The following is a 54972-nucleotide window of genomic DNA, read 5'->3' as shown; positions in this document are numbered from 1 at the left end:
CTGCGGGTGTTCCAGAAGACCATCCTCGAAGCTCTCGGACGACAGGCTGTCTGCCGCGCCAAGCACCCCGGGGATCAGTCGTACGCACGCCTCGATCGCCACCATGGCCGCAGCCTCGCCGCCGGCGAGCACCGCGTCTCCGACGGAGACCTCCTCGAACCCGCGCGCGTCTAGCACCCGCTGGTCCACCCCCTCGAAACGACCGCAAAGCACGACGATTCCGTCGGCCTTGGCCCATTCCTTCACTCGCGCCTGCGTCAGGGGTCGACCGCGTGCGCTCATGTACAAAAGCGGCCGAGGCGGCCCTTCCAGACTATCTAAAGCCCGGGCCACCACGTCCGCTTTAAGCACCTGACCGGGACCGCCACCCGCGGGGGTGTCGTCCAGGAAGCCGCGCTTATCTTCGGAAAAGGCCCGAATGTCCAGCGTCTGCAAATCCCACAGCCCCTTCTCGCGCCAGGCGGTGCCGATCAGCGACACGCCGAGCGGACCGGGAAAGGCCTCGGGGAACATGGTCAGGACGGTGGCGGTAAAGGGCATGGCGGCGGCTCATACACCAGAAAGTCGGAAAAATCCGACTCTGACTGCAATGGCCGCCCTCCCTCTCCCGGCGGGAGAGGGCTTGAGCCTCCACGAGCGAAGCGATTGGAACAGGCGAAAGGGTGAGGGGCTCGGCCCTTCAGTCGGCGTGAGCCGTATCACTGCGGGCGGCTTAGCTCTCGAACGGCGACACGACGGCTTTCGCCGACGGCATCCGCGAACCCTCACCCTTTCGCCTTGGCGGATCGCCTTCGGCTCTCCGAGGCTCAATCCCTCTCCCATCGGGAGAGGGAACAGCGACTGAGCTTTTAGTTCGGCGCACCGCCGCCCGTCGCGATCCAGGCGTCGACCTGATCGACCAGGACGTCGAGCGGCACGGAACCGGAGCCGAGGACCACGGCGTGGAAGTCCTTGATGTCGAACTTGTCGCCCAGGGTCGTCTCGGCCTTGGCGCGCAGTTCCTTGATCTTCAGCTCGCCGATCTTGTAGCTGGTCGCCTGGCCGGGGTTGGTGATGTAGCGCTCGACCTCTTTCTGGATGTCACGCTCCGACAGCAGGGAGTTCTGGCGGAAATAGTCCATCGCCTGTTCGCGGCTCCAGCGCTTGGCGTGCAGGCCGGTGTCGGTGACCAGACGCACCGCGCGCCACAGCTCGGTCGAGAGGCGGCCGAAGTCGGAATAGGGGTCCTGATAGAAGCCCATCTCCTTGCCCAGCTGCTCGGCGTAGAGGCCCCAGCCCTCGGCGTAGGCGCCGTAGCCGCCGAAGCGGCGGAAGCGCGGCAGGCCCTCGATCTCCTGGGCGTAGGCGATCTGGAAGTGATGCCCCGGCGCGCCCTCGTGATAGCTGATGCCCTCGATCTGGGGCTTCAGCACCTGGGTCATGTCCGACAGGTTGACGTAGTAGATGCCCGGTCGCGAGCCGTCCGGCGCCGGCGAGTTGTAGAAGGCGATCGAGGCCGTGGCCTCGCGGAAGGGCTCGACCGCCCTCACCTCCAGCGCCGCCTTGGGCAGGTTGGAGAACCACTGCGGCGACACCGCCATGACCTGGGCGACGAAGGCGCGAGCGTCGGTCAGATACTGCTCCTTGCCCTCCGCCGTGTTCGGATACTGGAAGCGCCGATCGGTCTTCAGGAAGACGAAGAAGTCCTGCAGCGAACCCTCGAAGCCGACCTGCGTCTTGATGGCTTCCATGTCGCGCTGGATGCGGGCGACCTCGTCCAGACCGATCTGGTGGATCTGGTCGGCGGTCAGATCGGTCGTGGTCGAGAGCTGAAGGCGAGCGTTGTAATAGGCCTCGCCGTTCGGCAACCGCCAGACGCCCGCGTCGCTGTCGGCCAGCGGCTGGACCTCGGCCAGGGCCGTCAGCACCGTGTCGAAGCCGCGCTTGTAGGGGCCGGTCAGGGCCGCGCGGGCCGAGGCCAGAAGCCGGTCCTTGGTCGCCTGGTCGGCGTCGAGCGCGGCGACCTTCTTCTGGACGTCGGCCCAGACCGGGTTGTCGGCGTCGTTGTCGAAGGGCGCGCCCGTAATCACCGCGCGGGTGTTCTCGATGGACGGCTCGAAGACGAAGCGGGGCGAGACCACGCCCTCGGCGGCGCGGGCCTTCAGCGTCGTGGCTACCTGACCCATGTAGCGTTCCGCTTCGCCGATGCGCGAGACATAGGCCTCGGCGTCCGAGACGCTGCCGATGCGATGGTTGTTGATCAGGAAGACGGGCAGGCTGGTGGTCGGATTGCCGTTGGCCGCGAACTGGAAGCTCCAGTCGCGCCATTGATTCGACAGGCGCGCCTGCTGCACCCCGTATTCGAACAGCCGCCACGACAGCCTGCTCTGCGTGCTGAGCTTGGCCGGATCGAACTCGGCCTTCATGCGCGCCAGTTGCGCCTCTTGCAGAGCCAGCGAGCGGGCCGAAGCCGCGTCGGAGACGTCGTCCAGCTTGTCGTAGTCAGTCTTGAGGCCCAGCGAGGTCATCTGCTGCGGGCTCAGCGCGATCCGTTCCTGGAAGGCCTGTTCGAAGAAGGCGTTGAGGCGCGCATCCTCGCTCTGGGCCTCAGCGGGCGCCGCGGCCGGCGCGGCGGTCTGGGCCAGGACGGCGGGCGCGGCGGCGCAAAGCGCCAGAACGGCGGCGGACGAGATCAGAAAACGACGCATGAAACCCCCTCGGAACTGCGAGGCGGCACTGTTCCCCGCGGCGGCGTCAGGCGCAAGCCGCTGACGCAATCCTTCTCCCGATGGGAGAAGGTGGCCCGAAGGGTCGGATGAGGGTCGCAGGCTTCCTTCGGCGCAAGCCGCCGCGCCGCGGCTGACGCCGACTGTCAGCACAGCCCCTCACCCTTTTGCCTTGCCGATCGCTTCGCTCTCGGAGGCTCAAGCCCTCTCCCGTCGGGAGAGGGTCAAGGCCTACTGCCCGCGCAGGTCCGTGATGGTCCGGCCCGGCGCGATCTGCTCGGCGTCGGTGATCAGGTGAATCAGGGCCGGACGCCCGTCCGCCGCCGCTTCACGCGCCGCCGCAAGCGCCGCCGGGAAGTCCTCGGTCTTCTCGCAACGCACGGCGAAGGCGTCGAAGGCCTCGGCGTATTTGACGAAGTCGGGGTTCTTCAGCTCGGTGGCGCTGATGCGGGTCGGGTAGTCCCGCTCCTGGTGCATTCGGATGGTGCCGAAGGTCCCGTTGTCCACGACCACGACGATGACGCCGAGCCCGTACTGGGCGGCGGTGGCCATCTCATTGGCGCTCATCATGAAGTCGCCGTCGCCGGCGATGCAGACCACTTCGCGCGACGGATCGACGACCTTGGCCCCCAGCGCCGCCGGATAGCCGTAGCCCATGGCGCCCGAGGTCGGGGCCAGCTGGGTGCGACGGGCCTGATGGCGATGGAAGCGGTGCAGCCAGGCGGCGAAATTGCCTGCGCCGTTGGTGATAATGGCGTCTTCGGGCAGGGCCTGCGCCAAATGGGCGATGACCTCGCTCATGTTGACCGCGCTCTTGACCTCGATGGGCGAGGAGAAGGCGATGAAGTCGGCGTGGGCGGCGGCGCCCTGCTCGCTCCATGTGCGGCCCGGCTCGATGGCCGATAGAGCCAGGGCGGCCAGCGAATTGTCCGAAGCCGCCGACAGGCTCGGCGCCCAGACGCGGCCCAGTTCTTCGGCGCCCGGATGGATATGGATCAGGGTCTCGGCCGTCCTGGCGCGATCCAGCAGGGTGTAGCCCTGGGTCGGATTCTCGCCCATGCGGGCGCCGATCACCAGCAGCAGGTCCGCCGCCTTGACCCGCGCGACCAGCTTCGGGTTCGGGCCGAGGCCCAGGTCGCCCGCATAGCCGGGATGGTCGTTGCGGATCAGATCCTTGCGGCGGAAGGACAGGGCGACGGGCAGGCCCAGTCGCTCGGCCCAGCCGGAAATCGCGTCGGTGGCGGCGTCGGTCCAGCCCGACCCGCCGAGGATCAGCATGGGGCGCTCGGCCTTGGCCAGACGCGCCTTCACCTGCTCGACGAAGGCCGGGTCCAGCGCAGCCTTGGCGGCGACCACCGGGCGCACAGGAGCCGGGCCGCCGTGATCGTGCAGGATGTTCTCGGGCAGGGCCACGACCACCGGGCCCATGCGGCCTTGCAGGGCCGTGGCGAAGGCGCGCTCGACCACCTCGACGGTGCGTTCGGGGCTTTCGATCTCGGTCGCCCACTTGGCCAGGCCGCCGAAGACCTCGCGGTAGTCGACCTCCTGGAAGGCGCCCCGTCCCCGGTCGGTCAGGGCGATCTGGCCGACGAACAGGATCATCGGCGTGGAGTCCTGATGCGCCGTATGCACGCCGATGGAGGCATGGGTCGCGCCCGGTCCGCGCGTGACCATGCAGACGCCCGGCTTGCCCGTCAGCTTGCCATAGGCCTCGGCCATGTTGGCGGCGCCCGCCTCATGGCGGCAGACGATGACCTCGATCTTGTCGCGCACGTCGGCCAGGGCGTCGAGCACGGCCAGATAGCTCTCGCCCGGCACACAGAAGACCTTGTCCACCCCGTTCATCACCAGGGTGTCGACCAGACGGCGGGCGGCGGTATCGAGAGCTTGCGTCATAAGATCGCCGTTAGCAGATTGAAGGATGAATTGGCCATGCCGCCTTATGGTCAAGCTTCATGTTGAAGCGTCAATCGTCATTTCGGGGAAACCTCCATGCGCAAGCTCATCGTCCTCGGCGTCATCGCCGCCGCCCTGACCACCGCCGCCTGCAACACCGTCGCCGGCGTCGGCCGCGATCTGGAAGCCGCCGGTCAGGCCGTGACCTCCAGCTCCAACTCGGCCCGCAACTAGGGCCGTCGTGTCGGCGGGGTTTGCGATCGTTTGCGATCCCGCCACAAAAGCGTAGCCTCCGTCCCTCAGACTGCCGACCTCAATCGGAGAATGACCATGGGACTGCTGGATAACGTGTTGGGCGGCCTCGGCGGAGACGCCGCCGGCGGCCTGTCGGACCTGCTCAAGGGTCAGGGCGGCGTCGCCGGTCTGGCCGAGAAATTCGGTCAGAACGGCCTCGGCGACGTCGTCGGTTCGTGGATCAGCAAGGGCGGCAACGCCGGGATTTCGCCCGAACAGATCGTGGCGGTGCTCGGCTCCGGTCCCATCGCCGACTTCGCACAGAAGCTCGGCATTTCGCCGGAACAGGCCAGCGAGACCCTGGCGGGCCTGCTGCCGGAAGCCGTCGACCGCCTGACGCCGAACGGCTCGGCCGAGGGCGCCGACGACCTGCTCGGCGGCCTGATGAACAACCTGCCGGGCGGCATCGGCGACGCCCTGGGCGGTTTGTTCAAACGCTAGAACTAGGCCTCGGCCTCATAGGTGACGCCCGTCAGATAGAGCCCGTCTGACGGGGCCACCGGGCCGCAGCGCGCGCGATCCTGCGCAGCGAGCGCGTCCGCCAGATCAGCCACGGCCCAACGGCCCAGGCCGACCTCGGCCAGACTGCCGGCCATCGAGCGCACCTGACGGTGCAGGAAGCTGCGCGCCTCGAACACCAGATGCACCTCTTCGCCCACCCGGCTGACGCGGGCGACGTCCAGCGTCTTGATCGGGCTGGCCGACTGGCACTGGGCGTCGCGGAAGGTGGTGAAGTCGTGCAGCCCGATCAGGCTCTGCGTCGCCGCGTGCATGGCCTCGGCGTCCAGCGGCTTCTTGACGTGCCAGACCCGGCCCCGGTCCAGCGCCGGGCGGCCCGGGCGGTTGAGGATGCGGTACAGATATTTGCGCCCATTGGCGGTGAAACGGGCGTGCCAGTCGTCGCTGACCGGGGCGCAGTCCAGCACCGCCACAGCCTCCTTCATCAGGTGGGCGTTGAGGGCGTTCATCACCGTCCGCGCCGGCCAATCCTTGTCCAAATCGACGTGACAGGTCTGGCCCGTGGCGTGGACGCCGGTGTCGGTGCGCCCGGCGGCGGCGATGCGCACGGTCTGGCCGGTAAAGGCCGTCACCGCCGTCTCGATCGCGCCCTGCACCGTCGGCTGGCCGGCCTGAGCCTGAAAGCCGTTGTAGGCCGAGCCGTCGTACTCGACCGTGAAGCGATAGCGGGGCATCAGCCCAACACGGTTCCGGTTGCGACCGGAAAACCGCGCAGCATTTCCTCGGCGGATTGCGCCGCCTTGCCGGGCCGCTGCACGCGGGTCAGGCGCACCGCGCCGGTTCCGCAGGCCACCGTCAGGGCGTCGTCCAGCACCTGACCCGGCGAACCTTCGCCCTCGGCCAGAGCCGACATCAGGGCCTTGATGCGCACCGGCTCGCCGTCGGCCTCGACCTCGAACCACGCGCCGGGGAAGGGCGACAGGCCGCGAATGTGGGCGTCCACCTCGGCGGCGGGGCGGGTCCAGTCGATGCGGGCCTCAGCCGGAGTGATTTTCTTGGCGTAGGTCGCTTCGCCGACCTGTTCGGTCTCGGTGAAGCCGCCGCGCTCGATGGCGGCCAGCGCCCGCGGCCACAGAGCGGCGCCGAGGTGCGACATGCGCTCGGTAAGGCTGGCCGCCGTGTCGTCGGGATGGATGTCCATGACCTCGGACAGGATGATCGCGCCCTCGTCCAGGCCCTCGCTCATCCGCATGATCTGGGCGCCGGTCTGGCGGTCGCCAGCCATGATGGCGCGCTGGATCGGGGCCGCCCCGCGCCAGCGCGGCAGCAGCGAGCCGTGCAGGTTGAAGCAGCCGAGACGCGGCGCGTCCAGCACCTCCGGCTTGAGGATCTGGCCGTAGGCGACGACGCAGGCAGCGTCGAGGTCGAGACTCTGGAAGTCAGTGATGGCTTCCGGCGACTTCATGCTCTCGGGCGTGAAGACCGGCAGGCCCATGGCCTCAGCGAAGGCGTGAACGGGCGACGGCGTCAGCTTCTGCCCCCGGCCCTTAGGGCGCGGCGGCTGCGAATAGACGGCGACGATCTCGTGTCCCGAGGCGATCAGCTCGGCCAGCGACGGCACGGCGAAGTCGGGGGTTCCCATGAAGGCTAGGCGCATGGCCACGCCTTTAGACCCTGGGGCGGATTACATCCAGCGCGTATAGACGCCGCCGCCCTCGTCCCACTCGCCGCCCGCATCCAGGGCGTCGTCGAAATCGAGTAGACGGTCCAGCAGCAGGCCCGCCACCACGCCGACGGCGGCGACGGCGACGATGGTGGCCAGGCTGGCCGCGCCGACCTTCTGGTTGCGGGTCAGGCGGCGACGGCCGCGCGGGTCGATGATCGTGGTCTTGCGAGCCATCAGGCGGCGAGCCTTGCGTTCTTCTTGACCTTGGCGACGGCCCGCTCACGACGCAGGCGCGACAGGTGGTCGATGAACAGGACGCCGTTCAGGTGATCCAGTTCGTGCTGGAAGCAGACAGCGTAGAGACCCTCGATCTCTTCCTCGATCTGCTGGCCAGCGTAATCCATGTAGCGCACGCGGATGCGGGCCGGGCGTTCGACGGCGTCGTAATAGTCGGGCACCGACAGGCAGCCCTCTTCGTAGGCGTACATCTCGTCCGAGGCCCAGATGACCTCCGGGTTGACGAAGAAGCGCGGGTTGCGACGGGCCAGTTGCAGGTCCTCGCTCTCCTCGGCCTCGGGGTCCTCCGACGCGCCCTCGACCGGCTTGTCGCCCAGGTCCATGACCACGACGCGCTTCAGCTCGCCGATCTGGGCGGCGGCCAGGCCGATACCCGGCGCGGCGTACATGGTCTCCAGCATGTCGTCCATGAGGACGCGCAGCTCGTCGGTCACGCCGCCCTCCACGGGCGGGGAGACGGCCTTGAGGATCGCCAGGTCGGCGGCGTTATCGATGGTCAGGATGCGACGAATAGCCATGGCCCGCAGGTAGGGTGAGAAGCCTCGAACGTCAAGAATTACCGAGTGCGGCGCTTGGTCTTGGGCGAACCGTCAGGCGGCGGGCAGCGGACGCGGCTTGCGGTCCGCGTCGATGGCCACATAGGTGAAGACGCCTTCGGTCACGCGCACCGAGCGGGCCTCGGCCTCGCCGCGCGAGCGCTTCCAGACCTCGACGTGGACGCGGATCGAGGTGCGCCCCGTGTGGATCACCTTGGCGTAGGTCGAGACCTCGTCGCCGACCGAGACCGGCTGGTGGAAGACCATGCCGTCCAGGGCCACAGTGGCGCAGCGGCCGTTGGCGCGCTCGAAGGCCGGGGTGGCGCCGGCCAGGTCCATCTGGGCCAGCAGCCAGCCGCCGAAGATGTCGCCCTCGGGGTTGGTGTCGGCGGGCATGGCGATGACGCGGCCGACCGGCTGGCCTTCAGGCATGAGGACGGGCGCTTGTTCAATCTCGGACACGATGGGGCCTTGGAACGTCTTGGGGAGAAGGCCTCCTCCATGCGCCTCGACGCCGGGGTCAGGCAAGACCTCAGCCGCCCCCTATCCTCTGGGCCGCAGCCGATCCAGCAGACCCTGAAGCCCCTGCCGCTCAGCCACGGGCGAGCGCCACAGATCCCCCGCCCGCGCCCGCTCTCGCGCAGCGTCGAACAGCCGCTGCATCGTGACGGTGTCGAAGCTCAACATGCCGCCCTGATCCGGGACGTCGGGGATGGAGGCGACGCTGATGGACAGGCCCTGCGCCGCGCAGAAGGTCGTCGCCACGCCCAGGGCCTGGCGATAGGAGAACCGCAGCATGGCGTCGAAGCTGCGGGTCAACACCGCCGCCACATTGGGCGCCGTGGTGCGCGGCTCCGGCTCCAGCACGGTATTGACCAGGACATGCACCCGCCCCCGGTGCAGCCGCCGCCCCAGGCGGTTCCAGCGCAACAGGCCCTCGGGCATCAGGAACAGGGGCGCGGCGACGCCGCCGTCGACGTGCATCTCCTCGAAAGGCTCGCCGTCGACCTCGCACGGAAAACGGCGCGGCGGGAACAGGCCGGGCAGGCTGGCCGAGGCGGCCAGGACCTCGCGAAACAGGGCCACGGCCCGCTCGCCGCCGTGCGCGGCGATGGCCCCCATGTCCCAGATGCAGGCGCGCTGGCTGTCGAGGTCCGTCGTCGCCACCAGCAACCGCCGCCCCCGCGCGTGCTCGACCGCCACGGCGTCGATCATGGCCTCATCGACAAAGGGATGGATCAGGGCGTCCAGAGCCTCGCCCCGGAACAGCCCGCCGGTGAAGCTGGAGGCCAGCCGACGCAGGCTCAACAGGTCGGCGGCATGGCCCCCGACATAGGCGTCGGCCAGACGCTCGTCCCAGGCCGGGCCCAGAAAGGCGAAGGGCGCGATCAGGGCGCCGGTGCTGACCCCCGTGACCAGGGCGAACTCGGGCCGCGTCCCCGCCTCGCTCAGCCCGACCAGAGCCCCCGCCCCATAGGCGCCGCCCGCCGCGCCGCCGGAAATCGCCAGCATGTCGAACCGCCCCGACGACCAGCCCGAACGCGGCAGCGACAGCCGATCCGCCGCCGCCTCCAACGATGCCTCGGCCTGTTCGACGCTCAGCCGAATGTCGGCAAACCCCTCGATCCGCCCCCGACCCGGCGGCGGCGCGGGCAAGCGCCCCTTGGGCAGACGTCGGACGGGAAGAAGGGGATCGCTCACCCGGCCTTCATCGGACGCCGCGCCGTCTGGGTCAAATGACGATGATGTCGAACTTCGACCCCGTGGAACCCAGCCTGAAGCCGCCGGAGGGACAGAGCTGGATGCGCCGCCGTCAGACCTAGCGCCGCACCTCCAGCCCCAGAGCCTCGGCGATGGATGTCCACGGCACGTATTTGAAGTTCTGGTTCTCGCCCGGCAGGACGTTGCGGCCGTCCTGCGCCACCATGGCGCCGTGCTCGAAGCCGGGGCCCAGGTTGCGGCTGGTCACGTCCAGCCCGTCGGTCTCGGACACGCCGTCGACGCCGCGCGCGCCGTCGGCGACGACGATGAAGGAGCCCATATAGGCTTGGTCGCCTTCGCGGCGGAACACGGCGTAGCTGTCATTGCCCTGGCTGGAAGCCACCAGATAGCCGCGCCCGTCGCCCAGATCATAGAGGCCGACGCCCTCCATATCGTCCTTCAGCGCCGGGTTCTCGGTGATGCGGGCGACCATGGTCATGGCCGATCCGCCGTCCGGTTCGGCCGACAGACGCCACAGGCCGACGTCTTCCTCGGCCACGAACAGCAGGCCGCTGACGTCGTCGGCGACGCAGCCCTCGACCTGGCTGGAGAAGGCGAAGTCACGGACGCGGACCGCGCGGACCTTGCCGTTTCCGGCATCGACCAGTTCCCACTGGCGCTTCTCGCCGTTTGAATCATTGATGAAGACATAGGTCTTGCCGCTGCGGGCCGAGCGATACATGCATTGGCCGTAGGGATCGCCCTGCCCCGTCGGCTGGACGCCGTCGGCGATGTTGATCAGGCGCCGCGCCTCGGTATCCAGGCGATAGATGGCGACGGCCTTGTTGGTCCGGTCGCTGGCCGTGACCAGCACCACCGGCTGCCCGCCCAGCACGAAGCCTTCGCGCAGGTCGACATTGTTCATCTTGCCGTCGGGCAGATGCTGGATGACGCGACCCTGCATGTCGTAGAGATTCAGCCCGGCCTTCTTGTCCGTGCCGATGATCAGGCTGTTCGCCGGGTTGTTCTGATCGGCCCAGATGGCGGGGTCGTCGGCGGCGTCGCCGGGACTGCCGACCGGGGCCGTTTCCGCCACGGCGACGACGGCGGGAAAGCGCGGCGCGGCGACGGCGCGCGCGTCCTGAGGCGTGCCCGCCGACAGGTTCAACGCCCCGGTCAGGGCGGCGATCGACACCAGCTTGTAGTTGGCGCCCTCGGGCGCATCCTCATCCGTCACCAGCAAGGCGCCCGCGGGCAGCCCGGCCAGAGGCGCGCCGACGACCTGAAGCGCGCCCGGCTCCTTGACCGCCGCGCCGCCGCGTCCCGTCAGGCTGGCGGCGCCCAGATAGGCGTCGTCGGTGCCGTGGTCATAGACGAACAGCCGTCCGCTGGAGGCGTCGGTCGCGATCAGATACCGCGCGCCCTGGCCGCCGTCATAAAGGGCCAGCGCCCCGCTCTCTTCGGTGATGCGACCCAGACCGGCGGCGTCGACCAAGGCCGGGGCCGCATCGGCCTCCGGGTCGCCGTTGAAGCGCCAGACGCCCACCGCCTGCTGCGAGACGTAGAGCTGGCCCGTCGCATCGTCGGCGACGCAGTATTTGACCTTGGACGGCAGATTGATGCGGCGCGCCGAGCGCGCGTCCACCCTGCCCTCGGCATCGGCGTAGAGCAGCAGCTGTTCGATCTCGCCGCCGTCGCCCACGGCCACGGCATAGAGGCCGCCGTCGCTGGCGTTGCGCAGCAGGCAGACATCCTCGACGGCGAAACCCAGAGGCACGGCGCGCGCACCCACCTCGACCGGCGCGCCGTTGCGCATGGCGAAGAAGCGCAGGGCGTTGTCGGTCTTGTCGGTCGAGACCAGCAGGGCCTCAGGCCGGCCCTTGATCGGGAAGCCGTAGCGCACATCCAGGCCGCCGGCCTCGCCCGCCGGAACCGCAGCCAAGCGCGCGCCCGTCAGGTCAAAGACCTCCAGCCCCGACAGCCCGGCCGCCGAGACCAGACGATGATGACGAGCCTCGGCGCCCAGCACGATCACGCCGCTGCTCGCCTCGCCGGTCGAGGTCGTCTCCACCGCCGCCGCCACGACCGGAGCCGCCGCGTCCTGGGCCAGCACGCCCCCGCTGATCGCCATCGCCAGCACCATGGCGCTGGCCCCAAAAAGATTGCCCGTCAGCCTGTTGGTCATGGTCGCCTCCCACATTTTCGCCGCGCCTAAGCCATGGGCGCAGTAAGGGGGTTTTGCGAAAGATACGCGACGAAGGCGCTTTATCCCGGTCCGCTGATGTTCGCTCCGGGGCAGATGACTCGGCGTCGCTCAATCACCCCGCGCGCCCGCTGCGCGCCCGACCATCTGTTCGAAAGCTATTTTGGGAAGGTATCGCCGTCGCTCAAGATGGCGCGCGATAAACGTATGTGAAGAAGTGGCGCACCCGACAGGATTCGAACCTGTGACCTCTGCCTTCGGAGGGCAGCACTCTATCCAGCTGAGCTACGGGTGCGTCTGCGGCTCTAGAGCCGGACGGCGGTGCTTACAGCATGGGCTCGACGGCCTCAATCCCTGAATCTCGGCGGCGACGCCTTCTCTTGAGCCAGACTTGGCGACGCGTGCGCGAACGCCTAGCGTCGGTCCCGGAGAGAGGGAGTTTCCATGCGCCATATGACGATCGCCGCCCTGATGGGCGCCAGCCTGCTGACCGCCTGCGCCACCACGCCGCAACCGGCGGCGGACAGCCTGGACGCCGTGGCGCGCGACTATGTCGCCCTGACGCTGGAGATCGGCGAGCGCGAGCCGGGCTATGTCGACGCCTATTACGGCCCGGCCGAATGGGCCGAGGCGGCCAAGGCCAGCCCGCGCGCCCTGCCCCAGCTGGCCGAGGGCGCCGCCGCCCTGACGCGCCGGCTCGACGCCTTGCCGACGGCGGGCCTGGACGCCCAGAGTCTGCAACGCCGCGCCTATCTGTCGGCCCATGTCTCGGCGGCCTCGGCGCGCCTGCGGATGCTGGGCGGCGAGAAGATGAGCTTCGCCGACGAGGCCGAGGCCCAGTTCGGCGTACGGCCGGAACTGCGGCCCCTGTCGTCCTATGATCCGGTGCTGGCGCGCATCGACGCCCTGATCCCCGGCGAGGGGCCCCTGGCGGATCGCGTCGCGGCGTTCCGCGCCGGCTACGTCATTCCCAAGGACCGGCTGGAGCCAGTGATGCGGGCCGCCATCAACGAGTGCAAGGCGCGCACCGAACGGCGCATGACCCTCCCCGCCCATGAGACCTTCACCCTGGAGTTCGTCAACGACAAGCCGTGGTCGGGCTACAACTGGTACAAGGGGAACGCCTTCAGCCTGATCCAGGTGAACACGGATCTGCCCATCTATATCGACCGCGCCGTCGATCTGGGCTGCCACGAGGGCTATCCCGGCCACCACGTCTATAACGCCCTGCTGGAACAGACCTTTGTGAAACAGAAGGGCTGGGTCGAGATGAGCGTCTATCCCCTGTTCAGCCCCATGTCCTTCATCGCCGAGGGCAGCGCCAACTACGGCATCGACCTGGCCTTCCCCGGCCATGAGCGCACCGATTTCGAGAAGCGCGTCCTCTATCCTCTGGCCGGACTGGACCCGGCGACGGCCGAGGCCCAGACCCAGCTTCTGGCCCTGACGCGCGAGCTGGGCCGGGCCGAATACACCGTGGCCGACGCCTATCTGGCCGGGCGCATCGACCGCGAGACGGCGCTGGACCAACTGCAGAAATACAATCTGATCGCCCGCGACCGCGCGGCCCAGCGGCTCAGCTTCATCGAGACCTATCGCAGCTACATCATCAACTACGGCCTAGGCCGCGACATGGTGCAGACCTGGGTCGAGGGTCAGGGCCCGGACCACTGGGCCACGACCGAGCGGCTGCTGGCCAGCCAGACCCTGCCGGTGGATCTGGACTAGGAAACGCAACCCCCTGGGACTGACGGCGTTTACCGCCAAGGTTTATCGCAAGAAGGGGGACATCCCATGCGCACCCGCACGCTTTCCATTCGTACCTTGGGCATCGCCGCCGCTTCCATCCTGGCCCTGGGCACCAGCGCCTGCACCCAGGCCGAACAACAGAAGGCCGAGGTCAACGCCGAGGCCGCCGGCGACAAGGCCGCCGATGTCGCCGCCCAGACGGGCGAAGTCGTCGAGTCGGGCGCCATGAAGGCGGCTCAGGCGGTCGAAGAAGGCGCCGGCAAGGTCGCCGACAAGCTGGAAGGCAATCAGGCCGAAGCCGCAGCCGAAGGCCGCCCCGGCGCGGTAGACCCGTCCACTGACACGCGGGTTCCGGCGAAAAACTAGGACCCTCGTCATCCCGGAAGCGGCGCAGCCGCTATCCGGGACCGCAGGAAGCGCAACGGGATGACGCAGCGTCCTGGGCGGTCCCGGCTCTTCGCTACGCTGCGGCCGGGATGACGGGTGTTTTCAGCCTTCCGCCTGCCCGCTCAAGTAGGCCGCGACCGCCTCGCGACCGTTAGCGGCCCTCTTCTGCAAGCAGGGCGTCCACTAACGCCTTCGCGTCATCACTGGCCCAGTCCGCCTCGCCGGTCAGGACGGCGCGCACATTGCCCCGGCGGTCCAGCAGGATGGTCTGGGGCATGGCCCCCTTGCCGGGAAACTCGAACGGCAGCTGGAATTTCGGATCGGCGTAATAGGCCAGAGGCGCATGGTCGGCGATGAAGGCGCGCGCCTCAGGCACGGCCTTGTCCACGTCCATGCTGATCGTGACGACGGCGAAATCGTCGCGCCCTTTATAGTGCTCGGCCAAGGCCGCCAGGGTCGGCATCTCGATCTTGCAGGGCGCGCACCAGGTGGCCCACAGGTTGACCACCGCCACCTTGCCCTTGAAGTCGGCAAAGCGGACGTCGCGGCCCTCGGCATCCTTGAAGACATAGTCGGGCGCGGGCGTCGGGGCGGGCGTCAGCAGCTTCGACAGCGAGCCCCTGGCGTAAACCGCCAGCGAGGATGACGCGGACTCTTTGCCCCCGCCGTCGCGATTGGCGTATAGCATCGCCGCGCCGCCGATCGCGCCGATCAGCAGCACAGCCGTCGCCACGCCCGCCAAAGTCCGTTTAGAGCCGCTCATGTCCGACACGCCTTCCAACACCCCTCAAGGTCAGTCTCTATGGGGCGGACGCTTCAGCGCCAAGCCCGCCGACATCATGCAGGCCATCAACGTCTCCATCGGCGTCGACAAACGCCTGTGGGCGCAGGACCTGGCCGGGTCGCGGGCGCATTGCCGCATGCTGGCACAGCAGGGCATCATCGCCGCCGCCGACGCCGAGGCCATCCTGGGCGGGCTGGACGTGATCGAGGGCGAGATCCGGGACGGGTCCTTCCCCTTCCGCGACGCCTATGAAGACATCCACATGAACGTCGAGGCCCGCCTGTCGGAGCTGATCGGCGAGCCGTCGGGGCGTCTGCACACGGCGCGCAGCCGCAATGATCAGGTGGCGACGGACTTCCGCCTGTGGGTGCGCGACGCCTGCGACCGCACCGTCGAACAGTTGAAGGCGCTGCAAGGCGTCCTGCTGGACCGGGCCGAGCAGCACGCGGGCGACCTGATGCCCGGCTTCACCCATCTGCAGACGGCCCAGCCCGTCACCTTCGGCCACCACCTGATGGCCTATGTCGAGATGTTCGGCCGCGACGCCGGCCGTTTCGCCGACGCCCGCGCCCGCATGAACGAGAACCCCCTGGGCGCCGCGGCCCTGGCCGGATCACCCTTCCCCATCGACCGCCACATGACGGCGGCGGCGCTCGGCTTCGACCGCCCAATGGCGAACTCGCTGGACGCCGTCTCCGACCGCGACTTCGCGCTGGAAAGCCTGGCCGCCGCCTCGATCGCGGCGGGCCACCTGTCGCGTCTGGCCGAGGAGATCGTGGTCTGGATGACGCCGATGTTCGGCTTCGCTGCCCTGCCCGACGACCTGACCACCGGCTCGTCGATCATGCCGCAGAAGCGCAACCCGGACGCCGCCGAACTGGTGCGCGCCAAGACGGGCCGCATCAACGGCGCCCTGATCGCCCTGACCACGGTGATGAAGGGCCTGCCGCTGGCCTATTCCAAGGATATGCAGGAGGACAAGCCGCCGGTGTTCGAGGCCTTCGACGCCCTGGATCTGGCCCTGACGGCCATGACCGCCATGGTCGCCGCCATCATCCCCAACACCCCGCGCATGGCCGCCGCCGCCGGGGCCGGCTTCTCGACCGCCACTGACCTGGCCGACTGGCTGGTGCGCGAACTGAACCTGCCCTTCCGCAAGGCGCACCATGTCACCGGCGCCGCCGTGAAGCGGGCCGAGGCGCTGGGCGTCGGCCTGGGCGATCTGCCGCTGGAAGAATTGCAGGCTCTGGATTCCGGCATCACCAAAGCCGTGTATGAAGTCCTGACGCCCGAAGCCTCCTGCGCCAGCCGCCAGAGCTTCGGCGGCACGGCGCCGGAACAGGTCCGCGCCCGCATCGCCGACTGGAGAAGCCGCCTGTGAACAAGACCCTGATCCTTATCGGCGCCGCCGCCCTGCTGCTGTCCGGCTGCGGCCGCATGGCCGATCTGGAGGCGCCCGGCGCCGTCCAGAACGAGCGCGCCCCGCGCGACCGGAACGCCAAGACCCTGCCGGAACCGGCAACGGTCAATCGCGCTCCCAGCCAGATGCCCATCGACAGCGGCGCCTCGGACCCGTTCGGTCGCCCGCCGGCGCTCTGATCGGCCCTTCCTTCTCCAGACCGGACGCCCCGCCGTGCATTATTTCGACCTGAAGGACGGCGTTCTGCACGCCGAGGGCGTCTCGTTGGAGACGCTGGCGGCGGAGGTCGGGACCCCGACCTATGTCTATTCCTCGGCCACCTTGCGCCGTCACTACGGCCTGCTGCGCGACGCCTGCGACGCCCACAAGGCCGCGCTGGGCGACGCCCTGATCGCCTTTGCGGTCAAGGCCAACTCCAACCTGTCGGTGCTGGCGACCCTGGCCAAGCTCGACTGCGGCGCCGACACCGTGTCCGAGGGCGAGATCCGTCGCGCCCTGGCGGCGGGCGTTCCGGGCGAGCGCATCATCTTCTCCGGCGTGGGCAAGACCGACGCCGAACTGGCCTTCGCCATCGACGTCGGCGTGCGCCAGATCAACGTCGAGTCCTCGGCGGAACTGGAACGGCTGATCCTCATCGCCGCCGAGAAGTCCGCCTCTCCGGCCATCGCCATCCGCGTCAATCCCAAGATCGGCGCCGGCGGCCACGCCAAGATCACCACCGGCGGCGCCGGCGACAAGTTCGGCGTGCCGGTCGAGGAGGCGCTCAGCCTCTACGCCCGCGCCTCCGCCTCGCCCCACGTCACCCCCGTGGGCCTGGCCTGCCACATCGGCAGCCAGATCACCGACCTGACCCCGCTGGAAAATGCTTTCCGCGTGCTGCGGGACATGACCGAGACCCTGCGCGCGCAGGGCCACAGCGTCACCCGGCTCGACCTCGGCGGCGGCCTGGGCGTGCCCTACTATGGCGAGGCCGAAACCGCCTCGCCCGCCGACTATGTGGCCATGGCCGCGCGGGTGCTGGACGGCTTGGGCGTCGAGGCGGCGTTCGAGCCGGGTCGTCTGATGGCCGCCAATGCGGGCGTGCTGCTGAGCCGGGTGATTCAGGTCAACGAGCGCACTGATGGGCGGCGCTTCCTGGTGCTGGACGCGGCGATGAACGACCTGATGCGTCCCGCCCTCTACGACGCCTTCCACGACCTGAAGCCTGTGCGGCCGCGCACAGGTGAGGACCGCCCCTACGACGTGGTCGGTCCGGTCTGTGAGACCGGCGACACCTTCGCCCGCGACCGCGACCTGCCGCCGCTCGAAGCCGGTGATCTGGTCGTCTTCATGAGCGCGGGGGCTTACGGCGCCGTCATGAGCGGCGAATACAACACCCGCCCCCTGGCCGCCGAGGTCCTGGTCGATGGCGAGCGCTGCGCGGTCATCCGCCCGCGCCCGACCTATGAGCAGATGTTCGCGCGGGAGCCGATGGCGGATTGGCTTGCGCCAGTGGCGAGTGACAAGTGACGAGTGGCGAGACGCTGGGTTGAGAGCGGCTCACTTCGCCACTCGCCACTAAACACTCGCCACTTCAGTCCAGCGCGCAGATGTCCGGCAGGCCGCGCAGGCCGCCCTTGTGGTCGAGGCCGTAGCCGACCAGGAAGCGGTTCGGGGCCTCCCAGCCGACGAAATCCGGCTCGGGCGCGCGGGGCTTGGGCCAGGGCTTGCGGGCGAAGACGCAGGTCAGGACTTCGGACGCCCCGGCCTCTTTCGTGATCCGCACCGCCTCGGCCAGCGACAGGCCGGTGTCGAAGACGTCGTCGAGGATCAGGACGCGCTTGCCCGCGATCGGGCGCTGATAGGGGGCATAGACGTCGATCTTGCCCCGGCTGGTGGTCTCGTCGCCGTAGGAGGCCAGCCACAGGGCGTCGAAGCGGACGTTTCGGCCCTCGCGCGACAGGGCGCGGGTCAGGTCGGCGGCGAACCACAGCCCGCCGGTCAGCAGGACAGCGGCCACCGTCTCGTCGTCGACGACGGGGGCGATGCGCCGCGCGAGGTCGGCGACGATCGCCTCGATCTCGGATTGCGGCAGGAGAACCGTGGGGGCGGGCGCCGGGTCTTGATCAGCCATGCCCGGCGGATACCCCCTGGGCGGGGCTGCTGTCGAGAGGGGTCGCGTCGCGCGGCGTCTTATCCAGGGCCGTGTCGCGCCTCAGGCCCTCTTCGGCGGCGGGCGGCGGGCGGCGGGCCGCGGGCTTGGCTGCGGCAGCCTTGGCCGGCGCCGCGCGGGGTTCGTCTTTTGACGCCATCACAAAATCGACGCCGACGCCCGCCGCCTTATGGCCCGCGTCGGGGATGATGACCGCGAAACCCAGCACCTTGCCCGGCAGAACAGGCGCGGCCTCGAGACGCACGATGCGATGCGCAACCTCGCCGCCCTTGGCGTCCAGCAGGGCGACACGCACCGGCGGGGCCACGACCTCGTTGTCGCGAATGTTGCGCAGGGCGCCGGAGACCACGACCTTGCCCGGATCATGGGCGGCGATCTTGGCGCCGACCGCCTCGAACTCCAGCCCGGCCAGGTTCACCGGCGCGCCGACCAGCTTGTAGACGGCGGCGGCCTGGGGCCAGGCCTGAACGATGGGCAGGCGGAAGGCGTAGGCGGCGCCCAGCAAGCTCAGGAAGACCACGGCCAGACCGGCCCAGACCGCGCCCTGCGTGGCGGCGCGGCGCATTTTGCGCTGCTGCTCGGCCTTGGCGCGGAAGGCGCGCGGCAGTTCGGGCGCGGGGGTCTCGGCCAGACTTTCAGGCGCGTCCTCGCGCTTGCCGAAGCCGGGCTCGGCGACGGGTTCCTCGGTGGCGGCGGACAGCTCCAGCGGCTCGTCCTCAAGCGTCGCGCGCCAGTCGTGACCGCAGGATTTGCACCGCACGCGACGGCCGTTCGGGCCGATTGCGTCATCGGGGACAAAATAGCTGGTGGCGCAGGCGGGGCAGGTCAGTATCATGTCGGCTGACTGCGAGGCTCGACGCCCCCTCCTGTCGAGGCGCCCGCAACGCCCCGGTCCAATACGAAATCTGATGCCACACTCGACCCGACGCGCCGCCGACCCCGATTCCGCGCCCGACACCGTCCGCCTGCGGGGCGTGGGTTTCGGCTATGCGGACAGGCCCGGCGTCCTGCGCGACGTTAACCTTAGTCTGACGCAGGGCTCTTTCCACTTCCTTACCGGACCCTCCGGCGCGGGCAAGTCCTCGCTTTTGCGGCTGCTGACCCTGGCCGAGCGCCCCCAGACCGGGCGAATCAGTCTGTTCGGGCGCAACGTCACCGACCTGCCGCGCGGCGGCGTGCCGGCCTTCCGGCGGCGGATGGGGGTCGTGTTTCAGGATTTCCGCCTGCTGGACCACCTGACCGCCTTTGAAAACGCGGCCCTGCCCCTGACCCTGGCGGGCGGCAAGACCGCCGATCACGCCGCCGACGTGGCCGAGATGCTGCGCTGGGTCGGTCTGGGCCAGCGAATGGACGCCCTGCCCCCGGCTCTGTCGGGCGGCGAGAAGCAGAGGCTGGCCATCGCCCGCGCCGTCATCACCCGCCCGCGCCTGATCCTGGCTGACGAACCGACCGGCAGCGTCGACCGGGCCATGGGCGAGAAGCTGATGCGGCTGTTCCAGTCGCTGAACAAGCTGGGCGCCACCGTCCTGATCGCCAGCCACGACGAGGCCCTGGCCGAGCGCGTCGGCGCATCCGTGCTGAGGCTGGAGAACGGCCAGCTGACCCAGATGGCGGCCACGGGAGACGCCGCATGATCCGCGCCCTCTTCTCCAGGGGCCCCGCCCTGCTGTCGCGCGAAGCGGGCGGCGAGCGCTGGCTGATGGTGGTCATCGCCGTGCTGTGCTTCCTCGCCTCCATCACCGCCGTCGGGGCCGTGGCCGCCGACCGGGCCGCCCACGGCTGGGCGCGTCAGCTGCGGGCCGAGGCTACGGTCCAGGTCCGCCCGCGCGTGGACGAGACCGGCCCCACCGCCGCCGCCCGCGCCGCCGAGACCCTGGCCGGGGTCAAAGGCGTGGCCGAGGCCGAGGCCATGGACCGCAAGGCCGCCGAGGCCCTGCTGCGGCCCTGGGTCGGCGAAGCGGCCCTGCCTGACCTGCCCCTGCCCTATCTGGTCACGGTGCGGCTGGACCCGAAGAACCCGGCCAGCGCCCCGACCCTGAGCCGCGCCCTGGCCGAGGCCGGGCTGGACGCCACGGTCGACGACCACAGCCTGTGGCGCGGCGAGGTCGAGCGCTCGGCGGGGGTCATCACGGCGCTTGCCGGCGCCGCCTTCCTGCTGATCGCGGCGGCCACGGCGGCGGTCATCGCCTACGCCACCCGCGCCGGCATGGCGGCGCAGGCCTCGGTCATCGAGACCCTGAGCCTGAACGGCGCCTCGGACTTCTATGTCGCCGGCCTTTTCCAGCAGCGCTTCGGCGGGCTGGCGGCCCAGGCCGGGGCCATGGGGGCAGGACTCGCCGCCCTGCTGCTAGGCCTGCTGCGGCTGATCGGCGGCGAAGGCGGGCTGACCCCGGCGCTGCCGCTGGCCTTTTCCGACCTGTTGATCCTGATCGCCTGTCCCCTGCTGGCTTTTGGCGTCGCTCTGCTGGCCGCCCGCTTCACGGCGCTGGCGAAGCTGGGCGCGCGTGGCTAGTTAGGCATCATGAAGTTCATGACGCTGATCGCCGTGGTGGCGCTGATGTGGCTGGTGGGGCTGTTCGCCTTCGCCGAGCGCGTGCGCGGCCTGACGCCGGCGCCCGAGCCCGCGCGCGCCGACGCCATCGTGGCGCTGACCGGCCCCTCGGCCGAGCGCGTCAACGCGGCCATCCGCCTGCTGGAACTGGACAAGGGGCGCCGGGTGCTGATCTCGGGCGTCAACCGCGAGGTCCGCCGCAAGGAACTGCGCGCCCTGACGCCGGGATCGACCAAGCTGTTCAACTGCTGCGTCGATCTGGGTTTCGAGGCCGAGAACACGGTCGGCAACGCCCAGGAGATCGCCGCCTGGGCGCGGTCCAAGGGCTATGACAGCCTGATCGTCGTCACCTCCGACTATCATATGCCGCGCAGCCTGCTGGAGATTCGCGGCGCCGCCCCCGGCGTCAAGCTGACCCCCTATGCCGTCTCGACCCCGTCGCTGGACAACACCCGCTGGTGGCGGGCGGCTGTCACCGCCCGTCGGATGACCCTGGAATACATGAAGTACCTGGCCGTGCTGGGCCGCGAGGGGATGCACCGCCTGCGGGGCCATCACCCGGAACGATCGGCGCCGCAGACCCCGCTAGAGGCCGCCTGAATGACCACCCTTCGTTCCCTGATCTTTGTCGCCTGGCTCTATCTGTCGATGGTGATCTTCGCCGTCGGCCTGTCGCCGGCCCTGCTGATGCCCCACGGCGCCGCCGTCTGGGTCATCAAGTCCTGGTCGAAATTCGTCCTGTTCGGGCTGCGCTGGATCGCCGGGATCAAGGTCGAGGTGCGCGGGCTGGAGCATCGCCCCACCGGCTCGGCCCTCTTGGCCTGCAAGCATCAGGGGATGCTGGACGTCATCGCCCCCTTCTCATTTCTCGACGACACCTGCTTCATCATGAAGAAGGAGCTGATGATCCTGCCCTTCTTCGGCTGGTTCGCCTGGAAGACCAAGATGATAGCCGTCGACCGTTCGGCCCATTCCAAGGCGCTGAAGGACATGGTGCGCCAGGCCCGCGTCCGTCACGCCGAGGGTCGCCAGATCCTGATCTTCCCCGAGGGCACGCGCGGCGAGATCGGCGCGGTTCCCGACTACAAGCCCGGCATCGCCGCCCTGTACCGCGACCTGAACAGCCCCTGCTGGCCCATCGCCACCAACTCCGGCGTTCATTGGCCGGCGCACGGCTTCCGCCGCTATCCCGGCACCATCGTCTTTGAGTTCCTGCCGCCCATCCCGGCGGGCCTGAAGCGGGCCGAGTTCATGGCCGAGCTGGAGAGCCGCATCGAGACGGCGTCCACCGCCCTGCTGACGCCGAGCCGCTGAGGCCCGGCGTCAGGTCGCCGCAGATCAGCTGGCGGCGAACTCGCTGAGGGCGTCGATCACGGCGCGGTTCTGATCTTCCGTGCCGATGGTGATGCGCAGGCAGTCGGGCAGGCCGTAGCCGCCGACCGGGCGCACGATAATGCCCTTGGAATTCAGATAGTCGTTGGCGGCGGCGGCGTTGCGTTTCTCGTCCGCAAAGCGGATCAGGACGAAGTTGCCCGCCGAGGGGAAGACCTCGAAGCCGAAGCCGCGGATGGCCTGGGTCAGGCGCGGACGCCAGTCCAGCACCAAGTCGCGCGAGGCCTTCTGGTGCGCTTCGTCGGCCAGGGCGGCGGTGGCGGCGTCGAGGCCCGGCACCGAGACGTTGAAGGGCAGACGGATGCGGTCGATGGCCTCGGCCACCGCCAGCGGCGCGTAGCCGAAGCCAATGCGCAGGCCGCCCAGGCCGTGGATCTTGGAGAAGGTGCGTGTGACGACGATGTTGGACGCGTCGCGGGCCAGGCCGAAGCTGGTCTCCCACTCCGGCTCGACCACGAACTCGGCATAGGCTTCATCGACCACCAGGATGATGTGCGACGGCAGGGCGGCGTGCAGCCGACGGATTTCCTCGCCCGAGTTCCAGCTGCCGGTCGGGTTCGACGGATTGGAGACATAGACGATCCGGGTCCGCTCATCGACTTGTTCGAGGATGGCGTCGACCTCGGCCTTCATGTTCGGCTCCGGCGCCAGCTTGACCTCCGCGCTGCAGGCCATGGCCGAGATGCGGTAGGCGAGGAAGCCGTACTGGCCGGTGACGATGTTGTCGCCGGGCTGCAGATAGGTCTGGTTCAGCAGGGCGAAGACCTCGTCCGAGCCGTTGCCGAAGATCAGGCGCTCGCCCTCAAGGCCGTGATGAGCGGCCACGGCGTCACGCAGCTTGCCCGCGCGACCGTCGGGATAGACGTGGATGTTCTTCAGGGCGGCGGCATAGGCCTCACGCGCCTTCTCGCCGGCGCCCAGGGCGTTCTCGTTCGAGGACAGCTTCATCGGCTCGGCAAAGCCGGCGATGGAACCCTTACCGCCCACATAGGGGGCGATGTCGAGGATGCCGGGCTTGGGGGCGGGCGCGGCTTTGATCGCGTCGGTCATGGGCGTCATCCTCGAAAGCGTGGTCAGTAAACGGGGGCGGCGCCAATGACGCCGCTCATCTGGCCGGGGGCCTTGGTCAACCGCCCGTCCTCGGCCTGCACATAGCCTGTCAGGACGAACAGCTTCAAGCCGCCGCCCGCCGCCAGGAGCGCGGCGATCAGCCCCGCCTCGCCCAGCGCCGCGATGATACGGGCGTCGGAGGCGGGGCTGTCTGTGACCCAGAAGGTGCGGTCGTCGCCGGTCGGGCCGGTGGCCTCGGACGAGACCAGCAGGGCGCGGGGCGAACCGGCGGCGTCGTCCGGCAGGGCGGCGACGACCTTGAGCATGGGCAGGGCCAGCAGCTTGGCCCACCAGGGCCGGGCGCCGAGGTCGATCAGGGCGCGGCCGCCCTGGCGCGCGGTGGCCAGCGCCTGATCCGGCTCGGCGGTCGGACGGCCGATCAGGCCCCAGCGATCGGCGGCCAGGGCCTGGGACACCGGCCCGCACGTGGCCAGGGCCGGGCCTGTCGCCGCCTCGATCCGGCCCAGGACGGCGCGCAGGGCCGGTCGTTCGGACAGGGGGACATCACGCAGAATCTCGCGCAGGGCGATGGCGTCGGCGTCGGCGGAACCGCGCGGTCCGGCGTTGATGCGGGCGCGGACCGCCGCGATCAGGGCGCGGTCCAGGGCCAGACGCTCGGCGTCCTCGGGCGGTTCGACCAGCATCAGAACAGCTGGGGCGCCGGGGCCAGGGCGAAGGGGCCGAGGTAGGTGCGCCCGCCCTTGAAGTTCAGCACCAGATCGACGGCCTGAGCCTGATCGCCGGTCCCGCCCTGGGGCGTGGCGGCGGCGGCGCGCGCGGCGGCGGCGCGGTCCACCGCCCCGCCCTGAGTAGCCCCGGCCAGACCGACGATGGCGGCCAGAGGCTTCTCGGCGCGCAGGAAGACTTCGCCTTCCAGACGCCCCTTGTCGTCGGCAGACAGGGCCGGACTGGACAGGAAGGTGCGGCTTTCGCCCGCCTCCAGCTGGCCCTTCATGTCGACGAAGCGGCCGCCGGCGGCGGTCCAGGCCGACAGCAGGCCTTGCGCGTCGGCGCCCTTGAGCGCGCTGGCCTTCTCGATCACGGCCTCGACCTGGGCGTTCAGCTTGCCCGACTGGGTCAGGCCCTCGACCGGGCCCGCGGGGCGGCCTTCGCCGTCCACCAGACGGAACAGGACATCGACGTCATCGGTCGGCGTATCCGTGCCGGCCAGGTGGGGCCGCATGTAGAACTGGATCAGCCCGGCCTTGGCCAGGGGAAAGGGTTCAGCCTCCGGCAGGGCGGTGAAGACCGGCTTGGCCAGTTCGACCACGACATTGGGCCAGCGCTGGGTCAGGCCGTGCAGGCTCATGCGGATCATCTCGGCGCGCACCGCCACCTTGCCCTTGGCGCCGCGTGTCAGGACCAGACCGTCCGGCGCGGCGATGACCCATTTGGTCGGGTTATAGGCGTTGGCCTCGGCCACGATCTCGGGCGCGGCGACCGCGTGGCCCGAGGGGGCGACGACGTCCACGTGCTTCATCGCCACCCGCGCCCGCAGCGGCCACCCGGTCGTGGACAGGCCTGCGTGCTTCACGGTCCAGCCGGATTGCTCCAGCCGGGCGATGCGGCCCTCCAGCTTCTTCTCGACCTGCTGGGTCAGGACGAACCACCAGCCGGTCCACAGGGCCAGGCCGACGAAGACGATGGCGAAGGGGATGATCAGCCCCTTGCGGCTGTGGCGGACAGGCTTGGCGTGAGCGTCGGTCATAGGCGCGGTCTAGCAGGACGGGAGGCTGCTGACACGTCCTGGCAGCAGGAACAGGCCAATCTGTTATCCATTCGAATCGCAATTCGACAGGAGACGAAGACCATGGAAACGCAACAGCTGCATCGCGGTCGGCTGATCGACCATCTGCAACTGGTGACGCCCGACCTGGAGGCCAGCCGCCGCTTCTACGGCGCGGTGCTGGAGGCGCTGGGCGTGCCGATCGGCGGCGAGGCGGAACGCTTCTTCTGGGCCGATGAGCTGTTCGTCTCGGCGGTGGACAGCATAGCGGCGGCGGGGCGACCGACCGGACGCTGCCATCTGGCGTTTCAGGCCAAGGACCGGGCCATGGTCGAGGCCTTCCACACAGCGGGACTGGCGGCGGGCGGAACCGACAACGGGGCGCCGGGCGAGCGGCCCTATCACCCCGGCTACTACGCCGCCTTCCTGCTCGACCCGGACGGCAACAATATCGAAGCGGTCTTCCACGGCGAGGCCGAGCGCTCGGCCGACAGCGTGGTGGTCACGTTCGAAGAGTAGAACTCAGGCTAGGCTGTCAGATCGGCCATCTTGGCGTTCGCCGCCCGCGCCGCTTCGTCGGGAGCCAGGCCCAGCAGCAAGCCGCGCTGGCCGCCGTTGATCAGGATGCGGTCGAACAGAATGGCCGTCTCGTCCATCACGGTCGGGACAGCCTTCTTCTGGCCGAAGGGGCTGACGCCGCCGACCTTGTAGCCGGTCAGGCGTTCGGCGTCGGCGGGCTTCATCATCTGGGCTGACTTGGCCCCGAGGGCCGCGGCCAACTTCTTCATGCTGACCTCGCAGTCGGAAGGGACGATAACGCAGGCGGGCTTGGCGTCCACCAGGGTCATCAGGGTCTTGAACACCTGCTCCGGCGCCCAGCCGAGGGCCTCGGCCGCCTGCAAGCCGACGCGCGGCGCATCGGGGTCATAGGCGTAGGGGAAGAGGTCGAAGGCGACGCCGGCCTGGGTCAGGGCGAGGGTGGCGGGGGTGGTCTTGGACATGCTTCGATGCATAGCCCCGCACCACTCTTTCGTCATCGCAGCGGCGCTGGCCGGGGGACCCAGCGGCGCCCGGAGGGCGAAACACCGCCCTCGCAGTAAAGATCGCCTTCGGCGCCGCTGGGTCCCCCGGTCTCGCTCCGCTCGCCGGAGGATGACGGAAGGAAGAGCGGCTTCAGCTTATCTCTGGATTGAGAAAGCTCTTGGTCAGCTCCACCGCCTCGGCCAGGCCCATGCGCTGGACCTCGGTTCCAGGCGGCAACCCCGCGAACAGCCGCGTCGGACAGGCGGCGTCCAGCATCAGGAAGACCCCCTTGTCGTCGGCGCGGCGGATCAGACGGCCGAAGGCCTGAGCGATGCGGCCGCGCGCCAGGGCGTCGTCGTAACCCTTGCCGCCGAAACGCTCGCGCCGGGCCTTGTGCAACAGGTCAGGACGCGGCCAGGGCACCCGGTCGAAGGCCAGGACGCGCAAAGACCGCCCAGGCACGTCCACCCCGTCGCGCACGGCGTCAGTGCCAAGCAAGCAGCTGTCCTGTTCGGCGCGGAAGACGTCGACCAGCGCCCCGACCTCCAACGGATCGACGTGCTGGGCGTAGAGGGGGACGCCCGCCTTGGCGAGGTCCGGCCCCAGCCGCTCATAGACGGTCTTCAACCGGCGGATGGCGGTGAACAGCCCTAAGCCACCGCCGCACGCCGCCAGAAACAGCTCGCGCATGGCCGCCGCGATCTGGCGCGGGTCGTCCTTCATCAGGTCGTTGACGACGATGATGCGGCTGTTGGCGGCGTAGTCGAAGGGGCTGTCCACCTTCAGCGTCCGCGCCGGTTCGATCAGGCGGGCCGCGCCGCTGCGCATCCGGGCCAGAGAAAACGGGTCCTCGGCCGCCGGGTCCGACAGGGTGGCGGAGGTGATCAGCACGCCGTGGGCCGGCATGATGACGGCGGCTTCCAGCGGCACGGTCGGGTCGATCCAGTGGCGGCGCAGGGCCACGTCGTGGATGCGGCCGAAGGCGGCCTCGGCGCTCAGCCAGTCGACGAAATCGGGATCGGGTTCGTCGCCGCCCTCCTCCAGCGCCGCCAGCATGGAGCGCCAGCCCGGCAGGGTCATGCGCGCACGCCGGTCCATGCCGCGCAGGGCGCCCTCGATACGGGCGCGGGCGGCCCCGTCCAGCTCGGCGGCTTCCTCGTCCAGAATATCCTCGAGGTGACGCGACAGGGCCAGCAGGGGCGCCTCGACGGCGGCGATGGCGCGGGCGGCGGCGCGGGCGGCCTCCAGCACCGGCTCGGTGGCGGGACGCAGGGCGCACTCCAGCCCGAACTCGGTCCCGCCGGTTTCCTGACTGCGGGCGCGCAGCTGTTCCAGGGCGGCGACCAGGAAGGCCTCGATCGGGCCGATGGGATTGATCTCGCCGGACGCCGGCGCAATGCGGCCCGAGACGCCCTCGCCCGGCAGGGCGGCGGCGGCGATCATAGCGTCCTTCAGCGCCTGGGCGGCGGCCTCGTTGTCGGCGCACAGGTCGCCCAGACGCTGTTCCAGCCCGCGCCCGCGCCGACCGCGTCCCTCGGGGCCGCGTATCCAGCGGCGCAACTCGGCGGCTTCCTGACCCGAAAGGGCGGCGGAGAAGGCGCTGTCGGCGGCGTCGAACAGGTGGTGGCCCTCGTCGAAGACGATGCGTTTCAGCGCCGCCGTCTCGCCGTCCTGCTTCTGGCCGCGCGCCGAGCGGGCGCCGTCAAAGGCGGCCTGGGTCATGACCAGGGCGTGGTTGGCCACGACCAGATCGGCGCGGCGGCTGGCGCGGATGGTCTTTTCGACGAAGCAGAGGCGGTAATGCGGACAGGCGGCGTGGACGCATTCGCCGCGTCGGTCGACCAGATTGGCCGGGCTGGCCTGATGGCTGGGGGCGGCGGCGAACAGGCCGGGCAGCCAGCCGGGATAGTCGCCGCCGGTCATGTCGCCGTCGCGGCTGTGCGCGGCCCAGCGGCTGGCCAGCCCCATCCCGATCAGGTCGCCGTTGCCCAGTTGCGCCGCCTGCATCATGTCCTGCAGGTTCAGCAGGCAGAGGTAGTTTTCGCGGCCCTTGCGCACCACCGTCTTCTTGCGGCGCTCGGCCTCGTCGGGCCACAGGGCGCGGCTTTCGCGGTCGATCTGACGTTGCAGGGCGCGGGTATAGGTCGAGACCCAGGCCGCTCCCGCATTGCGCTCGGCCCACAGGCTGGCGGGGGCCAGATAGCCCAGGGTCTTGCCGGTGCCGGTGCCGGCCTCGGCCAGCAGGACGCGCGGACGGCCCTCCTCGTTGCGGGGCGAAAAGGCGTAGGCGGCCTCGGCGGCGTAGTCGGACTGGGCGGGCCGGGTCTCGTCCAGGCCCGAGGCCTGAAGCAGCTTGTCCAGACGGATGCGGGCGCTTTCCGAATCGACGGGAGCCGACCCGGCCTCACCGCGCGGGGCCTCGTCCTCCCACTCCTGAAGACGGGACCAGACGTCCAGACCCGTGCCGCGCTCGCGCCGGTCGCGCAAGGGACCCGCCTGAAGCGCGGCCAGCACGCGCGCGCCCCAGGACCAGCCCGCCCGGTCCAGGGTCGCGGCCAGGGTGAAGGCGTCCTCGCGTCCCGGATAGGCCGGGTCGGTCACTTCGTTCAGCAGGTCGGCGGCGGCGTCGCGCAGAGCCTGGGCCTGAGCCTCGGCCCCCTTGGGCTCGGAGCGGCCAAGGGCGAGCGCCAGCCCCGACGGTGAGGGTGCGCAGAACTTGGCGGGGCGCACGAAGGCGTAGAGCTCCAGCACGTCCAGCATGTCGGTGGAACGCGGCGGCGGGCTGAGACCCAGACGACGGGCGGTCAGGCTGGCGTGGGCGACCATGACGGGGCCACCGAGGAAGACGCCCTCGGCCGCGCCGCGCCCGATCTTCCTGGCGCCCGTCGCGTCGCACACCGCGCCCGCGCCCGGCGGGGTGGCCAGCGCAGGCGGCAGCTCGGCCCAGACCGGAGCCGCAGACTGGACGATGGAAGGGGCGGAGACGTCGGTCACGCCCGATCCATAGCGCCCCCCGCCGCGAAACGGAACGGGAACGTTCGCCCCTCTCGCCAGAGGCCGAAAAGCGGGCCAGGCTGCGCTCTACAGGAGGACCACCCATGCAGACCCGCCGCATCGCCACCGACGGCCTGACGCAACAGGTGTTGGAGGCCGGAACAGGCCCGCTGGTCCTGCTGCTGCATGGCTTTCCCGAACTGGGGATCAGTTGGCGGGCGCAGGTGCAAGCCTTGGCAGAAGCGGGTTTCCACGCCGTCGCCCCCGACATGCGCGGCTATGGCGGAAGCGACAAACCGGCCGATGCAGAGGACCATACCATCCTGCATCTGGTCGGGGACATGGTCGATCTGGTCCGGGCGCTGGGCGAGGAACAGGCCGTGGTCGTCGGCCATGACTGGGGTTCGGCGGTCGCCTGGCATTGCGCCCTGATGCGGCCGGATCTGTTCCGCGCCGTGGCCGGCCTGTCGGTGCCGTTCCTGCCGCGCCGGCCCAAGGGACCGCCGACCGCGGCCATGGCGGCGATCACCAAGCGCGCCGGGCTGGGCGACCTCTACATCAACCGCTTCCAGTCGCCGGAGGCTCACGTCGAACTGGACGCCGATCCGGCCACGGCCTTGCGCAAGATGTTCTGGGCCTATGACGGGGCCACCGCCGACACGGACCAGTCGACCGGCTTCATGCCCGAGGGCGTCAGCCTGCTCGACAGCATCTCCGACCAGGCGACCCTGCCGCCATGGATGAGCGCCGCGCATTTCGACGAGTACGTCGCCGCCTTCGCCGCCTCAGGCTTCAAGGGGCCGCTGGACTGGTACCGCTGCCTGGACCGCAACTGGAGCCTGACGGCCTTCCTGCAAGGTCAGAAGATCGCCCAGCCCGCTCTCTTCCTCGTCGGCGACCGCGACCCCGTCCGACACTACGCCGGCCCGCACGAGGCGGCGCAGAAGGACTGGCTGACCGACCTGCGCGGCCAGGTGGTCCTGCCCGGCGCGGGGCATTGGTTGCAGCAAGAACGAGCGGACGAGGTGAGCGCGGCGCTGGTGGATTTCTTGAAGCCGATTATCATCGCGTAATGGGAATTACGTTCGAACATCAGACGAATAACTCATGCTGCTTATGTGGATCGCCCGATGATCTAACGGGCGAGCACAAGGTGAAAGCTTCCGCACTACGTTTAGAATTTGGCACAGACCAGATGGTCATAGGGCGCTTCGAAACTGATTCAGCCCAAGCGAAACTCGCTCAGAGCGTAAAATCGAAAGCTTTTCATTTCGCGGCGCGGATATGTCGCCCTTGCAATAGCTCTCGCACACAAGCTGCAGATCGTGAATTCGACCATTTCCACCGCGCAGCCCGCACCCTCGTCCATCAAGGTAAAAACCCCTCATCGCTATTCGAGGACGCGCGGTATCGGCTAGGGTCAGAAGCGTATCTGAACGTCTTTCGCTACTTCGCGAAATTATTGTGCTGCCACTTGGCTGAAATTGGCGCGCCACGACCAGTACAGATCGCAAATTTCGCCATAGGGCGCGCAGGCAAAAACTGCATTTGGCTCTCCGTCGATAAAGACTGGACCTATGAGCAAGTATTTTCCGAATTGGGACCGCATCAATACGCAGCACATGGCGGCCTAGTGATATACGCGGATAGAAAATCAGGCGAACCCAATGCCTTTCATTCGACCCTCACAGTTGGCTCTCTTCGTTACGTTTTCTTTTCGAGAATGAACTGGATTGCACGGTTGGAATTAAAGTTCGCGCACCCCGTTTTTTACAAATGGTGCCGCGCGAGAGTGGGCGACGCGCTGGCCTCCCCTATGACTGAAACTGAAAGACTGATGCTCGGCCTTTCGGACAGCGAGCAAGATGAAAAAAGGGTCGAAACCGCCGCTCCCTAAACGGGTTCGTCCGGCAGGGGGATGAACTCCAGCGCGTCTTCAGACGGCAGGCTCATGCGGCCTGCCTTCCAGTCGGCCTTGGCCTGGTCCAGGCGGGTCTGGGACGAGGAGACGAAGTTCCACCAGATCAGGCGTTCGCCGACCGGCTCTCCGCCCAGGGCCATGACGCTGGAAGGGGCCAGCGCGGTGACGGTTGGTTCGGCCTGGGCCGAGAGGACGACCATCTGACCTTCATGGAAGGCGCGGCCGTCGACCTCGATTCGGCCCTTGGCCACGAACAGGGCGCGTTCGCTGTAGCCGCCCTTGGATTTCGGCGGCGGCGGGGCGGCGCGGACGCCCTCGGCCATGTCCCAATGGACGTAGAAGAGCGGCGACTGGACCGGCGTGCCGGCCTTCTCCCCGAAGGCCTCGCCCGCCACCAGACGCGCGAACAGGCCGTTGTTCTCATAGGTGGGCTGGGCGTCCTCGCCCAGGTGGGTGAAGGAGGGGGCGATCTCCTCCAGCTCGGTCGGCAGGGCGACCCAGGCCTGCATGCCGTGCATCGGCCCGCCCTGCGCCTTTTTCAGCGGATCGGTGCGTTCGGAATGGACGATGCCGGACCCGGCGGTCATCCAGTTCACCTCGCCGGGACGGATGGGCTGGGTGTAGCCCAGGTTGTCCCGGTGCATGATCTCGCCCTCGAACAGATAGGTCAGGGTCGACAGGCCGATATGCGGATGCGGCCGCACATTGATGGCGTCGGCGCCCGGCGCGAACTCGGCCGGACCCATCTGGTCCAGGAAGATGAAGGGGCCGACCATCCGGTGCGAATGGAAGGGCAGAACGCGCCCGACCTCGAACCCGCCGAGGTCTTTTCTGCGCGCGTCGATCACCAGTTCGATCATGTCGGTCCTCTCAGTCCAGCCTCAAGCGGGCGATGATAGCCGGATCAAGCGTCGGGGTCCGCAAGGAACCATCGGCGGCGAAGTCGCTCCACTGGGATCGGGCGACGAAGACAAGATCGCCGTCCAGGATCAGGCCCGTGGTCGGCTCGGCGATCTGGGGCAGGTTGGCGGCCAGGATCTGAACCTGGTCGATGCGCGTCCAGGCGGGGTTGAGGGTCAGCTTCAACACCCTCTGGGGCGACACCCCGTTCTGCAAGGCGTAGAGGCTGCGGCCGTCCGAGATCAGGCCGTCGATCCCGATCAGAACGGCGTCGTCGGGCGCCGGCATTCGCACAGGCTCTCCGCCCGCCCGCGCCACGCGCCACAGGCCCGAAGAATAGTCGGCGACGACCAGGGCCTGGCCGTCCGGCGTCAGCGCCAGACCCTGGGGCGAGCCCAGGGCTCCCGCCGCCACGAAGACTTCGAGCGCCTCGCCCGAGGTCGGCAGGCGATAGATCTCGCCCGACAGGCCGTCCGAGACATAGACGGCGCCCTCGGCGTCCAGCGCCAGGTCGCCCAGACCGTGTGCGCGTCCGTCCGCCGCCAGCGGATAGGCGGCGCGGACCTGACCTGTCGCGGCATGGATAGCCAGAAGCGCGGCCGGGCCGACATCCTCGCGCCCGTGAGCGGCGGGGGGCGCGGGGCTGACGGCAGCCCACAACAGGCCGCGCGACGGGTCCGGCGCCAGACCCAGCACGCCCTCGACCGGCCCCTCGGCCTGGAGCCAGGGCGTGACGGCGCCGTCGTCGGCCAGCCGGACGATGTCTCGCCCCGCCACACGCGAAACCAGCCAGCCCCCGCCCGCCGGATCGCGTGTCAGGCTCTCGACAAGGCCCGCCCGCTCCAGAACGGCGACGACGGAGAGCCGGTCCGCGCCGATCGGGGCGCGATTGGCCTCAAGCCGCGCGGCGGCTTCGGCGAAACCAGGGGCGGCGGCGACCGAAGACAGGGCCTCGTCGCGCGCCAGATTCATGGACAGTCCGGCGCGGCCATAGCGGTGCAACTGGGCCACAGCCTGTGCGGCGTCTCCGCGCGCGGCGGCCACCCGCGCCCGCAACAGGATCAGACCCGGATGATTGGGAATGCGCGCGTCGCCCTGGACAAGCAGCCCGGCGGCGGCGTCCAGGTCGTCGGCGTTGAGCGCCGTCACCGCTTCAGCCCGCAGCCGCCGAAAGGCCGCGACGTCGGATTCGGCGACGGCCGCCGCCGGGACCTGATCAGACAGCGGGACTGCCGCGACGACACCCCATGCCCCGAGCGCGGCAAAGGCCGCCGCGAGGGCGCACGACTTGAGCATGAAACCCTCCGCCACAGACGCCCTCTCTCCAGCCCTACCGCGTCTCTTTAGCTGACGTGGGGGGTGATGATGCCCAGCGGCAGGGTGGTGACGTTCTTGACGCCGCGCGTGACGATGTGGCTGGCGCAGTCGGAGACGATGCCCAGGGTCAGCAGCTTGTCGCGCAGGAACTGGTCGAAGGCGTGCATGTCCGAGGTGATGATGCGCAGGACATAGTCCTCGCGGCCCGTGATGGTGGCGCACTGCACCACTTCCGGCCAGGTGGCGACGGCGGATTCGAAGATGTCGAGGTTCTCGCGCGAGGGCAGGCTCAGCTTGACGATGGCGTAGACTTCGAAGTCCAGACCCAGAAGACCGGCGTCCAGAAGCGTGACCCGCTTGCGTATCAGGCCAGAGTCCTCCAGTCTCTTGATCCGGCGCCAGCAGGGCGAGGCCGAGAGGCCGACGCGATCGGCGACCTCGGCGACCGACAATCCAGCGTCCTGTTGCAGGATGTCGAGGATGCGGGCGTCGATAGGATCAAGTTCGTCAGCCAAAGGCGTTTCTCCAAAAGGGGATTTGACGCAATAAAATACCCCAAATCACCATTTGGCAAGGGTATTTTTAGGAAGGCCAACAGAGACGCGCCATGCTATGCCCTCTTCATAGAGGAAACGCGGTCGGATTAACCGGACGGGACGCATGATGAAGAATACGCCCACGCTGTCGCTGCGCGTGCCGGAGCCTTCGGGCCGGCCCGGCGATGCGCCTGATTTCAGCCACTTGCAGTTCGATCCCGCCGGCGCCGTCAGCCGGCCAGAGGTTTCGACCGCCCCCTATGACATGCGCGATCACGCCTTCCGGCTGGTCCGCGTCCTGGACGACGAAGGTCAGGCCGTCGGGCCGTGGGACCCGAAACTGGACCCCGAGACGATGCGTCGCGGCCTGAAGGCCATGATCCTGACGCGCGCCTTTGACGAGCGGATGCACCGCGCCCACCGCCAGGGCAAGACCAGCTTCTATATGAAGTGCACCGGCGAAGAGGCCATCGCGGTCGCCCAGGGCATGATCCTGAGCCGCGAGGACATGGGCTTCCCCACCTATCGCCAGCAGGGGCTTCTGATCGCGCGCGGCTATCCGCTGGCGACCATGATGAACCAGATCTATTCCAACGCCGAAGACCCGATCAAAGGCCGCCAGCTGCCGATCATGTATTCGGCCAAGGACTATGGCTTCTTCACCATCTCCGGCAACCTGGGCACCCAGGTGCCGCAGGCTGTGGGCTGGGCCATGGCCAGCGCCTACAAGGGCGACGACAAGATCGCCATCAGTTGGATCGGCGACGGCGCCACGGCGGAAGGCGACTTCCACAACGCCCTGACCTTTGCCTCTGTCTACCGCGCCCCGGTCATCCTGAACGTCGTCAACAACCAGTGGGCCATTTCGTCCTTCATGGGCATCGCCGGGGGTCTGGACACGACCTTCGCCGCCAAGGCCATCGGCTACGGCCTGCCGGCCCTGCGCGTCGACGGCAACGACTTCCTGGCCGTCTGGGCTGCGACCCAGTGGGCCGAGGAACGCGCGCGCACCAACCAGGGCGCGACGGTGATCGAGCTGTTCACCTATCGCGGCGCCCCGCACTCGACGTCTGACGACCCCAGCCGCTATCGCCCCGGCGATGAGGCCGAGAAGTGGCCGCTGGGCGACCCCATCGAGCGCCTGAAGCAGCACCTGATCGTCCTCGGCGAATGGTCGGACGAGCAGCAGGTCGAAGCCGAGAAGGACGCCGTCGAACAGGTCCGCGCCGCCGGCAAGGAATCCGAAGCCATCGGCACCCTGGGCCAGTCGCGCCCCAGCGTGAAGACCATGTTCGAGGAGGTCTATGCGACCGAGGACTGGCGCCTGATCGAACAGCGCCGCGAGGTCGGAGTCTGACCATGACCCAGCAAACCTTCACCGACGCCGACCGCAACGACGGTCTCGAGCCCGACATGGTCGATCAGAACAACGCCCCGAAGTCGGAGGCGCCCGCCAAGGGCGTCGTGCCGATGAACATGATTCAGGCCCTGAACTCGGCCATCGACGTCAAGATGACCGAGGACCCGAACGTCCTGTCGTTCGGCGAGGACGCGGGCTATTTCGGCGGCGTCTTCCGCGTCACCGACCAGCTGCAGCAGAAGCACGGCCTGACCCGCAGCTTCGACGCCCCGATTTCGGAGTGCGGCATCGTCGCCGCCGCCATCGGCATGGGCGCCTATGGCCTGCGCCCAGTCGTCGAGATCCAGTTCGCCGACTACATCTATCCGGCCTATGACCAGATCGTTTCCGAAGCGGCCAAAATGCGCTACCGCTCGGGCGGTCAGTTCACCTCGCCGATCACGATCCGTAGCCCCTACGGCGGCGGCATCTTCGGCGGCCAGACGCACAGTCAGTCGCCCGAAGCCCTGTTCACCCACATTGCGGGTCTGAAGGTTGTCATTCCGTCGAACCCCTATGACGCCAAGGGCCTGCTGATCGCCGCCATCGAGGACGATGATCCGGTCGTCTTCTTCGAGCCCAAGCGCCTCTACAACGGCCCCTTCGACGGCTGGCACGAGAAGCCGGTTTCGCCGTGGAAGACCCAGGAGCTGGCCCAGGTTCCAACCGAGAAATACGCCCTGCCGATCGGCAAGGCCCGCGTCATGCGCGAAGGTTCGGATGTGACCATCCTGGCCTATGGCACCATGGTCTGGGTCGCCCTGGCCGGCGCCGAACACGCAGGCGTGGACGCCGAGGTCATCGACCTGCGCACCCTGGTGCCGCTGGACATCGAGACCATCGAGGCCAGCGTCAAGAAGACCGGCCGCTGCGTCATCGTGCATGAGGCGCCCAAGACCTCGGGCTTCGGCGGCGAGCTGTCGGCCCTGGTTCAGGAGCGCTGCTTCTATCATCTGGAGGCGCCCATCGCGCGCGTGACCGGCTGGGACACCCCCTACCCGCACGCCTTCGAGTGGGAATACTTCCCCGGCCCGCAACGCGTGGCCGACGCCCTGAAAGCCGTCATGTCGGGAGGCCGTTGATATGGGTCGTTTCGTCTTCAAGCTGCCCGACGTGGGCGAAGGCACCGCCGAGGCCGAACTGGTCGCCTGGCACATCGCGGTCGGCGACTTGGTCGAGGAAGACCAGATCGTCGCCGACATCATGACCGACAAGGCCACGGTGGAAATCACCGCCCCGGTCAGCGGCAAGGTCACTGCCATCCACGGCGAGCCGGGCCAGATGGTGCCGGTGCGCGGCCCCCTGGTCGAGTTCGAGGTCGAGGGCGCGGGCAATGCCGCCGACGCCGAGCCGGCACCAGCCCCCGTCGCCAAATCCGAGCCGACCCCTGTCGCCGTCGAGGCGCCGAAAGTGGAAGCCGCCCCAGTCAGCGCCCCGGCCGCCGCCGGCGCCAACTACGTGTTCAAACTGCCGGACGTGGGCGAAGGCACGGCCGAGGCCGAGCTGGTCGGCTGGCACGTCAAGGTCGGCGACGCGGTCGAGGAGGATCAGATCCTCGCCGACATCATGACCGACAAGGCCACGGTCGAGATCACCAGCCCGATCAACGGCGTCGTCGTCGCCCTGCACGGCGAGGCGGGCCAACAGGTCCCCGTCGGCGGGCCTCTGGTCAGCTTCAAGGTCCAGGGCAAGGGCAATGTCGCCGCTGCTCCGGCTGCGGCCGCTGCGCCTGTCGCCAAGGCCGAGAAGGCCGCACCCGCTCCGGTCGCCAAGGCTGCTCCGGCTCCTGCGCCCAAGGCCGAGGCCAAGCCCCTCCCAGCCATGACCGGCCGTCAGCCGGGCGAACGCGCCCTGGCCTCGCCCGCCGTGCGCAACCGCGCCCGTGATCTGGGCATCGACCTGGCCTTCATGCCGGGCTCGGGTCCCGCCGGCCGCATCCAGCATGAAGACCTGGACGCCTTCGTCGCGCGCGGGGGTTCGCTGCCCGCCGCGACCAGTGGCGCGCCCTCCTCGACCTACGCCCGCGCCGAAGGCGCCACCGAGACCAAGATCATCGGACTGCGCCGCAAGATCGCGGAGAAGATGGCCGAGAGCGTGCGTCGCATCCCGCACATCACCTATGTCGAGGAAATCGACATGACGGCGGTGGAGGAACTGCGCGCCCACCTGAACGCCACCAAGGCCAAGGACCAGCCCAAGCTGAACGTCCTGCCCTTCATCGCCCGCGCCATCGTCGTGGCCCTGCGCGACCAGCCGACGATCAACAGCCACTATGACGACGAGGCTGGGGTGCTGACCACGCACGCCCCGGTCCACCTGGGCATCGCCGCCCAGACGCCGAACGGCCTGATGGTGCCGGTCGTCCGCCACGCCGAGGCGCTGGACCCCTACGCCACCGCCCTGGAAATTGCCCGCGTCTCGGGCGCGGCCAAGGATGGCTCGGCCAAGCGCGAGGAGCTGTCCGGTTCGACCATCACCATCACCTCGCTGGGAACGCTGGGCGGCGTGGTTCACACGCCGATCATCAACCACCCCGAGGTCGCCATCGTCGGCCCGAACAAGATCGCCGAACGCGTGGTGGTCAAGGACGGCCAGATGGTCGTGCGCAAGATGATGAACCTGTCGTCCAGCTTCGATCACCGTATCGTCGACGGGCATGATGCCGCGGTCTTCGTGCAGCGCATCAAGGGGTTGCTGGAGCACCCGGCCACGCTCTGGATGAACTAAGGGGAAGCAGCGCTTCCCCTTCCCGCTCATCCCGGCGGACGCCGGAGCCCAGTTCTTGTACCGGGCAAGCGGTCCATCAATCGGCCCGCGCTTTTGGGTCAAAGCACTGGATCCCGGCGTCCGCCGGGATGAGCGGAAGGAGGAGGCAGCAGATGAAGACTGGCGCTCTGATCATCGCCACCATGCTCGCGACACTCAGTGCCGCGCCTACTCTCGCCTGCACTCCAGCACCAGGGGATCAGGTAGCGGCGCGGACGCGGGACCTTCACGCGGTCACTAGCGTCTATGAGGCGCAAGTCGAGAACGTCGTGCTGCACGATCAGTACGGGGACAACCTCGACTTCACCATCAGACCTACCATGGCAATCTGGGGTCCTAAGCCTTCTGAGCCTTTCCGACTGTCGTTTGAGGCAGGGGCTTGCACCAACTGGTTCTTCCTCATGGACGATCAGTCCGATAGTCCGCCTCGCAACGGATTGAAGGTCATAGTTATGGCGAACCCCGACGGTCTGGCAGACAATCGTTGGCTCTATGTTTTGAGGGCTGACGCAGACTACATCGACAGCTTCATGAGCGATTGGCGAGCGGCAAGAGCCAACCAATCTCTATCGAGACACTAGAATGACCCAGACCCTGAAAACCAAAGTCCTCATCATCGGCGCCGGCACCGGCGGCTATGTCGCGGGCATCCGTTGTGGCCAGCTGGGGCTGGACACCGTTCTGGTGGACGGCGGCGACGGCCTGGGGGGGACCTGCCTTAACGTCGGCTGCATTCCGTCCAAGGCCATCATCCACGCGGCGAGCAAGTATGAGACGGTGCGCAAAGCCGCCGGCGACGGCACGCTCGGCATCACCGCGTCGGCCCCGGCCATCGACCTGTCCAAGACGGTCGAATGGAAGGACGGCATCGTCAAGAAGCTGAACGCCGGCGTCGCCGCCCTGCTGAAGAAGGCCAAGGTCAAGGTCGTCAAGGGCTGGGCCGAGTTCACCGACGCCAAGACCTGCCGCGTCGAGACCGCCGACGGCCCCATCCTCATCACAGCCGAACACGTCATCCTGGCCACGGGGTCGGAGCCGGTCGAGCTGCCCTTCCTGCCGTTTGGCGGCGACGTCATCTCCTCGACCGAAGCCCTGAGCCTGCCGGACGTGCCCAAGAAGCTGGTCGTCGTCGGCGGCGGCTATATCGGCCTGGAGCTGGGCATCGCGTTCCGCAAGCTGGGCGCCGAGGTCGCCATCGTCGAAATGGCCGACCGCCTGCTGCCGCTCTACGACAAGGCCCTGACCGACCCGGTGCAGAAGTGGCTGGAGAAGCACGGCGTCGAGCTGTTCCTCGGCGCCCGCGCCGGGGGCTTTGGGGACGGCAAGCTGAACGTCACCGACAAGGACGGCAATCCGATGCAGCTGGACGCCGACAAGGTGCTGGTGACGGTCGGCCGTCGTCCGCGCACCAAGGGCTGGGGTCTGGAGACCATGGGCGTGGCCATGGACGGCCCGTTCGTCAAGATCGACAAGCGCTGCGCCACCAGCATGAAGAACGTCTGGGCCGTCGGCGACCTGACCGGCGAACCCATGCTGGCGCACAAGGGCTCGGCCCAGGGCGAGGTCGTGGCGGAAATCATCGCGGGCCATGACCGCGTCTTCGATCCCGTAACCATCGCCGCCGTCTGCTTCACCGAGCCGGAAATCGTCTCGGCGGGCCTCGGTCCGCAGGATGTCGAGGGCCGCGACGATGTGATCCAGTCCATCTTCCCCTTCGCCGCCATCGGCCGCGCCCTGGCCATCGAGGCCGGCGAGGACGGCGGCTTCGTGCGGGTCATCGCCTCCAAGACCGACCACCGCATCCTGGGCCTCCAGGCCGTCGGCCAGCACGTGTCCGAGATGTCCAACAGCTTCGCCCAGATGCTGGAAATGGGCGCCGTGCTGGAAGACGTGGCCGGAACCATCCACGTCCACCCGACCCTGGGCGAAGCCTTCCACGAGGCCAGCCTGCGGGCACTGGGCCACGCGATTCATATCTAAAGTCGCTCGCTGCTTGAGCGCGTTCTTCCTTCTCCCCTTGTGGGAGAAGGTGTCGTGCGGAGCATGACGGATGAGGGGTGTGCCGCCGCTTGCTCGCTCAGGCGCCGCCATTCTTCTTCCTGACCCCTCAGCGCTGACACCCCTCATCCGAGCGCCTCCGGCGCCCACCTTCTCCCTCAAGGGGAGAAGGAACCGGTCCCGCTTGCCCTCGTCGAACGAAAGTCCGACCCTCCCGCAAACGGGAGGCTTCGATGAGCGCCGAGACCCATTACCTGGCCGTCTTCACCAGCGACAAGACCGGCCCCAAGTGGCGGGCCTGGCGCGCCAAGAGCGAGGCCGAGCAGGCCGAGACGGCCCGCGTCGGCGTGGCCGCCGTCGCCGCCTGGGAAGAGGCGCACCGCGACTCCATCGTCTTTCAGGGCGGCCCGCTGGGCCCGACCAAACGCATCGACGACGACGGCGCCGTGACGGACGTGGTCAACCTGCTGACCGTCTTCATGGTGGTGCGCGCCGACAGCCACGAGGCGGCGGCCCGCCTGTTCGAGGGCCACCCGCACATGAGCATCTTCGTCTGCGACGGGGTGGAGGTGATGCCGGTGCTGGGGTGAGGTAGCTAAGATAGCAGAGTTCCGCCACGAATCTTGCTACCTCACAGTGCATGATCACCGATGCATTTAATCCTCGTCAGCTCAACTTTGACCTGTTCAATGAGTCAGACGTGCGTGGCGAACTGCTGGATCCGATGCTGCGCGCCCTTGGATATCAGGCGGGCACAGAAAATAACATTCTGCGGGAAGGTCTTCTTCGGTATCGATTTTTGTTTCTAGGCCGAAAAAAGCCAACCGATCATCCGATCACGGGCAAACCGGACTATGTAATGGAATGCGCTGCCCATGGTCGCTGGGTCCTGGAAGCCAAGCCTCCATCTCAGATCTTGTCAGTAGACGATTTCGAGCAAGCTCAAAGCTACGCCCTACACCCGAACGTCGCTGCAGCGCTTTTCGTTCTTAGCAATGGTCGGGAAACACGAATCTATCGAAGCATCGCCCGCGATATAGCCGATGTGATCTTGACGTTCAGATTTGAAGAAATCGCCAATCGGTGGCTTGAAATTGAAGCACTTCTATCGCCCACCGGCTTCCGGCGACACCTGCCTCTCCCGACCTGGACTCCCGGCCTTCCTGTAGCACGCACATATGGGACGACCCTCCGGCTCGGTGCTGGCGAAGCAATCCCTCATCAAGTTGAGACAAACGCTCCCGGGATGGAGCAGCACCTTAGCGCTATCGCCAACCTAACAAACCATATTTCGCGTGGATGGTGCCGCAGAGGATCAGACGGCCGGCTCCAAATGGAGTGCGAATTTAGAAGCTCGAACGCGCGGATACAGGAGTGGCTCAACTCCAAAGGCTTATCTTCGATTATATTTGAAACAGATGATCAGTTCATCTCAACCACACCTGACGCGCCTACATTAATAACAGGAGTGATGAAAACGACTGTAGTCGAAGGCGAAGAAATTTTCGACCTTTCGACCTGGACACCTATGAGAATCCCTTTCGGCATGACCATAGACGCCCGCGTGAGCGCCACAATTTATGCACACAATAGTCAGATCATAGGCGATTACTCCCTTATGATGTCCACCCAAACATCAATAATCCCGATACCGTTGATGATAGAGCAAGTCGGCGTCATTAAAATCGAGATAATACAATAAGAGGCACGGGGGTCCCGCGCCCCACACCCGGGGGCCGCTTTCGCGCCCCCCGGGAACAGATGGCAAGCCCTAATGCACCCGCGCCTTCCCGATCTCCAGACCATCCTCACCCGCTGACACGGCCACCACGCTGCCGTCCTCGATCTCGCCGGCCAGGAGTTTCTTGGCCATGGGGTCGACCAGTTCCTTCTGGATGACGCGCTTGAGGGGGCGGGCACCGTAGACGGGGTCGTAGCCCTTGTCGGCGAGCCAGTTGAGGGCGCTGTCGTCCAGCGCCAGCGTCAGGCGACGGTCGGCCATCAGCTTCTCCAGACGCGCCAGCTGGATGCGGACGATGCCGCCCATCTGTTCGCGGCCGAGGCGGTGGAACAGGATGATCTCGTCGATGCGGTTCAGGAACTCGGGCCGGAAGTGGGCGCGGACCTGTTCCATGACCAGGGGACGCACGGCCTCGACATCCTCGCCCTCGGGCTGGTCGGCCAGATATTGGCTGCCCAGGTTGGAGGTCATGATGATCAGGGTGTTCTTGAAGTCGATGGTGCGGCCTTGCCCATCGGTCAGGCGACCGTCGTCCAGCACCTGCAACAGCACGTTGAAGACGTCGGGGTGGGCCTTTTCGACCTCGTCGAACAGGATGACCTGATAGGGGCGACGACGCACGGCCTCGGTCAGGGCGCCGCCCTCGTCATAGCCGACATAGCCCGGAGGGGCGCCGATCAGGCGACTGACCGAGTGCTTCTCCATGTATTCGGACATGTCGATGCGGGTGATGGCGTTGTCGTCGTCGAACAGATAGCCGGCCAGGGCCTTGGTCAGCTCGGTCTTGCCCACGCCCGTCGGGCCGAGGAAGAGGAAGCTGCCCAGCGGCTTGTTGGGGTCGTTCAGCCCGGCGCGGGCGCGGCGCACGGCGTCGGACACGGCTTCCAGCGCCTCGTCCTGACCGACCACGCGGCGGCCCAGTTCATCCTCCATCTTGAGCAGCTTCTCGCGCTCGCCTTCCAGCATCTTGTCGACGGGGACGCCGGTCCAACGGCTGACGACGGCGGCGATCTGCTCGGCGTCGACGACCTCGGGGGTCAGGGGGCCTTCGGCAGGTTTCTCAGCGGCTTCGGCATCGGCCAGCTGGCGTTCCAGCTGCGGAATCTGGCCGTAGGCGATCTCTGAAGCGCGGCCCAGGTCGCCGGCGCGCTGGGCAGCGGCCAGTTCGGCGCGCAGACGGTCCAGGGTCTCGCGCAGTTGCGCGCCTTGGCCGACCTTGGCCTTTTCCGATTTCCAGCGGGCGGTCATGTCGTCCGACTGGCCTTCGAGGTCGAGGATCTCGTCGTCGATCTTCTCCAGACGCTGCTGCGAGGCGCTGTCGCTTTCCTTCTTCAGGGCCTCGCGCTCGATCTTGAGTTGGACCAGGCGACGGTCGATTTCGTCCAGCGCCTCGGGCTTGGAATCGACGGCCATGCGCACGCGGCTGGCGGCCTCGTCGATCAGGTCGATGGCCTTGTCCGGCAGGAAGCGGTCGGTGATGTAGCGGTTCGACAGGGTGGCGGCGGCGACGATGGCGCTGTCCGAGATGCGCACCCCGTGGTGGACCTCGTACTTTTCTTTCAGGCCGCGCAGGATCGACACCGTGTCCTCGACGGTGGGTTCGGCGACGAAGACCGGCTGGAAGCGACGGGCCAGGGCCGCGTCCTTCTCGACGTGCTTGCGGTACTCGTCCAGCGTGGTGGCGCCGACGCAGTGCAGTTCGCCGCGCGCCAGAGCGGGCTTCAAGAGGTTGGAGGCGTCCATGGCCCCGTCGCCCTTGCCGGCGCCGACCAGGGTGTGCATCTCGTCGATGAAGAGGACGATGCCGCCCTCGGCCTGGGCCACCTCGTTCAGCACGGCTTTCAGCCGCTCCTCGAACTCGCCGCGGTATTTGGCGCCCGCGATCAGGCTGCCCATGTCGAGCGACAGGACCTTCTTGTCCTTCAGGCTTTCCGGCACATCGCCGTTGACTATGCGCAGGGCCAGGCCTTCGACGATGGCGGTCTTGCCGACGCCGGGCTCCCCGATCAGGACGGGGTTGTTCTTGGTGCGACGGGCCAGGACCTGAATGGTGCGGCGGATCTCCTCGTCGCGGCCGATGACCGGGTCGACCTTGCCGTCGCGCGCGGCCTCGGTCAGGTCGCGGGCGTAGCGTTTCAGGGCGTCGTAGCTGTCCTCGGCGCCGGCGCTGTCGGCGGTCTTGCCCTTGCGCATCTCGGCGACGGCTTCATCCAGCTTCTTGGGCGTGACGCCGGCGGATTTCAGCGCCTCGGCGGCGGCCCCGCCCTCCTTGGCGATAGCGGCCAGCAGGCGTTCGGTGGTGACGAAGGCGTCGCCTGCCTTTTTCGAGGCCTCTTCTGCCGCGCTGAAGACGCGGGCGGTGTCGCCGTCCAGATAGAGCTGGCCCGAGCCGCCCTCGACCTGAGGCCGCTTCTTCAGCAGGCCCTCGGTGACGAGTTCGACGGCGGACGGGTCGCCGCCGGCCTGATCGATCAGCTTGCGGGCCAGGCCGTCGCGTTCCTCCAGCAGCACCTTCAGCAGGTGCTCGGGCGCGAACTGCTGGTGCCGCCGGGCGAGCGCCAGCGACTGGGCGGATTGGACGGCCTGTTTGGCGCGGTCGGAATAGAGGTCGAGATTCATGGTGTGCAGTCCCCTCGGAAGGCGGAAAACCATCAAAGCGCCCTTCGACGAAGCGACGCCTTGAGTTGTGTCAAACCGAGGTGGGTGTGGCGGATCGGCCACGCAAGCCCCGTCACCCGCGATTGATGTACGCCGCCATCAAGGCCTAGCGTAGCCGCAGGAGGCCCTGATGGAATTTCTGACGCACGTGCCGGTCGATCCGACGGTCGTCCTGCCCTTCCTGGCGGCGGTGGCGCTGATGGAGCTGACGCCGGGGCCGAACATGGGCTGGCTGGCGATCGTCTCGCTGTCACAGGGCCGGACGGCGGGGCTGGCGGCGGTGGCCGGGATCACCCTGGGGCTGACGCTGTGGATGGTCGCCGCCGCCTTCGGCCTGACCGAGGTGGTGCTGCTGTGGCCCGCCCTCTATCAGACCATCCGCTGGGCCGGGGTGGGCTTCCTGCTGTGGCTGGCCTGGGACGCCTGGCGCAGCACCGGGGACGGCGCGGACGCGGCGCCCATCGAGACGCGGCGGCGCGCCCTGTTCCGGCGGGGGCTGATCGGCAACCTGCTGAACCCCAAGGCGGCCCTGCTCTATGTCGTCCTGTTGCCCGGCTTCATCCGACCGGCGCAGGGGCCGCTGCTGGCGCAGGCCCTGACGCTGGGGAGCCTGCATGTCGTGGTCAGCGTCATCGTCCACTCGGTCATCGTGCTGACGGCGGCGCGGGCGGGCGGCGCCCTGCTGACCCGCGCCCAGGGGCCGAGGATGCGCGCCGCCATGGCCCTGGGCCTGGTCGCCGTCGCGGTCTGGACCGCCTGGGAGACGCGGGCCTGATGATCAGCCCCCGGTCGGGCCGGTCGAGAAGTCGAACTGCGGCTCGGGCTTGCGGGGACCGCCGCCGAAGGACCAGGTCAGACCCAGGTAGAAGGCGCGCAGGTTGATGTCCTGATCGACGCGCTCGCGGAACAGGGGGGTGTCATAGGTGGTGGCGCCGCCGAAGGAGTTGAGGATGTCGCGCGCGGTGAACTGCAGCGACAGGGTCTCGTTGAGCTTGCGGCGATAGCCCAGATTGACCATCCCGCCGCTCTCGCGGGTGCCTTGCGCCAGCAGCTGGTCGCCCTGCCAGAAGCCCATGACCTGGACGAAGTCCTTGGGCGTGGCCTGCCAGTTCAGGCTGAGGCGGCCCGTCACCAGGTCGCTCTCACGGTCCCGTGCGCCGGGGATGCCGGCGGCGTCGATCTCCTGACGGAAGGCGTTGAGGCTGGCGTTGTAGCGCAGGGTCGGGTGCAGGCGACCGCTGGCGGTCACTTCGACGCCGAGGTCGCGCCGGGCGCCCAGGTTCTCGGGCCGGGTCAGCAGGACACCGCCGCCGACGTCGGTCGCCACGTCGGTGAAGGCCTTGGTCGTGTCGCGGTAGTAGGCGGTGGCCTGATAGAAGCTCTGCCCGCGCCGCATCTGCCACATGGCCTCGAAGCTGTCCGTCTCCTGCGGCTCCAGGTCGGGGTTGCCCGAGCGCAGGTTCAGCGGGTCGCCGTAGCTCACGAAGGGGTTGAGCTGGGTCGGCTGGGGCCGCTGGATACGGCGCGAATAGCTGGCGCGCAGGGTTTGGGTATCCGTCAGCTTGTACTGGACGTGGCCGGTCGGATAGGCGCGGAAGTAGTCCTGAGAGGCGCGTACGGCGTTGGTGACGTCCTCGACCTCGACTTCAGCCTGCTCCAGGCGCAGGCCGAACTGGGCCGACAGCTTCTCGCCGAACGGGCGCTCATAGGTGGCGTAGAGGGCGTGGACCGTCTGTTCGGCCTCGAAGCGGTTGCTCAGGCTCGGCACGGGGGCCAGGGCGGCCTCCGACGGGCCGCGCCGAAGCACGGCGTCCTGATCCGGGCGGCTGAGGCTCAGCTCATAACCGGCGCGCAGCTTGGAGCCGTCGTCCATCGGGCGGGTATAGGCGCTGGTGAAGCCGACCGTTTCCTGAGCGCTGAGGTTGCTCTGCTGCTCGTACAGCGTCGGCGACGCCGGAACCGAGAATACGTTGGCGTTCAGCGACGTGTTCTCATGGTCGTTGCGGTCGTAGCGCAGCTCGTTGGACCACTCATGGCCCGAGGTGTCGAACTGATGCAGGACGCGGGCGGTGGCGCCCCAACCGTCCATGCTGAAGCCGCCCACGCCGTCGCGGGCGTAGGCCGAGGTCAGAGCGCCCGACGCATCGCGCGTTTCGAACAGCCCCCAGGCCTCGGAATCAGCCTCGAAGCGGTTGGCGCGCAGCTCGCCGGTCAGCATCGTCTTGTCGGTCAGGCGGTATTCAGCGGCGAGCCGGGCGAAGACCCCCTTCTGAATCATGTCGCTCTCCTGGACCGTCGTGGTCGTGGAGGTGACGGCGCCGGTGACGGGGTCGAGCTGTTCCCGCAGCCGGTCGAAGGCGAAGTTCTGATCGTCGTAGCGATAGTTGACGTCGCCGGTCAGGGTCAGCTTGCCGCGCTGGCGCGAGCCGCTGGCGCCGAGGTTCCACCGCCCGTTGTCGCCGACATTGACCCGCAGGGAGCCGGTGGTGGTCGTCGTGGCGGGCGCGCCGGGGGCTCCGACAGCGGCCGGCGGGGTCGGCTTGGTGATCAGGTTGATGACGCCGCCGGAGCCCTCGGGGCTGTAGGCGGCGGAGGGATTGGTCATGACCTCGATCCGCGCATAGCGGCTGCCGGGCAGTTGCAGGACGGCGTCGGCGCGGTTCGGCCCGGACAGGATGGCCGAGGGGCGGCCGTCGACCAGGATGGTGACATTGCTGTCGCCGCGCAGGGAGACATTGCCCTGGGGATCGACATCGACGGAGGGCAGGTTGCGCAGGGCCTCGGCCAGGGTGCCGTTGGCGGCCTGAAGATCGTCGGCCAGGCTGTAGCTGATGGAATCGATGGAGGTCCGCACGTCGTTGGCGCGGGCGGTGACGACGACGTCGCCCACGGTGGCGGGTTCGTCCTTGTCCTCAGCGTCCTGCGGGGCCGGCGTCGCCGGGGGCGTCTGGGCCTGCTGGGTTCCAGCCGCGGGCGGCGGCGTCTGGGCGGCCAGGACGGCGCCCGCCGGCAAGGCCAGAACGGCGCCCAGCAGCGGAGCAAGCTTCAGTTTCGACATGGTCGCGTCCCTGCGGACGTCCCCTCGACGCCCCCTCGAACGCAGCGACTATCAGCCGGTCGTCGCCGACCACAGTTACATCTTCTTCATGCCGGTGGCCGCTCTGTGACGCGGCATGGAACCCCAAGCGTCGCCGTGCGCTAGGGACCCATGCTCACGACCAAGATGAACCCCCGGGTCTTCTGGGGGGCCAGCGCCATCGCGGGCGCCCTGCTCCTCATCGCCCTGATCGCGCCATCGACGTCCGACCTGATTTTCGGCGCGGCCCAGGCCTGGGTGATCGACACCTTCGGCTGGTTCTACGTGGCCGTGGTCGCGGGCTTCCTGCTGTTCGTCACCGTTCTGGCCGTGGGGCCGACCGGGCGGCTGAAGCTGGGGCCGGACGACGCGGAGCCGGACTTCCCCTATGTCTCGTGGCTGGCCATGCTGTTCGCAGCAGGCATGGGCATCGGCCTGATGTATTTCGCCGTGGCCGAGCCGGTGCAGCACTATATCGCCCCGCCCGAGGCGGCGCCCGGCACGGTCGACGCCGCGCGCGAGGCCATGGTCATCACCTATACCCACTGGGGCGTCCACGCCTGGGCCATCTATGCCGTGGTGGGGTTGAGCCTGGCCTATTTCGCCCACCGGAAGGGCCTGCCGCTGACCATGCGGTCGGGGCTCTATCCGCTGCTGGGCAAGCGGATCAACGGGCCGATCGGCGACGCGGTCGACATCTTCGCCATCTGCGGCACCCTGTTCGGCATCGCAACCTCCCTGGGCCTGGGCGTGGCCCAGATCACCTCGGGCCTGAACTATGTGACGGGCCTGCCCAATACGGTGACGGTGCAGGTCGGGCTGATCGTCGTGGTCATGGGGGCGGCAACCATCTCGGTGCTGACCGGGGTGGACAAGGGGGTGCGGCGGCTGTCCGAGCTGAACCTGGTCCTGGCCGTCTGCCTGATGCTGTTCGTGCTGGCGGTGGGGCCGACCCTGTTCCTGCTGCGGGCCTATGTGCAGAATTTCGGCCTCTATCTGGATCACTTCTTCGTCCGCACCTTCACCCTCTACGCCTATGAGCCGCGGGCCTGGATGGCGGACTGGACCCTGTTCTACTGGGCCTGGTGGATCGCCTGGTCGCCGTTCGTGGGGATGTTCATCGCCCGCATCTCGCGCGGGCGGACGGTGCGGGAGTTCGTCATCGGCGTGCTGCTGGTGCCGACCGCCTTCACCTTCCTGTGGATGACGGTCTTCGGCAACTCGGCCATGGGCCTGGACCTCGGCATAGCAGGCGGCGCCATTTCGGACGCGGTGCAGGCCGACCTGTCGACGGCCCTGTTCCACTTCCTGGAATACCTGCCGGGCACGGCCATCACCTCGACCCTGGCGGTGGCCCTGGTGGCCGTCTTCTTCGTCACCTCGGCCGATTCCGGCTCGCTGGTCATCGACACCATTGCGTCGGGCGGAGCCGAGGAGACGCCGCGCTGGCAGCGGGTCTACTGGTGCGGGCTTCTGGGGCTGACGGCGGCCCTGCTGCTGCTGGCGGGGGGTCTGGGCGCGCTTCAGGCCGCGACCCTGGTGGCGGCCCTGCCGTTTGCGGTCATCATGATCCTGCTGGCCTTCGGACTGGCGCGGCAGATGGACGCCGACCTCAAGGGCGAGGCGATCGAGACCGAGGCGCCGCCGATCCGAGAGCGGCTGAAACGCATCTTCGCCCCCGCCAGCCGCAAGGACATCGCCCGTCAGATCGAAAGACAGGGCGCGCCGGCCCTGGTCGAGGTGCGCGACGCCCTGGTCGAGGGCGGGCTGGAGAACAGTCGGGTCGAGATGGACGAGACCGGCGTCTGGCTGGTGGTCGAACACGCCAATGGCCGCGACTTCCTCTATCGCATCGGCGCCCGGTCGCGGCCTCTGCCGGCCCTGACCGCGCTGGAGGCGCCGGAGGGGCGCCGGGCGCTCGAATGGCGGATGACGGCCCAGACGGGGGACGGCACGCGCGCCCGAGACGTCACCGGCTTTACGCGGGCGCAGATCGTGGCCGACGTGCTGGAACATCTGCAACGGTGGCGGCTGGCGGCCTGAACCCCAAATTTCCGCTCACCCCGGCGGACGCCGGGGTCCAGTGAGAGCGGCGGCCATCGCCCTGTCGCCATCCTCGCGTCTGTAGCCAAAGCACTGGATCCCGGCGGACGCCGGGATGAGCGGTTGTGAGGGGATCACCCCTTGGCCCGGCGGACCGGCGGCGTTAGCGTCGCCGTTCTGTTGTCGGGAGCCTGCCCATGTCCATCCGTCTGTCGCGCCGCGCGGCGCTGATTTCCTCCGCCGTCGCCGCCTCCAGCGCCGCCCTGCCCGGTCTGGCTCTGGCCCAGGTCCGCGCCGACACGCGCACCGACGAGGAGATCGCCGCCGCCGCCGACGCCTGGGTGCAGCGCTGCATGGCGGCCTGGCCCGAGCAGCCCGCCGTGTCCCTGGCCCTGGTGCGCGAGGGCAAGACGGTGCTGGCCAAGGGCTATGGCGTGCGGCGTCAGGGCAAGGCCGAGCCCGCCGACGAACACACCCTGTTCGCCATCGCCTCAAACTCCAAGAACGTCACCGCCGCCTGCCTGGCCATCCTGGTCGACGAGGGCAAGGTGAAGTGGGACGAGCCGATCAGGACCTATCTGCCGGGCTTCACCCTGTCTGACCCGATGGTGGGCGAACGCATCACCGTGCGCGACACCCTGAGCCACCGCGCCGGGTTCGGTCTGGGCGCCGGGGACCTGCTGTTCTGGCCCAACAGCGACCGGACGCGCGCCGAGGTCCTGGCCCATGCCGCCTTCGTGCCCATCGAGGACGGGTTCCGCGAGGACTACCACTACTGCAACCTGATGTTCGTGGTGGCGGGCGCGGTGATCGAGAAGGTGTCCGGCCTGTCGTGGGAGGACTTTGTCCAGACCCGCATCTTCGACAAGGTGGGCATGAGCGAGAGCGTGCCCCTGGCGCGCCTGGCTGATCCGAAAAAGAGCGCCCTGCCCCACGGCCGCGTCGGGCCGCCGCTGCGCTACCAAGGCGCGATGACCCAGATCGCCGAGTCCATCGTCGAGGTGTGGAACTGGGATTCGGCGGCGGCGGCGGGCGGCATCTGCGCCAGCGCCCACGACTGGGCCAAGTGGATCGCCGTGCGCCTGAACGACGGCAAGCTGGCCGACGGGTCGCGGCTGTTCTCGGAAGCCGCTGCGCGCGAGATGTACAAGCCCAACATCATCGTCTCCTCGTCAAACGGACCGACGGCGGAGCTGCCCAACCGGGCGGTGGCCTCGACCTACGCCATGGGCTTGCAGGTGCAGGACTATCGCGGCGAGCGTCTGGCCACCCACGGCGGCGGCTCGCCCGGCGGCATCTCGGCCACGGTGCTGATCCCGGGCCGCAAGATCGGCTTCTCGGTCTTCACCAACGCCGAGGAGAGCTTCCTGCTGCGCGCCCTGCGCTCGGGCCTGTCGGACATCGCCATGAACCAGGTCGACGTCGACTGGATCGCCGACTCGAAAAAGCGCGAGGCCGAGGGGACCGAGAAGTCGCTGAAGGCCGCCGTCGAGATCGACGCCAAGCAGGCGGCGGGCGCACCGCCCTCCATGCCGCTGGACGCCTATGTCGGGACCTGGCGCGACCCCTGGTATGGCGACATCGTCATTGAACAGAAGACCGAGGGGCGCGGCCGCAACCGCAAGACCGGCCTGTGGCTGCGCTTCACCCACACCCCGGCGCTGCAGGGCTGGCTGGAGCCCTATGACGGCGAAACCTTCCGCACCCGCTTCCCCGACAAGCGCGAAGAGGACGCCTTCATCACCTTCAACATCGCCACGGCCAAGCCCGCGACCGCCACGGTCAAGGGCGTGTCGCCCGACATCGACTTCTCTTACGACTATCAGGACCTGCGGCTGACGCGGGTGTGAGCCACGATTGAACAAAACGCGGCGCGCAGGGCTTCTAGTTCAGAGTTTTCAGGAGGAGCCCCTACGTGCCGCGCTATTTCTTTCACACCGAAAACGGACACCTGATCCCGGATGAGGACGGCCAGGAACTGGCCGATATGGAAGCCGCGCGCGCCGTCGCTCTGGACACGATGGGTGAGATCCTGCGCTATCAGGGCCGGGCCTTCTGGAAGTCCCGTCGCTTCAGGGTGATCGTGACCGACGACAACCAGGCAGAAGTGGTCAGGCTGACCACCTGCGCCAGCCCGCCGTCGAACTAGGCCGGCGTCAGGTTCGGCGCGTCTGCAGCAAAGGCCAGGCGATCATCATCGAACACCTCGATCCGATGCACCTGCGGCCATTCGGTCAACAAGGGCGTCAGCGATTTCGGGATCGCGTCGTCGTCGGCGCATTCGATGTGCCGAAGGTGGGGCACCTGACCCGCGCGGACCGTGATCAGACAGATATAGGCTTTCAAGCGGCTTCTCCGCGCGAGCGCCGCGCCTTGGCAACCTAGGCCGTTCAGTTTCCTCCGCATTCACATATGTAAGTTCGAGAATCTGCAAAACCTGAAACGGCTATGGCAACGCTTAACCTCGCCGAACGTTTGCAGACCTGCTTGCTTTTCGGCCTTTCCAAATGACCAACGCCTTGATCGAAAAACTCACGCGGCGCGACGTGGTGTCGGCCAGCGAAATCGCCGCCCTGGCCGAGGTCCTGGACCCGCCGCGGAAGGTGGATGCGCACGTCGACATCGTGCTGGAGCACGCCTATGCCGAGCACAGCATCCTGCTGCTGGAAGGCTTCACCGCGCGCTATTCCACCCTGTCGGACGGGCGTCGTCAGATTACCGAGATCAATGTCGCCGGCGACTTCGTCGATCTTCACAGCCTGCTGATGAAGCAGATGGATCACGGCGTGGTGACGCTGACGCCCTGCGTCATCGCCCATGCGCCGCACAGCCGCCTGCGGCGCCTGACCGAGGAGCACGCCCACCTGACGCGGCTGCTGTGGCTGGACACCATCGTCGACGCCGCCATCCATCGCCAGTGGCTGGTGGCCATGGGGCGGCGTAGCGGCCTGGGCCATCTGGCGCACCTGGTGTGCGAACTCTTCACGCGCCTGAGCGCTGTCGGCCTGACCGAAGGCCAGACCTTCAACCTGCCGCTGACCCAGACGGTCCTGAGCGACGCGCTCGGTCTGTCGACCGTGCACGTCAACCGCTTGATCGCGGAACTGCGGCGCGAGGGCCTGGTTCGCTGGAGCAATCCTCAGGTCGAGATTCTGGACTGGCCGCGCCTGTCGCAGATCGCCGAGTTCGACCCGACCTATCTGCGGCTGCATTCGCAGCCGGTCTAGCCTCAGCGCGCCGGCGGACGCTGGCCGGCTTCGAGGATGGGCATGCCGGCCTCGGTGGGGATGTAGATGGTCTGGCGGCCTTCCTTGCCGGCGGTTTCCTGCAGCATGTTGATGTAGGACCAGCGCAGATAGGCCTCGGGTCCGCCCAGGGCCTGGGCCATGATGCGGTTGGCCTCATTGGCGCCCTTGGCGCGCTCGATCTCGGCGGCGGCGGTCAGCTTGGCCGAGTCCAGGGCGGCCTGGGCCTCCAGCACGCGGATGCGACGGTTCTGCACCGCCTCTTCGTAGGCCGCCTTGCCCGCCATCTGCTTGGAATAGACGTTGTAGGTCGGGAAGCCGACCAGAACGACGGCGATCAGCACGCCGACAGCGATGACCGAACCGATAGTGAAACCCACGCCGCGCATCCGCGCCTCCCCTGAAATCTAAAGGCGCGCAGGGTGGACGCCGCGAACGGCGGCGGTCAAGCACGACCCGGCGACATCTCGCCACAGGCGTATTCGATTTACCGCACAACTTGAGCGGCCTAGTCAGCCGCGATGATTGGCGAACCCCGTTCTCAGTTGTCAGCCCTGCGCGTCCTGCTGGTCGGCGATGCGCGCATGGCCTTTCCCGTGGCCAAGGCCCTGAACCAGGCGGGCTGCCAGGTCTTCGCCGGGGTTTCGATCTCCAGCAACTATCTGGAATGGTCGCGCCATGTGAGCGGGTCCTTCCGCCATTCGCCGCTGGAGCCGGGCACGGACGAGGCCCTGCCGGTCATCCTGAACTGGCTGGACCGCCACCCCGTCGACGTCATTCAGCCGGTCAGCGAGGCGGGCTCGCGCTTCATGACGCGCCACCGGGCCGCGTTCGAGGCGCGCGGGCGGCTGATCATGCCCGAGGCCGAGACGGTCGAGACCTGCATGAACAAGACGGCGATGTTCGAGCTGTGCGAGACCCTGGGCGTCGCCCTGGCGCCCTATCGGCGGGTGCGCGACATGGAGAGCCTGTTCGCGGCCGCCGAGGCCATAGGCTATCCCCTGATCGTCAAGCCGGCCGTGGTCGACGCCGAGTTGTTCGACCGCAAGGCGCTGATCATCGCGGATGCGGCGCAGCTGGCCGTCACCATGCCGCACTGGCCGGACATCCACCCCGAGTTGATCGTCCAGAAATACCTGACCGGCCCGCGCCACAGCGTCATCTTCAGCGCCGATCGCGGACGGCTGCTGGGGGCGGTCGAGATCAAGGCGGCGCGCACCCACGAGTACGACGGCACCGGCTACACCACCTATGGCGTGACGGTCGAGCCGACGCCCCTGGTGCGCGAGGGGGTCGAGAGACTGGCGGCGCACCTGGCCTATTCCTCGACCGGCTGCGCTCAGTTCATCGTCTGTCCGACGACCGGGGCCGTGACCTTCATGGAGGTCAATCCGCGCGTCAGCCTGGGACGGATTTCGGAATGCGCCGGCCTGCCGCACAGCGTCTGGGGGCTGAAGCTGGCCTTGGGACAGGCCATTGAGCCGCCCGCCGATCCCTGGGCCGTCTATCAGCGCGGGGTGCGCTATGTCTGGACCAAGGGCGACCTGACCCTGCTGGGCAAGCAGATCAGGCGCGGCCAGGCGACGCCGGGCGAGGCGCTGCGGCGGCTGACGCAGATCGCCGTCGACGCTGTTCAGTGCAGCCACGCCGTCTTTGATCCCCTGGACCCGCTGCCAGCGCTGGGCACCTATGGCAACATCCTGATCAAGCACTGGCGGCGCTATCCGGAATACCGGACCGCTTGAGCGGCCCTACCGCCGTGCGGGCGCCGGGACCAGTTCGATCAGGTCCAGATTGGACTCGTTCGCCGGCCAGGGGATGACCATGCGCCAGCGGCGTTCGCCGATGCGCTCGACCACGGCGACCATGTCGCGTTCAGGTCGCTGGCCATAGGAGCGGGCGGCGGGTTCGGAGGCCAGGGCCATCGAACCCAGGAAGACCATGTGACGGTCGTTCTCGGGGAAGAGCAGACCGCTGGGGCGCTGCGACCCGGTCAGCTTGGAGAATTTCAGCCCGGCCGAGGTCTGCTCAATGCGGCAGGCGAACCAGCCATAGACGACATAGCCTAGGCCCTCATCACCGCCCTGCGAGCCCAGCTTGACGGTGCGGCAGCGGTAGGCGCCGACGGGCGGCGTCACCGAGGGACGCGCCGCGCCCGGCTCGATCAGGTCGCCCAGACTGGACAGATCGCCCGATCCGGGCTGACGTTTGGCCTGTTGCAGGGCCAGGGTCCAGGCGGCGTCGCGGCGCTGATAACGGTCGCGGTCGGCGGCGGTGATGACCCCGCGCCAGTCGCTGAGCACGGCGCCGCCGACCGCGACCGTTAT

The 54972-nt window shown here is 68.3% G+C and carries 53 protein-coding genes and 1 tRNA gene (1 of these 54 only partly in view); 27 read left to right on the top strand and 27 right to left on the bottom strand.

Annotation, left to right across the window (positions count from 1 at the left end; genetic code table 11):
* The 3 genes from trmD to HX774_RS00960 all read right to left on the bottom strand — a co-directional run.
* Positions 1–540, bottom strand: the 5' portion of a protein-coding gene (gene trmD / locus HX774_RS00970; protein ID WP_178823443.1) for a tRNA (guanosine(37)-N1)-methyltransferase TrmD. Its footprint begins 213 nt before the window's first position; the window shows 540 of its 753 coding nt (coding positions 1–540); its start codon is at positions 538–540; the stop codon falls past the left edge of the window.
* 308 nt (positions 541–848) lie between these two features.
* Entirely contained in the window at positions 849–2687 is a 1839-nt protein-coding gene (locus HX774_RS00965) for a DUF885 family protein (RefSeq protein WP_178823441.1), read from the bottom strand.
* A gap of 249 nt (positions 2688–2936) precedes the next feature.
* A complete protein-coding gene (locus tag HX774_RS00960) occupies positions 2937–4601 on the bottom strand; it encodes a thiamine pyrophosphate-binding protein (RefSeq protein WP_178823439.1) in 1665 nt (554 codons plus the stop codon).
* Between the two features lie 96 nt (positions 4602–4697).
* Here HX774_RS00960 and HX774_RS00955 point away from each other — a divergent pair, with 96 nt between their 5' ends.
* Both HX774_RS00955 and HX774_RS00950 read left to right on the top strand, forming a co-directional pair.
* Positions 4698–4835: an entericidin A/B family lipoprotein gene (locus tag HX774_RS00955; RefSeq protein WP_105563734.1), complete on the top strand. Its 138-nt coding sequence runs from the start codon at positions 4698–4700 to the stop codon at positions 4833–4835.
* 96 nt (positions 4836–4931) lie between these two features.
* Positions 4932–5336 carry a YidB family protein gene (locus HX774_RS00950; protein WP_178823437.1) on the top strand — a complete coding sequence of 135 codons (405 nt, stop codon included), beginning with the start codon at positions 4932–4934 and terminating at the stop codon, positions 5334–5336.
* A 2-nt stretch (positions 5337–5338) separates the two neighbouring features.
* Here the strand turns inward: HX774_RS00950 and truA are convergent, their stop codons facing one another.
* The 8 genes from truA to HX774_RS00910 form a co-directional block, all read right to left on the bottom strand.
* Positions 5339–6088 (bottom strand): tRNA pseudouridine(38-40) synthase TruA, encoded by a 750-nt coding sequence (gene truA / locus HX774_RS00945; RefSeq protein WP_178823435.1) that lies wholly within the window; start codon positions 6086–6088, stop codon positions 5339–5341.
* The gene (fmt, locus tag HX774_RS00940; protein ID WP_178823433.1) at positions 6088–7011 is read right to left on the bottom strand and encodes a methionyl-tRNA formyltransferase; all 924 of its coding nucleotides are present in this window, start codon (positions 7009–7011) and stop codon (positions 6088–6090) included. Before fmt ends, truA begins: the two co-directional genes overlap by 1 nt.
* A gap of 27 nt (positions 7012–7038) precedes the next feature.
* A complete protein-coding gene (locus HX774_RS00935; protein WP_105563730.1) occupies positions 7039–7254 on the bottom strand; it encodes a hypothetical protein in 216 nt (71 codons plus the stop codon).
* Entirely contained in the window at positions 7254–7835 is a 582-nt protein-coding gene (locus HX774_RS00930) for a peptide deformylase (RefSeq protein WP_178823430.1), read from the bottom strand. Before HX774_RS00930 ends, HX774_RS00935 begins: the two co-directional genes overlap by 1 nt.
* Positions 7836–7907: 72 nt before the next feature.
* Positions 7908–8285 (bottom strand): acyl-CoA thioesterase, encoded by a 378-nt coding sequence (locus tag HX774_RS00925; protein WP_178823496.1) that lies wholly within the window; start codon positions 8283–8285, stop codon positions 7908–7910.
* 111 nt (positions 8286–8396) lie between these two features.
* Entirely contained in the window at positions 8397–9554 is a 1158-nt protein-coding gene (locus HX774_RS00920) for a patatin-like phospholipase family protein (protein ID WP_178823428.1), read from the bottom strand.
* 118 nt (positions 9555–9672) lie between these two features.
* Positions 9673–11739, bottom strand: a complete 2067-nt coding sequence (locus HX774_RS00915) for a phytase (RefSeq protein ID WP_178823425.1) — start codon at positions 11737–11739, stop codon at positions 9673–9675.
* Positions 11740–11975: 236 nt separating this feature from the next.
* Positions 11976–12052: transfer RNA gene (locus tag HX774_RS00910), tRNA-Arg, on the bottom strand.
* A gap of 149 nt (positions 12053–12201) precedes the next feature.
* Between HX774_RS00910 and HX774_RS00905 the strand changes: the two genes are divergently transcribed.
* Entirely contained in the window at positions 12202–13485 is a 1284-nt protein-coding gene (locus HX774_RS00905; protein ID WP_178823423.1) for a hypothetical protein, read from the top strand.
* 66 nt (positions 13486–13551) lie between these two features.
* Positions 13552–13872 carry a hypothetical protein gene (locus HX774_RS00900; protein WP_178823421.1) on the top strand — a complete coding sequence of 107 codons (321 nt, stop codon included), beginning with the start codon at positions 13552–13554 and terminating at the stop codon, positions 13870–13872.
* 172 nt (positions 13873–14044) lie between these two features.
* On the opposite strand, the gene HX774_RS00895 is transcribed toward HX774_RS00900, so the two are convergent.
* Positions 14045–14656 (bottom strand): TlpA disulfide reductase family protein, encoded by a 612-nt coding sequence (locus tag HX774_RS00895; protein ID WP_178823419.1) that lies wholly within the window; start codon positions 14654–14656, stop codon positions 14045–14047.
* On the opposite strand from HX774_RS00895, the gene argH reads away from it, so the two are divergent.
* From argH to lysA, 3 genes are read left to right on the top strand one after another with little or no spacing between them, the layout of a single operon-like run.
* Positions 14655–16058 carry an argininosuccinate lyase gene (gene argH, locus HX774_RS00890; protein WP_178823417.1) on the top strand — a complete coding sequence of 468 codons (1404 nt, stop codon included), beginning with the start codon at positions 14655–14657 and terminating at the stop codon, positions 16056–16058. The two genes, HX774_RS00895 and argH, sit on opposite strands and share 2 nt — an antisense overlap.
* Positions 16055–16276 carry a hypothetical protein gene (locus tag HX774_RS00885; protein ID WP_114817558.1) on the top strand — a complete coding sequence of 74 codons (222 nt, stop codon included), beginning with the start codon at positions 16055–16057 and terminating at the stop codon, positions 16274–16276. Before argH ends, HX774_RS00885 begins: the two co-directional genes overlap by 4 nt.
* Before the next feature lie 34 nt (positions 16277–16310).
* The gene (gene lysA, locus HX774_RS00880) at positions 16311–17606 is read left to right on the top strand and encodes a diaminopimelate decarboxylase (RefSeq protein WP_114817557.1); all 1296 of its coding nucleotides are present in this window, start codon (positions 16311–16313) and stop codon (positions 17604–17606) included.
* A gap of 64 nt (positions 17607–17670) precedes the next feature.
* On the opposite strand, the gene HX774_RS00875 is transcribed toward lysA, so the two are convergent.
* The gene (locus HX774_RS00875; RefSeq protein ID WP_178823415.1) at positions 17671–18210 is read right to left on the bottom strand and encodes a phosphoribosyltransferase; all 540 of its coding nucleotides are present in this window, start codon (positions 18208–18210) and stop codon (positions 17671–17673) included.
* Positions 18203–19084: a DUF3426 domain-containing protein gene (locus tag HX774_RS00870; protein WP_178823413.1), complete on the bottom strand. Its 882-nt coding sequence runs from the start codon at positions 19082–19084 to the stop codon at positions 18203–18205. Before HX774_RS00870 ends, HX774_RS00875 begins: the two co-directional genes overlap by 8 nt.
* Before the next feature lie 73 nt (positions 19085–19157).
* Here HX774_RS00870 and HX774_RS00865 point away from each other — a divergent pair, with 73 nt between their 5' ends.
* The 4 genes from HX774_RS00865 to HX774_RS00850 are packed head-to-tail and all read left to right on the top strand — an operon-like array spanning position 19158 to position 22114.
* Positions 19158–19883, top strand: a complete 726-nt coding sequence (locus tag HX774_RS00865; RefSeq protein ID WP_114817554.1) for a cell division ATP-binding protein FtsE — start codon at positions 19158–19160, stop codon at positions 19881–19883.
* The gene (locus HX774_RS00860) at positions 19880–20761 is read left to right on the top strand and encodes an ABC transporter permease (RefSeq protein ID WP_178823411.1); all 882 of its coding nucleotides are present in this window, start codon (positions 19880–19882) and stop codon (positions 20759–20761) included. Before HX774_RS00865 ends, HX774_RS00860 begins: the two co-directional genes overlap by 4 nt.
* A gap of 9 nt (positions 20762–20770) precedes the next feature.
* Complete coding sequence (locus tag HX774_RS00855; protein WP_114817552.1) at positions 20771–21400, top strand: YdcF family protein; 630 nt, start codon at positions 20771–20773, stop codon at positions 21398–21400.
* Positions 21401–22114 carry a 1-acyl-sn-glycerol-3-phosphate acyltransferase gene (locus HX774_RS00850; RefSeq protein ID WP_178823409.1) on the top strand — a complete coding sequence of 238 codons (714 nt, stop codon included), beginning with the start codon at positions 21401–21403 and terminating at the stop codon, positions 22112–22114. It begins immediately after the preceding gene.
* Between the two features lie 24 nt (positions 22115–22138).
* Here the strand turns inward: HX774_RS00850 and hisC are convergent, their stop codons facing one another.
* The 3 genes from hisC to HX774_RS00835 are packed head-to-tail and all read right to left on the bottom strand — an operon-like array spanning position 22139 to position 25010.
* On the bottom strand, positions 22139–23242 hold the full coding sequence (gene hisC, locus HX774_RS00845; protein ID WP_178823407.1) for a histidinol-phosphate transaminase: 1104 nt from the start codon (positions 23240–23242) through the stop codon (positions 22139–22141).
* A gap of 23 nt (positions 23243–23265) precedes the next feature.
* Positions 23266–23946 (bottom strand): hypothetical protein, encoded by a 681-nt coding sequence (locus HX774_RS00840; protein WP_178823405.1) that lies wholly within the window; start codon positions 23944–23946, stop codon positions 23266–23268.
* A complete protein-coding gene (locus HX774_RS00835) occupies positions 23946–25010 on the bottom strand; it encodes a DUF2125 domain-containing protein (protein WP_178823403.1) in 1065 nt (354 codons plus the stop codon). Before HX774_RS00835 ends, HX774_RS00840 begins: the two co-directional genes overlap by 1 nt.
* A gap of 102 nt (positions 25011–25112) precedes the next feature.
* On the opposite strand from HX774_RS00835, the gene HX774_RS00830 reads away from it, so the two are divergent.
* Entirely contained in the window at positions 25113–25547 is a 435-nt protein-coding gene (locus HX774_RS00830) for a VOC family protein (RefSeq protein ID WP_178823401.1), read from the top strand.
* Positions 25548–25555: 8 nt separating this feature from the next.
* Here the strand turns inward: HX774_RS00830 and ybaK are convergent, their stop codons facing one another.
* The gene (gene ybaK, locus HX774_RS00825; protein WP_178823399.1) at positions 25556–26029 is read right to left on the bottom strand and encodes a Cys-tRNA(Pro) deacylase; all 474 of its coding nucleotides are present in this window, start codon (positions 26027–26029) and stop codon (positions 25556–25558) included.
* A gap of 172 nt (positions 26030–26201) precedes the next feature.
* Positions 26202–28877 (bottom strand): ATP-dependent DNA helicase, encoded by a 2676-nt coding sequence (locus HX774_RS00820; RefSeq protein ID WP_255499832.1) that lies wholly within the window; start codon positions 28875–28877, stop codon positions 26202–26204.
* A 272-nt stretch (positions 28878–29149) separates the two neighbouring features.
* On the opposite strand from HX774_RS00820, the gene HX774_RS00815 reads away from it, so the two are divergent.
* Complete coding sequence (locus HX774_RS00815) at positions 29150–30118, top strand: alpha/beta fold hydrolase (protein ID WP_178823397.1); 969 nt, start codon at positions 29150–29152, stop codon at positions 30116–30118.
* Positions 30119–30198: 80 nt separating this feature from the next.
* Entirely contained in the window at positions 30199–30942 is a 744-nt protein-coding gene (locus HX774_RS00810) for a hypothetical protein (RefSeq protein ID WP_178823395.1), read from the top strand.
* Here HX774_RS00810 and HX774_RS00805 read toward each other — a convergent pair.
* From HX774_RS00805 to HX774_RS00795, 3 genes are read right to left on the bottom strand one after another with little or no spacing between them, the layout of a single operon-like run.
* Positions 30939–31826 (bottom strand): pirin family protein, encoded by an 888-nt coding sequence (locus tag HX774_RS00805; RefSeq protein ID WP_178823393.1) that lies wholly within the window; start codon positions 31824–31826, stop codon positions 30939–30941. The two genes, HX774_RS00810 and HX774_RS00805, sit on opposite strands and share 4 nt — an antisense overlap.
* 10 nt (positions 31827–31836) lie before the next feature.
* Entirely contained in the window at positions 31837–33162 is a 1326-nt protein-coding gene (locus tag HX774_RS00800; protein ID WP_178823390.1) for a hypothetical protein, read from the bottom strand.
* 47 nt (positions 33163–33209) lie between these two features.
* Entirely contained in the window at positions 33210–33698 is a 489-nt protein-coding gene (locus tag HX774_RS00795) for an Lrp/AsnC family transcriptional regulator (RefSeq protein ID WP_114817542.1), read from the bottom strand.
* 145 nt (positions 33699–33843) lie between these two features.
* On the opposite strand from HX774_RS00795, the gene HX774_RS00790 reads away from it, so the two are divergent.
* The 7 genes from HX774_RS00790 (at position 33844) to HX774_RS00760 (ending at position 41584) form a co-directional block, all read left to right on the top strand.
* Positions 33844–35076, top strand: coding sequence for a 3-methyl-2-oxobutanoate dehydrogenase (2-methylpropanoyl-transferring) subunit alpha (locus tag HX774_RS00790; protein WP_255499822.1), 1233 nt, complete (start codon positions 33844–33846; stop codon positions 35074–35076).
* A 56-nt stretch (positions 35077–35132) separates the two neighbouring features.
* Positions 35133–36200 carry an alpha-ketoacid dehydrogenase subunit beta gene (locus tag HX774_RS00785; protein ID WP_178823490.1) on the top strand — a complete coding sequence of 356 codons (1068 nt, stop codon included), beginning with the start codon at positions 35133–35135 and terminating at the stop codon, positions 36198–36200.
* 1 nt (position 36201) lies between these two features.
* A complete protein-coding gene (locus HX774_RS00780; RefSeq protein ID WP_178823388.1) occupies positions 36202–37845 on the top strand; it encodes a 2-oxo acid dehydrogenase subunit E2 in 1644 nt (547 codons plus the stop codon).
* A 152-nt stretch (positions 37846–37997) separates the two neighbouring features.
* The gene (locus HX774_RS00775; protein WP_178823386.1) at positions 37998–38465 is read left to right on the top strand and encodes a hypothetical protein; all 468 of its coding nucleotides are present in this window, start codon (positions 37998–38000) and stop codon (positions 38463–38465) included.
* Position 38466: 1 nt separating this feature from the next.
* Positions 38467–39864 (top strand): dihydrolipoyl dehydrogenase, encoded by a 1398-nt coding sequence (gene lpdA, locus HX774_RS00770; RefSeq protein WP_178823384.1) that lies wholly within the window; start codon positions 38467–38469, stop codon positions 39862–39864.
* 251 nt (positions 39865–40115) lie between these two features.
* On the top strand, positions 40116–40472 hold the full coding sequence (locus HX774_RS00765) for a YciI family protein (protein ID WP_178823382.1): 357 nt from the start codon (positions 40116–40118) through the stop codon (positions 40470–40472).
* Between the two features lie 50 nt (positions 40473–40522).
* The gene (locus HX774_RS00760) at positions 40523–41584 is read left to right on the top strand and encodes a type I restriction enzyme HsdR N-terminal domain-containing protein (protein WP_178823380.1); all 1062 of its coding nucleotides are present in this window, start codon (positions 40523–40525) and stop codon (positions 41582–41584) included.
* Between the two features lie 69 nt (positions 41585–41653).
* Here the strand turns inward: HX774_RS00760 and clpB are convergent, their stop codons facing one another.
* Positions 41654–44242 (bottom strand): ATP-dependent chaperone ClpB, encoded by a 2589-nt coding sequence (gene clpB, locus HX774_RS00755; RefSeq protein ID WP_178823378.1) that lies wholly within the window; start codon positions 44240–44242, stop codon positions 41654–41656.
* A 169-nt stretch (positions 44243–44411) separates the two neighbouring features.
* On the opposite strand from clpB, the gene HX774_RS00750 reads away from it, so the two are divergent.
* Positions 44412–45056, top strand: coding sequence for a LysE family translocator (locus HX774_RS00750; RefSeq protein WP_178823376.1), 645 nt, complete (start codon positions 44412–44414; stop codon positions 45054–45056).
* Between the two features lie 3 nt (positions 45057–45059).
* Here the strand turns inward: HX774_RS00750 and HX774_RS00745 are convergent, their stop codons facing one another.
* Positions 45060–47339 (bottom strand): TonB-dependent receptor domain-containing protein, encoded by a 2280-nt coding sequence (locus HX774_RS00745; RefSeq protein ID WP_178823374.1) that lies wholly within the window; start codon positions 47337–47339, stop codon positions 45060–45062.
* 150 nt (positions 47340–47489) lie between these two features.
* On the opposite strand from HX774_RS00745, the gene HX774_RS00740 reads away from it, so the two are divergent.
* The 3 genes from HX774_RS00740 (at position 47490) to HX774_RS00730 (ending at position 51549) form a co-directional block, all read left to right on the top strand.
* Positions 47490–49400, top strand: coding sequence for a BCCT family transporter (locus HX774_RS00740; RefSeq protein ID WP_178823372.1), 1911 nt, complete (start codon positions 47490–47492; stop codon positions 49398–49400).
* A 197-nt stretch (positions 49401–49597) separates the two neighbouring features.
* On the top strand, positions 49598–51250 hold the full coding sequence (locus HX774_RS00735; protein ID WP_178823370.1) for a serine hydrolase: 1653 nt from the start codon (positions 49598–49600) through the stop codon (positions 51248–51250).
* Positions 51251–51315: 65 nt separating this feature from the next.
* Positions 51316–51549 carry a hypothetical protein gene (locus HX774_RS00730; RefSeq protein WP_178823368.1) on the top strand — a complete coding sequence of 78 codons (234 nt, stop codon included), beginning with the start codon at positions 51316–51318 and terminating at the stop codon, positions 51547–51549.
* Here the strand turns inward: HX774_RS00730 and HX774_RS00725 are convergent.
* The gene (locus HX774_RS00725) at positions 51546–51746 is read right to left on the bottom strand and encodes a hypothetical protein (protein ID WP_178823366.1); all 201 of its coding nucleotides are present in this window, start codon (positions 51744–51746) and stop codon (positions 51546–51548) included. The genes HX774_RS00730 and HX774_RS00725 overlap by 4 nt on opposite strands.
* A 161-nt stretch (positions 51747–51907) precedes the next feature.
* On the opposite strand from HX774_RS00725, the gene HX774_RS00720 reads away from it, so the two are divergent.
* Entirely contained in the window at positions 51908–52627 is a 720-nt protein-coding gene (locus tag HX774_RS00720; protein ID WP_178823364.1) for a Crp/Fnr family transcriptional regulator, read from the top strand.
* Between the two features lie 2 nt (positions 52628–52629).
* Here HX774_RS00720 and HX774_RS00715 read toward each other — a convergent pair whose 3' ends face one another.
* A complete protein-coding gene (locus HX774_RS00715; RefSeq protein WP_114817530.1) occupies positions 52630–53034 on the bottom strand; it encodes a hypothetical protein in 405 nt (134 codons plus the stop codon).
* 132 nt (positions 53035–53166) lie between these two features.
* Between HX774_RS00715 and HX774_RS00710 the strand changes: the two genes are divergently transcribed.
* Positions 53167–54390 (top strand): hypothetical protein, encoded by a 1224-nt coding sequence (locus HX774_RS00710; protein ID WP_178823361.1) that lies wholly within the window; start codon positions 53167–53169, stop codon positions 54388–54390.
* 6 nt (positions 54391–54396) lie between these two features.
* On the opposite strand, the gene HX774_RS00705 is transcribed toward HX774_RS00710, so the two are convergent.
* Positions 54397–54972: DUF4893 domain-containing protein (locus tag HX774_RS00705; protein WP_178823359.1), on the bottom strand; the 576-nt coding region annotated here is incomplete at its 5' end.

Source organism: Brevundimonas sp. P7753 (assembly GCF_013386595.1).
Lineage (GTDB): Bacteria > Pseudomonadota > Alphaproteobacteria > Caulobacterales > Caulobacteraceae > Brevundimonas > Brevundimonas bullata.
The sequence above is the reverse complement of the archived record's forward strand: the minus strand, read 5'-3'. Positions and strand labels throughout refer to the sequence as shown.

What these genes read in the sequence shown, in the direction of transcription:
- HX774_RS00775 (WP_178823386.1), top strand. Translation starts at nt 37,998, where the DNA reads ATGAAGACTGGCGCTCTGATCATCGCCACCATGCTCGCGACACTCAGT.
- HX774_RS00760 (WP_178823380.1), top strand. Translation starts at nt 40,523, where the DNA reads ATGATCACCGATGCATTTAATCCTCGTCAGCTCAACTTTGACCTGTTC.
- HX774_RS00790 (WP_255499822.1), top strand. Translation starts at nt 33,844, where the DNA reads ATGATGAAGAATACGCCCACGCTGTCGCTGCGCGTGCCGGAGCCTTCG.
- truA (WP_178823435.1), bottom strand. Translation starts at nt 6,088, where the DNA reads ATGCCCCGCTATCGCTTCACGGTCGAGTACGACGGCTCGGCCTACAAC.
- HX774_RS00740 (WP_178823372.1), top strand. Translation starts at nt 47,490, where the DNA reads ATGCTCACGACCAAGATGAACCCCCGGGTCTTCTGGGGGGCCAGCGCC.
- HX774_RS00720 (WP_178823364.1), top strand. Translation starts at nt 51,908, where the DNA reads ATGACCAACGCCTTGATCGAAAAACTCACGCGGCGCGACGTGGTGTCG.
- HX774_RS00860 (WP_178823411.1), top strand. Translation starts at nt 19,880, where the DNA reads ATGATCCGCGCCCTCTTCTCCAGGGGCCCCGCCCTGCTGTCGCGCGAA.
- HX774_RS00835 (WP_178823403.1), bottom strand. Translation starts at nt 25,010, where the DNA reads ATGACCGACGCTCACGCCAAGCCTGTCCGCCACAGCCGCAAGGGGCTG.
- HX774_RS00765 (WP_178823382.1), top strand. Translation starts at nt 40,116, where the DNA reads ATGAGCGCCGAGACCCATTACCTGGCCGTCTTCACCAGCGACAAGACC.
- clpB (WP_178823378.1), bottom strand. Translation starts at nt 44,242, where the DNA reads ATGAATCTCGACCTCTATTCCGACCGCGCCAAACAGGCCGTCCAATCC.
- HX774_RS00865 (WP_114817554.1), top strand. Translation starts at nt 19,158, where the DNA reads ATGCCACACTCGACCCGACGCGCCGCCGACCCCGATTCCGCGCCCGAC.
- HX774_RS00840 (WP_178823405.1), bottom strand. Translation starts at nt 23,946, where the DNA reads ATGCTGGTCGAACCGCCCGAGGACGCCGAGCGTCTGGCCCTGGACCGC.
- fmt (WP_178823433.1), bottom strand. Translation starts at nt 7,011, where the DNA reads ATGCGCCTAGCCTTCATGGGAACCCCCGACTTCGCCGTGCCGTCGCTG.
- HX774_RS00830 (WP_178823401.1), top strand. Translation starts at nt 25,113, where the DNA reads ATGGAAACGCAACAGCTGCATCGCGGTCGGCTGATCGACCATCTGCAA.
- HX774_RS00960 (WP_178823439.1), bottom strand. Translation starts at nt 4,601, where the DNA reads ATGACGCAAGCTCTCGATACCGCCGCCCGCCGTCTGGTCGACACCCTG.
- HX774_RS00820 (WP_255499832.1), bottom strand. Translation starts at nt 28,877, where the DNA reads ATGGTCGCCCACGCCAGCCTGACCGCCCGTCGTCTGGGTCTCAGCCCG.
- HX774_RS00715 (WP_114817530.1), bottom strand. Translation starts at nt 53,034, where the DNA reads ATGCGCGGCGTGGGTTTCACTATCGGTTCGGTCATCGCTGTCGGCGTG.
- HX774_RS00855 (WP_114817552.1), top strand. Translation starts at nt 20,771, where the DNA reads ATGAAGTTCATGACGCTGATCGCCGTGGTGGCGCTGATGTGGCTGGTG.
- HX774_RS00870 (WP_178823413.1), bottom strand. Translation starts at nt 19,084, where the DNA reads ATGATACTGACCTGCCCCGCCTGCGCCACCAGCTATTTTGTCCCCGAT.
- hisC (WP_178823407.1), bottom strand. Translation starts at nt 23,242, where the DNA reads ATGACCGACGCGATCAAAGCCGCGCCCGCCCCCAAGCCCGGCATCCTC.
- argH (WP_178823417.1), top strand. Translation starts at nt 14,655, where the DNA reads ATGTCCGACACGCCTTCCAACACCCCTCAAGGTCAGTCTCTATGGGGC.
- lpdA (WP_178823384.1), top strand. Translation starts at nt 38,467, where the DNA reads ATGACCCAGACCCTGAAAACCAAAGTCCTCATCATCGGCGCCGGCACC.
- HX774_RS00950 (WP_178823437.1), top strand. Translation starts at nt 4,932, where the DNA reads ATGGGACTGCTGGATAACGTGTTGGGCGGCCTCGGCGGAGACGCCGCC.
- HX774_RS00750 (WP_178823376.1), top strand. Translation starts at nt 44,412, where the DNA reads ATGGAATTTCTGACGCACGTGCCGGTCGATCCGACGGTCGTCCTGCCC.
- HX774_RS00735 (WP_178823370.1), top strand. Translation starts at nt 49,598, where the DNA reads ATGTCCATCCGTCTGTCGCGCCGCGCGGCGCTGATTTCCTCCGCCGTC.
- HX774_RS00745 (WP_178823374.1), bottom strand. Translation starts at nt 47,339, where the DNA reads ATGTCGAAACTGAAGCTTGCTCCGCTGCTGGGCGCCGTTCTGGCCTTG.
- HX774_RS00800 (WP_178823390.1), bottom strand. Translation starts at nt 33,162, where the DNA reads ATGCTCAAGTCGTGCGCCCTCGCGGCGGCCTTTGCCGCGCTCGGGGCA.
- HX774_RS00935 (WP_105563730.1), bottom strand. Translation starts at nt 7,254, where the DNA reads ATGGCTCGCAAGACCACGATCATCGACCCGCGCGGCCGTCGCCGCCTG.
- HX774_RS00875 (WP_178823415.1), bottom strand. Translation starts at nt 18,210, where the DNA reads ATGGCTGATCAAGACCCGGCGCCCGCCCCCACGGTTCTCCTGCCGCAA.
- HX774_RS00710 (WP_178823361.1), top strand. Translation starts at nt 53,167, where the DNA reads ATGATTGGCGAACCCCGTTCTCAGTTGTCAGCCCTGCGCGTCCTGCTG.
- ybaK (WP_178823399.1), bottom strand. Translation starts at nt 26,029, where the DNA reads ATGTCCAAGACCACCCCCGCCACCCTCGCCCTGACCCAGGCCGGCGTC.
- HX774_RS00965 (WP_178823441.1), bottom strand. Translation starts at nt 2,687, where the DNA reads ATGCGTCGTTTTCTGATCTCGTCCGCCGCCGTTCTGGCGCTTTGCGCC.
- HX774_RS00905 (WP_178823423.1), top strand. Translation starts at nt 12,202, where the DNA reads ATGCGCCATATGACGATCGCCGCCCTGATGGGCGCCAGCCTGCTGACC.
- HX774_RS00785 (WP_178823490.1), top strand. Translation starts at nt 35,133, where the DNA reads ATGGTCGATCAGAACAACGCCCCGAAGTCGGAGGCGCCCGCCAAGGGC.
- HX774_RS00915 (WP_178823425.1), bottom strand. Translation starts at nt 11,739, where the DNA reads ATGACCAACAGGCTGACGGGCAATCTTTTTGGGGCCAGCGCCATGGTG.
- HX774_RS00900 (WP_178823421.1), top strand. Translation starts at nt 13,552, where the DNA reads ATGCGCACCCGCACGCTTTCCATTCGTACCTTGGGCATCGCCGCCGCT.
- HX774_RS00805 (WP_178823393.1), bottom strand. Translation starts at nt 31,826, where the DNA reads ATGATCGAACTGGTGATCGACGCGCGCAGAAAAGACCTCGGCGGGTTC.
- HX774_RS00925 (WP_178823496.1), bottom strand. Translation starts at nt 8,285, where the DNA reads ATGCCTGAAGGCCAGCCGGTCGGCCGCGTCATCGCCATGCCCGCCGAC.
- HX774_RS00780 (WP_178823388.1), top strand. Translation starts at nt 36,202, where the DNA reads ATGGGTCGTTTCGTCTTCAAGCTGCCCGACGTGGGCGAAGGCACCGCC.
- HX774_RS00930 (WP_178823430.1), bottom strand. Translation starts at nt 7,835, where the DNA reads ATGGCTATTCGTCGCATCCTGACCATCGATAACGCCGCCGACCTGGCG.
- HX774_RS00815 (WP_178823397.1), top strand. Translation starts at nt 29,150, where the DNA reads ATGCAGACCCGCCGCATCGCCACCGACGGCCTGACGCAACAGGTGTTG.
- HX774_RS00895 (WP_178823419.1), bottom strand. Translation starts at nt 14,656, where the DNA reads ATGAGCGGCTCTAAACGGACTTTGGCGGGCGTGGCGACGGCTGTGCTG.
- HX774_RS00955 (WP_105563734.1), top strand. Translation starts at nt 4,698, where the DNA reads ATGCGCAAGCTCATCGTCCTCGGCGTCATCGCCGCCGCCCTGACCACC.
- HX774_RS00850 (WP_178823409.1), top strand. Translation starts at nt 21,401, where the DNA reads ATGACCACCCTTCGTTCCCTGATCTTTGTCGCCTGGCTCTATCTGTCG.